At 36.2% G+C, this 57,671-nt stretch carries 50 protein-coding genes (2 of these 50 cut by a window edge); 13 read left to right on the forward strand and 37 right to left on the reverse strand.

The genetic code is table 11. The annotated features are described in order from the left end of the window. Together ACX17N_RS13535 and ACX17N_RS13540 are read right to left on the reverse strand one after the other, a co-directional pair. Nucleotides 1-549 carry the 5' end (the start) of a bifunctional succinylornithine transaminase/acetylornithine transaminase gene (locus ACX17N_RS13535; protein ID WP_458893093.1) on the reverse strand. The gene continues 669 nt to the left of window position 1, outside the view, so only the first 549 of its 1,218 coding nucleotides appear in the window; its start codon is at nt 547-549; the stop codon falls past the left edge of the window. Between the two features lie 67 nt (nt 550-616). After that, complete coding sequence (locus tag ACX17N_RS13540; RefSeq protein ID WP_458893094.1) at nt 617-1,888, reverse strand: Glu/Leu/Phe/Val family dehydrogenase; 1,272 nt, start codon at nt 1,886-1,888, stop codon at nt 617-619. Between the two features lie 205 nt (nt 1,889-2,093). Here ACX17N_RS13540 and ACX17N_RS13545 point away from each other — a divergent pair, with 205 nt between their 5' ends. The 9 genes from ACX17N_RS13545 to ACX17N_RS13585 all read left to right on the forward strand — a co-directional run bounded on the left by ACX17N_RS13545 (nt 2,094) and on the right by ACX17N_RS13585 (nt 10,982). Beyond that, nucleotides 2,094-2,516 (forward strand): Lrp/AsnC family transcriptional regulator, encoded by a 423-nt coding sequence (locus ACX17N_RS13545; RefSeq protein ID WP_458893095.1) that lies wholly within the window; start codon nt 2,094-2,096, stop codon nt 2,514-2,516. A 312-nt stretch (nt 2,517-2,828) separates the two neighbouring features. Next, nucleotides 2,829-3,950 (forward strand): bifunctional 3,4-dihydroxy-2-butanone-4-phosphate synthase/GTP cyclohydrolase II, encoded by a 1,122-nt coding sequence (ribBA, locus tag ACX17N_RS13550; RefSeq protein WP_458893096.1) that lies wholly within the window; start codon nt 2,829-2,831, stop codon nt 3,948-3,950. Between the two features lie 11 nt (nt 3,951-3,961). Then, the gene (gene ribH, locus ACX17N_RS13555) at nt 3,962-4,432 is read left to right on the forward strand and encodes a 6,7-dimethyl-8-ribityllumazine synthase (RefSeq protein WP_016165653.1); all 471 of its coding nucleotides are present in this window, start codon (nt 3,962-3,964) and stop codon (nt 4,430-4,432) included. Between the two features lie 3 nt (nt 4,433-4,435). Beyond that, complete coding sequence (gene nusB / locus ACX17N_RS13560; protein ID WP_458893097.1) at nt 4,436-4,885, forward strand: transcription antitermination factor NusB; 450 nt, start codon at nt 4,436-4,438, stop codon at nt 4,883-4,885. A 17-nt stretch (nt 4,886-4,902) separates the two neighbouring features. Further along, on the forward strand, nt 4,903-5,820 hold the full coding sequence (thiL, locus tag ACX17N_RS13565; RefSeq protein ID WP_458893098.1) for a thiamine-phosphate kinase: 918 nt from the start codon (nt 4,903-4,905) through the stop codon (nt 5,818-5,820). Continuing rightward, on the forward strand, nt 5,771-6,319 hold the full coding sequence (locus tag ACX17N_RS13570; protein ID WP_458893099.1) for a phosphatidylglycerophosphatase A family protein: 549 nt from the start codon (nt 5,771-5,773) through the stop codon (nt 6,317-6,319). Before thiL ends, ACX17N_RS13570 begins: the two co-directional genes overlap by 50 nt. Nucleotides 6,320-6,340: 21 nt before the next feature. Further along, entirely contained in the window at nt 6,341-7,705 is a 1,365-nt protein-coding gene (gene glmU, locus ACX17N_RS13575; RefSeq protein ID WP_458893100.1) for a bifunctional UDP-N-acetylglucosamine diphosphorylase/glucosamine-1-phosphate N-acetyltransferase GlmU, read from the forward strand. A 12-nt stretch (nt 7,706-7,717) separates the two neighbouring features. Then, on the forward strand, nt 7,718-9,556 hold the full coding sequence (gene glmS, locus ACX17N_RS13580; RefSeq protein WP_458893101.1) for a glutamine--fructose-6-phosphate transaminase (isomerizing): 1,839 nt from the start codon (nt 7,718-7,720) through the stop codon (nt 9,554-9,556). A 55-nt stretch (nt 9,557-9,611) separates the two neighbouring features. Further along, a complete protein-coding gene (locus ACX17N_RS13585; RefSeq protein WP_458893183.1) occupies nt 9,612-10,982 on the forward strand; it encodes a phosphohexomutase domain-containing protein in 1,371 nt (456 codons plus the stop codon). Nucleotides 10,983-11,029: 47 nt separating this feature from the next. Here ACX17N_RS13585 and galE read toward each other — a convergent pair whose 3' ends face one another. The 13 genes from galE to ACX17N_RS13650 all read right to left on the reverse strand — a co-directional run bounded on the left by galE (nt 11,030) and on the right by ACX17N_RS13650 (nt 28,209). Continuing rightward, complete coding sequence (galE, locus tag ACX17N_RS13590; RefSeq protein WP_458893102.1) at nt 11,030-12,052, reverse strand: UDP-glucose 4-epimerase GalE; 1,023 nt, start codon at nt 12,050-12,052, stop codon at nt 11,030-11,032. Between the two features lie 97 nt (nt 12,053-12,149). Continuing rightward, the gene (locus tag ACX17N_RS13595; protein WP_458893103.1) at nt 12,150-14,024 is read right to left on the reverse strand and encodes a polysaccharide biosynthesis protein; all 1,875 of its coding nucleotides are present in this window, start codon (nt 14,022-14,024) and stop codon (nt 12,150-12,152) included. Between the two features lie 1,369 nt (nt 14,025-15,393). Beyond that, a complete protein-coding gene (locus ACX17N_RS13600) occupies nt 15,394-16,578 on the reverse strand; it encodes a DegT/DnrJ/EryC1/StrS family aminotransferase (protein ID WP_458893104.1) in 1,185 nt (394 codons plus the stop codon). 9 nt (nt 16,579-16,587) lie between these two features. Next, entirely contained in the window at nt 16,588-17,190 is a 603-nt protein-coding gene (locus ACX17N_RS13605) for a GNAT family N-acetyltransferase (protein ID WP_458893105.1), read from the reverse strand. Continuing rightward, the gene (locus ACX17N_RS13610) at nt 17,183-18,244 is read right to left on the reverse strand and encodes a hypothetical protein (RefSeq protein ID WP_458893106.1); all 1,062 of its coding nucleotides are present in this window, start codon (nt 18,242-18,244) and stop codon (nt 17,183-17,185) included. Before ACX17N_RS13610 ends, ACX17N_RS13605 begins: the two co-directional genes overlap by 8 nt. A gap of 160 nt (nt 18,245-18,404) precedes the next feature. Then, nucleotides 18,405-19,022 carry a sugar transferase gene (locus ACX17N_RS13615; protein ID WP_458893107.1) on the reverse strand — a complete coding sequence of 206 codons (618 nt, stop codon included), beginning with the start codon at nt 19,020-19,022 and terminating at the stop codon, nt 18,405-18,407. 2 nt (nt 19,023-19,024) lie between these two features. After that, the gene (locus ACX17N_RS13620; RefSeq protein WP_458893108.1) at nt 19,025-20,158 is read right to left on the reverse strand and encodes a glycosyltransferase family 4 protein; all 1,134 of its coding nucleotides are present in this window, start codon (nt 20,156-20,158) and stop codon (nt 19,025-19,027) included. A gap of 654 nt (nt 20,159-20,812) precedes the next feature. Further along, complete coding sequence (locus ACX17N_RS13625) at nt 20,813-21,688, reverse strand: glycosyltransferase family 2 protein (RefSeq protein WP_458893109.1); 876 nt, start codon at nt 21,686-21,688, stop codon at nt 20,813-20,815. Beyond that, a complete protein-coding gene (locus ACX17N_RS13630; protein WP_458893110.1) occupies nt 21,672-22,781 on the reverse strand; it encodes an EpsG family protein in 1,110 nt (369 codons plus the stop codon). The genes ACX17N_RS13625 and ACX17N_RS13630 overlap by 17 nt, the downstream gene beginning before the upstream one ends. After that, nucleotides 22,771-23,880, reverse strand: coding sequence for a glycosyltransferase (locus tag ACX17N_RS13635; RefSeq protein WP_458893111.1), 1,110 nt, complete (start codon nt 23,878-23,880; stop codon nt 22,771-22,773). The genes ACX17N_RS13630 and ACX17N_RS13635 overlap by 11 nt, the downstream gene beginning before the upstream one ends. Beyond that, nucleotides 23,873-24,940, reverse strand: a complete 1,068-nt coding sequence (locus ACX17N_RS13640) for a glycosyltransferase (RefSeq protein ID WP_458893112.1) — start codon at nt 24,938-24,940, stop codon at nt 23,873-23,875. The genes ACX17N_RS13635 and ACX17N_RS13640 overlap by 8 nt, the downstream gene beginning before the upstream one ends. Further along, on the reverse strand, nt 24,933-25,907 hold the full coding sequence (locus ACX17N_RS13645) for a glycosyltransferase family 2 protein (protein WP_458893113.1): 975 nt from the start codon (nt 25,905-25,907) through the stop codon (nt 24,933-24,935). The genes ACX17N_RS13640 and ACX17N_RS13645 overlap by 8 nt, the downstream gene beginning before the upstream one ends. Before the next feature lie 787 nt (nt 25,908-26,694). Beyond that, nucleotides 26,695-28,209, reverse strand: coding sequence for an MATE family efflux transporter (locus ACX17N_RS13650; RefSeq protein ID WP_458893114.1), 1,515 nt, complete (start codon nt 28,207-28,209; stop codon nt 26,695-26,697). 493 nt (nt 28,210-28,702) lie between these two features. Between ACX17N_RS13650 and ACX17N_RS13655 the strand changes: the two genes are divergently transcribed. Both ACX17N_RS13655 and ACX17N_RS13660 read left to right on the forward strand, forming a co-directional pair. Continuing rightward, entirely contained in the window at nt 28,703-29,812 is a 1,110-nt protein-coding gene (locus ACX17N_RS13655) for a polysaccharide biosynthesis/export family protein (protein WP_458893115.1), read from the forward strand. Between the two features lie 272 nt (nt 29,813-30,084). Further along, complete coding sequence (locus ACX17N_RS13660; RefSeq protein WP_458893116.1) at nt 30,085-32,268, forward strand: polysaccharide biosynthesis tyrosine autokinase; 2,184 nt, start codon at nt 30,085-30,087, stop codon at nt 32,266-32,268. A gap of 204 nt (nt 32,269-32,472) precedes the next feature. Here the strand turns inward: ACX17N_RS13660 and pgi are convergent, their stop codons facing one another. The 22 genes from pgi to tviB all read right to left on the reverse strand — a co-directional run bounded on the left by pgi (nt 32,473) and on the right by tviB (nt 54,466). Then, a complete protein-coding gene (pgi, locus tag ACX17N_RS13665) occupies nt 32,473-34,146 on the reverse strand; it encodes a glucose-6-phosphate isomerase (protein WP_458893117.1) in 1,674 nt (557 codons plus the stop codon). Then, entirely contained in the window at nt 34,143-35,408 is a 1,266-nt protein-coding gene (locus tag ACX17N_RS13670; protein ID WP_458893118.1) for a nucleotide sugar dehydrogenase, read from the reverse strand. The genes pgi and ACX17N_RS13670 overlap by 4 nt, the downstream gene beginning before the upstream one ends. A 22-nt stretch (nt 35,409-35,430) precedes the next feature. Continuing rightward, entirely contained in the window at nt 35,431-36,309 is an 879-nt protein-coding gene (gene galU / locus ACX17N_RS13675; protein ID WP_458893119.1) for a UTP--glucose-1-phosphate uridylyltransferase GalU, read from the reverse strand. 27 nt (nt 36,310-36,336) lie between these two features. Then, the gene (locus ACX17N_RS13680; RefSeq protein ID WP_458893120.1) at nt 36,337-36,957 is read right to left on the reverse strand and encodes a sugar transferase; all 621 of its coding nucleotides are present in this window, start codon (nt 36,955-36,957) and stop codon (nt 36,337-36,339) included. A 7-nt stretch (nt 36,958-36,964) separates the two neighbouring features. After that, a complete protein-coding gene (locus ACX17N_RS13685) occupies nt 36,965-37,798 on the reverse strand; it encodes a glycosyltransferase (RefSeq protein WP_458893121.1) in 834 nt (277 codons plus the stop codon). A gap of 5 nt (nt 37,799-37,803) precedes the next feature. Next, entirely contained in the window at nt 37,804-38,841 is a 1,038-nt protein-coding gene (locus tag ACX17N_RS13690; RefSeq protein ID WP_458893122.1) for a glycosyltransferase family 4 protein, read from the reverse strand. Further along, entirely contained in the window at nt 38,842-40,038 is a 1,197-nt protein-coding gene (locus tag ACX17N_RS13695) for a hypothetical protein (protein WP_458893123.1), read from the reverse strand. It lies immediately after the preceding gene. Nucleotides 40,039-40,040: 2 nt separating this feature from the next. Then, nucleotides 40,041-40,652, reverse strand: a complete 612-nt coding sequence (locus tag ACX17N_RS13700) for a glycosyltransferase family 32 protein (RefSeq protein WP_458893124.1) — start codon at nt 40,650-40,652, stop codon at nt 40,041-40,043. Nucleotides 40,653-40,693: 41 nt separating this feature from the next. Next, the gene (locus ACX17N_RS13705) at nt 40,694-41,533 is read right to left on the reverse strand and encodes a glycosyltransferase (protein WP_458893125.1); all 840 of its coding nucleotides are present in this window, start codon (nt 41,531-41,533) and stop codon (nt 40,694-40,696) included. A gap of 15 nt (nt 41,534-41,548) precedes the next feature. Then, a complete protein-coding gene (locus ACX17N_RS13710; protein WP_458893126.1) occupies nt 41,549-42,985 on the reverse strand; it encodes a lipopolysaccharide biosynthesis protein in 1,437 nt (478 codons plus the stop codon). Nucleotides 42,986-43,072: 87 nt separating this feature from the next. After that, on the reverse strand, nt 43,073-43,759 hold the full coding sequence (locus ACX17N_RS13715) for an HAD family hydrolase (RefSeq protein ID WP_458893127.1): 687 nt from the start codon (nt 43,757-43,759) through the stop codon (nt 43,073-43,075). Then, nucleotides 43,756-44,451: an acylneuraminate cytidylyltransferase family protein gene (locus tag ACX17N_RS13720; protein WP_458893128.1), complete on the reverse strand. Its 696-nt coding sequence runs from the start codon at nt 44,449-44,451 to the stop codon at nt 43,756-43,758. Before ACX17N_RS13720 ends, ACX17N_RS13715 begins: the two co-directional genes overlap by 4 nt. Further along, nucleotides 44,448-46,049, reverse strand: coding sequence for an aldolase catalytic domain-containing protein (locus ACX17N_RS13725; protein WP_458893184.1), 1,602 nt, complete (start codon nt 46,047-46,049; stop codon nt 44,448-44,450). Before ACX17N_RS13725 ends, ACX17N_RS13720 begins: the two co-directional genes overlap by 4 nt. Then, nucleotides 46,049-47,365, reverse strand: a complete 1,317-nt coding sequence (locus ACX17N_RS13730; protein ID WP_458893129.1) for a hypothetical protein — start codon at nt 47,363-47,365, stop codon at nt 46,049-46,051. The genes ACX17N_RS13725 and ACX17N_RS13730 overlap by 1 nt, the downstream gene beginning before the upstream one ends. Continuing rightward, entirely contained in the window at nt 47,349-48,557 is a 1,209-nt protein-coding gene (locus tag ACX17N_RS13735; protein WP_458893130.1) for a glycosyltransferase family 61 protein, read from the reverse strand. Before ACX17N_RS13735 ends, ACX17N_RS13730 begins: the two co-directional genes overlap by 17 nt. Further along, nucleotides 48,554-49,669, reverse strand: coding sequence for a DegT/DnrJ/EryC1/StrS family aminotransferase (locus ACX17N_RS13740; RefSeq protein ID WP_458893131.1), 1,116 nt, complete (start codon nt 49,667-49,669; stop codon nt 48,554-48,556). Before ACX17N_RS13740 ends, ACX17N_RS13735 begins: the two co-directional genes overlap by 4 nt. A gap of 10 nt (nt 49,670-49,679) precedes the next feature. Then, nucleotides 49,680-50,099 carry a MaoC family dehydratase gene (locus tag ACX17N_RS13745; RefSeq protein WP_458893132.1) on the reverse strand — a complete coding sequence of 140 codons (420 nt, stop codon included), beginning with the start codon at nt 50,097-50,099 and terminating at the stop codon, nt 49,680-49,682. Continuing rightward, nucleotides 50,099-50,833, reverse strand: a complete 735-nt coding sequence (locus ACX17N_RS13750) for an N-acetyltransferase (protein ID WP_458893133.1) — start codon at nt 50,831-50,833, stop codon at nt 50,099-50,101. Before ACX17N_RS13750 ends, ACX17N_RS13745 begins: the two co-directional genes overlap by 1 nt. Then, nucleotides 50,830-51,237 (reverse strand): sugar 3,4-ketoisomerase, encoded by a 408-nt coding sequence (locus tag ACX17N_RS13755; protein WP_458893134.1) that lies wholly within the window; start codon nt 51,235-51,237, stop codon nt 50,830-50,832. The genes ACX17N_RS13750 and ACX17N_RS13755 overlap by 4 nt, the downstream gene beginning before the upstream one ends. Further along, nucleotides 51,230-52,108 carry a glucose-1-phosphate thymidylyltransferase RfbA gene (gene rfbA, locus ACX17N_RS13760; RefSeq protein WP_458893135.1) on the reverse strand — a complete coding sequence of 293 codons (879 nt, stop codon included), beginning with the start codon at nt 52,106-52,108 and terminating at the stop codon, nt 51,230-51,232. The genes ACX17N_RS13755 and rfbA overlap by 8 nt, the downstream gene beginning before the upstream one ends. Then, nucleotides 52,108-53,166 carry a dTDP-glucose 4,6-dehydratase gene (gene rfbB, locus ACX17N_RS13765; RefSeq protein ID WP_458893136.1) on the reverse strand — a complete coding sequence of 353 codons (1,059 nt, stop codon included), beginning with the start codon at nt 53,164-53,166 and terminating at the stop codon, nt 52,108-52,110. The genes rfbA and rfbB overlap by 1 nt, the downstream gene beginning before the upstream one ends. Before the next feature lie 25 nt (nt 53,167-53,191). After that, nucleotides 53,192-54,466, reverse strand: coding sequence for a Vi polysaccharide biosynthesis UDP-N-acetylglucosamine C-6 dehydrogenase TviB (tviB, locus tag ACX17N_RS13770; RefSeq protein ID WP_458893185.1), 1,275 nt, complete (start codon nt 54,464-54,466; stop codon nt 53,192-53,194). Between the two features lie 208 nt (nt 54,467-54,674). On the opposite strand from tviB, the gene ACX17N_RS13775 reads away from it, so the two are divergent. Together ACX17N_RS13775 and ACX17N_RS13780 are read left to right on the forward strand one after the other, a co-directional pair. Then, nucleotides 54,675-55,778: a polysaccharide biosynthesis/export family protein gene (locus ACX17N_RS13775; RefSeq protein ID WP_458893137.1), complete on the forward strand. Its 1,104-nt coding sequence runs from the start codon at nt 54,675-54,677 to the stop codon at nt 55,776-55,778. Between the two features lie 161 nt (nt 55,779-55,939). Next, nucleotides 55,940-57,671, forward strand: partial view of a GNVR domain-containing protein gene (locus tag ACX17N_RS13780; protein ID WP_458893138.1) — the 5' portion only. It continues 392 nt past the right edge of the window; 1,732 of the gene's 2,124 nt are visible here — the first part of the coding sequence; it begins with the start codon at nt 55,940-55,942; the stop codon falls past the right edge of the window.

The following is a 57,671-nucleotide window of genomic DNA, read 5'->3' on the forward strand; positions in this document are numbered from 1 at the left end:
ATCAATTGCTGCACGTGCCGCTTCCAAATCATTAAATGGAAGATGGTGAATCCCTTCTGGTAAAGGGGCGAAATCTTGCGAGTACTTCGGTTGACCACCGGCCGTAACCGTAAATAAGGTACGACCGTGGAAGGCATTTTTAAATGCCACAATTTTGTTCTTGCGCGCTGAGCCTGAAAGTAGGCCCACTTTGCGCGCAAGCTTCAAAGCCGCTTCGTTGGCTTCTGCACCAGAGTTACAGAAGAACACTTTATCGGCAAAGGTATTTTCAACCAATTGTTTTGCCAGCATTAAAACAGGCTCATTGGTATAGCCATTGCCGATATGCCATAACTTCTGACCTTGCTCGACCAATGCTTTTACCGCGACAGGATGTGCATGCCCTAGCGCATTTACTGCAATCCCACCAGCAAAATCAATATATTCTTTACCTTGCTGATCCCATAAACGAGAACCTTCACCACGCACAGGAATAAATGGCGCTGGCGCGAACACTGGCACCATATATTGATTAAAATCTTGGCGTGTCGGTTGGTAATTCTGGCTCATGGTATGTTCTTCCTTAATAAATCTGACGTTGTTGTTTCAATGGCACTTAAGCCACGAGAATTTCCCCTTAACCAGGGAAAATTCCGCGCTCTTTACGTGCTTTTAATATGCGTTCACACGCCAAAATGTACGCTGCGGTACGCAAACTGCAGTCTTTTTCGTTGGCTTTAAACCAAACGTCTTCAACTGCTTTAATCATGAGTTTGTCTAAACGCTCGTTAATTTCTTCTTCAGTCCAGAAATAGCTCGCCATGTCCTGTACCCATTCGAAGTAACTTACGGTTACACCGCCCGCATTACACAGTACGTCAGGCACAATCATGATGCCGCGTTCTAACAGGATGTCTTCTGCTTCTGGATACGTTGGACCGTTTGCACCTTCCAAGATCAATTTCGCAGTAAGTTTCTGTGCACGTTCAGGTGTAATCTGACCTTCTAACGCTGCAGGGATTAAAATATCCATCTCTACTGCCCAGAACGCATCATCTTCAATCAAGCTTGCATCTGGATAACCCGCAATCCCTTTGTGAATCGCGACGTAATCTTGTAATGCTTTAATATCGATGCCATCTTTATTAAAGATCGTGCCAGTATGGTCTTGTACACACACCACTTTAGCTTCGGCTTTTTGGAACAAGTACGCAGCTTCGCTACCTACGTTACCGAAGCCCTGCACTGCAACACGGCTACCTTTAAGTGGCAAGTTGATTTTCTTAGCAACTTCTAAACCTGTCACGAATACACCACGACCTGTGGCACGTACACGACCCAAAGAACCACCCAAATGCACAGGTTTGCCCGTCACAACACCCGTCACGGTATGACCTTTAATGCTTGAATAAGTATCCATCATCCAACCCATAATGTCGGCATTGGTGCCTACGTCTGGCGCTGGGATGTCATTTTGAGGGCCAATAATTGGACTAATTTCGCTGGTAAAACGACGCGTTAAACGCTCAAGTTCACGCGGAGACAATTTACGTGGGTCTACACGAATACCACCTTTGGCACCGCCATATGGTAAATTAAGAACAGCTGTTTTAATGGTCATCCACGCTGAGAGTGCCATGACTTCATTCAGCTCGACATCTGGATGGTAACGAATACCGCCCTTGCCTGGTCCACGCGATAGGTTATGCTGAACGCGGTAACCTTCGAAGTGCTGAATTGAACCGTCGTCCATTACAATCGGCACATCAACGATGAGTGCGCGCTTTGGACGCTTTAATGTATTGATAAATGGAATGAGGTCTTCTTCCAGATACGGCGCAACACGATTAATCTGAGCTAGATAAGTCTGCCATGCACCACTATTGTCCATTTCGTATGACAAAGACATTGAATTTTCCCTTCGAAAATTGAGTGAATCAAATCCATTTTAAATTTGAAACACCTTATTAATTGGGCACCGCCTCAGCTCGGTGCTGTTCCAACTGGAGTATTAGCCAGTCCCTATAGTATGAAAAATCAAAACGACTCCAAAAAGTTGTAATTTTGATTAAAATGCAATAAATTTTATCAATCTGGTGATAGGCAAAATCAAAATGAACGATACTGACAGCCAAATCCTCGGTTTACTGCGTGACAATGCACGCATGTCAATTACCGACATTGCCCAAAAGGTTCGGGTTTCAAGAAATACAGTACAAAAACGCATTGAATATTTAGAAAGTAGCGGCATCATTACGGGCTATACCGTACGCACCAAACCAGGCACGGAAAAAAACAGCATCCGAGCGTGGATGAATATTATGGTCGAAGGCACCAAAACCAATGCTGTGGTGAAAGAGCTCAGAATTGACCCTTCGGTACATACCCTGCATACCACCAATGGTAAATGGGATCTCTTAGTCGAATTAAAGTCAGACAATTTGGAAAGTTTTGATAAAACGCTAGAACGTATTCGGACCATTTCAGGCATTTACAACACCGAAACCAGTATTTTACTCTCGACTTATAAGGCCTAAGGACAACCTAACCGGTGTCAACAAAGCTTTATACAGGGTGAACATAGTCCTCAAACCCCTGTTGGCATTCAGCCAAAGCCGGCCTGAATGTTGATATAAGTCCACCGATCATGCGATTTTGACCGCATGAGTTTTATCGTTTGATCATTTTTAAATACCACTACTCTTTTAAAGTCGGGTGCGGCTGTGTATAACAATCGGCGTATAGCAAAGTAAAAGCATAGGCAAACTGTCTAAAAAAGCGTTAGACTATGCCACAATTAAAAATGCAAATGCCCGCGTGCTTTGCAAATGAATAGAAGGTGAAGATTGATGCCGCTCAATACCGTTGAAGAGCTCGTAGCAGATATCCGTGCAGGTAAAATGGTCATCCTGATGGATGATGAAGACCGTGAAAATGAAGGTGATCTTGTCATTGCCGCGACACATGTGCGCCCAGAAGACATCAACTTCATGATCACGCATGCGCGTGGTTTAGTGTGCCTGACTTTAAGTCGTGAGCGTTGCCAGCAATTGAATTTACCGTTAATGGTCGATGCCAATGGCGCGCAACATGCTACCAACTTCACACTATCCATTGAAGCAGCGGAAGGCATTACCACGGGAATTTCTGCGGCAGAACGTGCACATACCATTCAAACAGCGGTTGCGGCACATGCTAAACCGAGCGATATTGTCCAACCAGGGCATATTTTCCCATTGATGGCTCAGCCCGGCGGTGTACTGCACCGTGCAGGTCATACCGAAGCAGGCTGTGATCTGGCGCGTATTGCAGGTTTAGAACCCGCATCGGTGATTTGTGAAATCATCAAAGAAGACGGCACCATGGCCCGTCGCCCAGATTTAGAAATTTTTGCTGAAAAGCATGGTCTTAAAATCGGGACCATTGCCGATCTCATTCATTACCGCATGACCAATGAACAAACGGTTGAGCGCTTAAGTCAAGAAAGCATCCAAACTGAATATGGTGCCTTTGAACTGTATCGTTACCGTGAAATTGGCAACCCAGACATTCATTTGGCTTTGGTCAAAGGTGAGCCGAAACATGGGGTGACCACGGTTCGTGTGCATGGCTTTAATCCAACGCGCGACTTGCTCAAACTCAACAAGCAAGATGGCGAACCCGCTTGGAATTTAGATCGCGCATTAAAAGAAGTTGCCCAAAGCGATCGCGGTGTATTGGTGTGGATTGGTCAACGCCATTTACAAGATTTAGGTCCTGCGCTCGACAGTTTGACTGCACCGAAGAAAACCAAATCGAGTGCTGCGCTTTCACAGCAATATCAAACAATTGGTGTCGGCGCACAAATTTTACGTGATTTAGGTGTTGAAAAAATGAAGCTGCTCAGTTCACCGCTTCGTTTCAACGCGCTATCAGGTTTTAATCTTGAAGTGGTGGAATATGTCACCGCTCAACAAACATTAACGAAATAATCGAGGTTGCTATGGCGATTCGCCGAATTGAAGGTTTATTACATCTCGCGAGCGAAGGCCGTTACGCGATTTTAGTTGGTCGTTTCAATAGCTTTGTGGTTGAACACTTGCTAGAAGGTGCAATTGATACATTGAAACGTCATGGTGTATCAGAGGATAATATCACTGTTGTTCATGCACCAGGCGCATGGGAACTGCCAGTAGTTGCAAAAAAACTGGCAGCCTCTGACCGCTTTGATGCCATCATCGCACTGGGCGCAGTGATCCGTGGTAGCACGCCTCACTTTGACTTTGTTGCTGGTGAGTGTGCCAAAGGTTTGGGCGTTGTTGGCCTAGACACTGGTCTACCGGTCATTAATGGTGTATTGACTACGGACAGCATTGAACAAGCGATTGAACGCTCTGGAACAAAAGCAGGTAATAAAGGTAGCGAAGCTGCTCTTACTGCAATTGAAATGGTTAACTTGTTAAAGGCTATTTAAAGCATGTCGCAAACACTTCAAGCCGCTTATGCTGCAAAACGTAAAGCACGTCGTTTTGCTGTACAAGGCATTTATGAATGGCAAATGAGCCGCAACCCAGTGCATGAAATTGAAGCACGTACGCGTGTTGAAAATGCCATGCATAAAGTGGACCTAAGCTATTATCATGAATTGCTGACTCAAGTGGTTGCCAATCATGACGCTTTGGATGCGCTTCTTATTCCTGTGCTGGATCGCCAAATCGAAGCACTTGACGGAGTCGAGCTTGCGACCCTTCGTTTAGGTGCCTACGAATTGAAAGAACATCTTGAAATCCCGTATCGCGTGGTTTTAGATGAAGCGATTGAGCTTGCAAAACACTTTGGCGGCGCAGACAGTCACAAATACATCAATGGTGTATTAGACCGTTTAGCCAACGGCCTTCGTGCGGCAGAAAAGCAACAAGCACAATAAGACGTGTAGTAAGTAATATGGCTGAGTTTTCAATCATTGAGACCTATTTTAATCGACAGAAGCATGCTTCCGTCGACTTGGGCGTCGGAGATGACTCAGCCGTACTTACCCCCCCTTCCCAACAACAATTGGTGATCTGCACCGATACCCTCATTGCAGGAAGACATTTCCCGCTCGATACGCCAGCCCATGCTATTGGCTGGAAATCCGTAGCAGTCAATCTTTCTGATATTGCAGCCATGGCTGCAAAACCGCACAGTATTTTATTGGCCTTGAGCCTACCCCAAATCGATCATGACTGGCTAAAAGACTTTAGCCAAGGTCTATATGACTGCTGTGATCAATTTGGCGTGAGCTTAATTGGCGGCGACACCACACAAAGCCCTCATCTCACCATTTCTGTGACTGCTCTCGGTTGGGTGGATACGGGACACGCGGTAAAACGCTCTGGTGCACAAGTAGGTGACTATATCTGTGTCAGTGGTCAAGTCGGAGATGCTGCATTTGGTTTACAGCATCCGCAGCATCCCTTAAAGCAACGCTTAGACTATCCGACCCCACGCTGCCAACTCGGGCAACAGCTCAAAGGGCTCACCTCCGCCATGATTGATGTCTCCGATGGTCTGGCACAAGATCTTGGACATATCCTGCAAGCCTCCCATGTCGGAGCACGTGTACAATTAGAGCAATTACCCGTTGATCGTCATGTGCAACAGTTAACACAGGGACAACAATGGCAATACGCATTGGCAGGTGGCGATGACTATGAGTTATGCTTTACAATAAGCCCGCAAAATTACCAACAGCTTTTGCAACAACAATTAGATGTAAAAATTACGGTGATTGGAACAATTACAAATTCAACTGGGCTTACATTTGAAAAAGATGGCAAAGATCATCCGCTTCAATTTCAAGGGTATCAACACTTTGCATAAACCTCCAATTCAGTTTAACCACATGTCTTGGTCGAACCGCTGTATCGTATTTTGCGGTGTCGGTTTTGGCTCAGGTTTATTGCCCAAAGCACCCGGTACCTTTGGTTCTGCCTTTGCTCTGCTTTTTATTCCCTTATGGTTGAATTTAGGCTTTCTCAACTCCATATACGCCATCATTCTGATGTCACTGCTCGGCATCTATATCTGTGGTCAAACCGCCAAAGTCATGGGTGTACATGACGATGGACGCATTGTTTGGGATGAGTTCGCGGGACAATCGATTAGCTTATTGCCATTGATCTATTTTGAACACATGACCATGCTCTGGGCACTGATTGGCTTCTTATTGTTCCGTCTCTTTGATGTGTGGAAGCCTTGGCCAATCCGGGTGATTGATCGCCAAGTACATGGTGGCTTTGGCATCATGCTGGATGACATTATTGCAGGGCTTTGGGCAGCGCTCTGTATTTTTATATACCTCAATATTTCTCTGGCTTAAAACCAGCTTGTAAGGTGTGTTATGACAACTTCTGTGATTATTCTTGCTGCAGGTAAAGGAACTCGAATGCGTTCCCAACTACCCAAAGTCTTACAACCCCTAGCAGGACGCCCCTTACTTGGCCACGTGATTGAAACCGCCAAACAATTACACGCGGAACATATCATTACCATCTATGGGCATGGCGGTGAGCAGGTTCAACAAGGTTTTAAGCATGAACAGGTACAATGGGTTGAGCAAGCTGAACAACTCGGTACTGGACATGCTGTACAAATGACTTTACCGGTTTTACCACAAGACGGTATCTCCTTGATTTTATCTGGTGATGTGCCTTGTATTACACCGAATACCTTACAAAAACTCCTTGAGGCTTCACGTGGAACAGGCATTGGTCTGGTTACCCTAACCCTCGATGATGCATCAGGCTATGGTCGCATTGTCCGTAAAGACGGACAAATTCAGGCGATTGTTGAGCACAAAGATGCCAACGCGCAACAGCGCCAGATTCAAGAAATCAATACGGGAATCTACTGTGTCAGCAATGCCAAATTGCATCAATGGTTGCCTCAGCTCAACAATAATAACGCGCAAGGCGAATATTATTTGACTGATATTGTTGCGATGGCACTGGCGGACGGACTTGAAGTGGCTTCTGTACAACCTGAGCAGGCATTTGAGGTTGAAGGCGTCAATGACCGCATGCAACTCGCTGCACTTGAACGTCAATATCAACAGTTTCAAGCTAAACAATTGATGCAACAAGGTGTACACCTGATTGATCCGAGCCGATTTGATTTGCGTGGTACCCTCAAAGCTGGACAAGATGTCCGTATCGACATCAACGTGATTATTGAAGGGGATTGCGAGTTCGGTGATAACGTAGAAATTGGTGCCGGCTGTGTGATTAAAAACACCACAATTGCCGCAGGCACCAAAGTCCAACCTTACAGTTTGTTCGATCAAGCCATCGTGGGTGAAGATACTCAAATTGGACCTTTTGCACGCTTACGTCCAGGCGCAAAACTTGCCAATGAAGTGCATATCGGCAACTTTGTTGAAGTGAAAAACTCCAGTGTCGGTCTAGGCTCCAAAGCCAACCATTTCACCTATTTGGGCGATGCCGAAATCGGTGCAGGTTCAAACATTGGTGCTGGAACCATTACCTGCAACTATGATGGGGCCAACAAATTCAAGACCATCATTGGTGATGCTGCATTTATTGGTTCCAACAGCTCACTGGTTGCCCCTGTCCGGATTGGCAATGGTGCAACCGTTGGTGCCGGTTCCGTGATTACCCGCGATGTCGAAGATCACTGTTTAGCTGTTGAGCGCTCTCAACAAACAGTCAAAGAAAATTTTCAACGTCCACAAAAATTGAAGAAATAAGAGGATCGTCCTATGTGTGGTATTGTCGGTGGCGTTGCAGAACGTAGTATTACCAATATTCTCATTGAAGGTCTCAAACGCCTAGAATACCGTGGCTATGACTCAGCAGGTTTAGCACTAGTCAATCATGACCAAATTCTTCGTGAACGTCGTGTCGGTAAAGTCGCCAATCTTGAACAAGCGGTAAATGAATCGCAAATCTTTGGCACACTCGGGATTGCGCATACCCGTTGGGCGACCCATGGTAAACCCACTGAAAATAATGCGCATCCGCATGTGTCTGGCGATGTTGCTGTGGTGCATAACGGTATTATTGAAAACTATCAAGAACTCAAAGATGATCTTGAAGCGTTGGGTTATGTGTTTACTTCACAAACCGATACTGAAGTGGTCGCGCATCTGGTCCATGATGCCTTGAAATCAACCTCAAGCTTATTAGAAGCGGTACAAAGCGTGGTGCCGCAACTCAAAGGCGCTTATGCCCTCGGAATTATTCATACCGACTATCCGAATGAGTTAATTACGGTACGTGAAGGCTCACCTCTGGTGATTGGGGTTGGCATTGGCGAAAACTTTATTAGCTCGGACCAATTGGCATTACTGCCAATTACCAATCGCTTTATCTACCTCGAAGAGGGGGATATCGCACGCTTGACCCGTGACAAAATTGAAGTGTTTGTAAATGGGCAATTGGTACAGCGCCCAGTCAAAGAGCTCGATGCTACGGTCAGCAATGCGTCTAAAGGTGAATTCAAGCATTACATGCTCAAAGAAATTTACGAGCAACCAGAAGCATTACAACAAACCATTTCTCAAGCTTTAGATGGCAATGCTTTACGTGCCGATTTCCTGCAACATGCTGAAGCGGATTTTGCCAACATCCAGCAAGTGCAAATTCTGGCGTGTGGTACCAGTTACCATGCAGGCATGATTGCGAAATACTGGTTTGAACAACTGATTGATGTGCCTTGTCAGGTCGAAATCGCCAGCGAGTTCCGTTATCGCAGCCCTGTAATTGTGAATAACACCCTTTACTTGTGTATTTCTCAATCTGGTGAAACGGCGGATACCTTGGCAGCACTACGCGATACGCAAAAGCGAGCAGCTCACAAGAACATCAACATTGTGACCATGGCCATTTGTAATGTCGCAACGTCATCCATGATCCGTGAAACCAGTCATAGCCTACTCACGTTGGCAGGACCAGAAATTGGAGTGGCATCCACCAAAGCCTTTACCACGCAATTAGCAGCACTTATGTTGCTGATCTTAAAAATTGGGCAGATCAAGCAAACCATTTCTGATCATCAGATTCAAAGCATTGCAGCAGAATTATGGCATCTACCAAAAGTGATTTTGGATACCTTACAAAATAACCAAGCCATTCTACGTTTATCTGAGTTGTTTGTAGAAAAGCAGCACTGCTTATTCCTCGGTCGTGGCACGCACTTCCCGATCGCACTGGAAGGCGCACTGAAGTTAAAGGAAATTTCTTATATTCATGCAGAAGGCTATGCTGCTGGCGAACTCAAGCATGGTCCATTGGCACTGGTGGATAATGACATGCCTGTGGTGATTCTTGCTCCTCAGGATGACATGCTGGATAAACTCAAATCCAATATGGAAGAAGTGCAAGCGCGTGGTGGCGAACTGTTTGTGTTTGCTGATGAACACAGCGGCATTCAAAGCAAAGAACGTCAACATGTGGTCAGTGTACCAAGCATCATTTCGACTTTAGCACCAATCGTGTATAGCGTTCCGGTACAGTTACTGTCTTATCATGTCGCAGTATTACGTGGCACCGATGTCGACCAACCGCGAAACTTGGCCAAAAGTGTAACTGTGGAATAAAACAAAAGGCTCGTCAATCGAGCCTTTTTAATAAAATGAGCATGAGTTGAATAATATGACACGCCTGACCTGTTTTAAAGCCTACGATATTCGAGGCAAACTTGGCACCGAGTTAAACGAAGAAATTGCTTATAAGATTGGCCGAGCCTATGGTCAAATCTACCAACCTAAAACCGTGGTGATTGGCTGCGATATGCGTCTCAGCAGCGAAGGTTTGAAACAAGCCACCATTCAAGGACTGACCGATGCAGGCGTGAATGTACTAGATTTAGGCATGACTGGAACCGAAGAAGTCTATTTCGGTGCCTTTCATCTTGATGTTCAAGGTGGCATTGAGATTACCGCCAGTCATAATCCGATTGACTATAACGGCATGAAACTGGTGCGCGAGAATGCCCGCCCCATCAGTGCTGATACGGGTCTAAAAGACATTCAAGCATTGGCGGAATCCGGTGAGTTTCAAGCTGTTGAGCAAAAAGGAAGCGTGCAACCGTACAATATTTTGCCTGAGTTTGTTCAACACTTATTAACCTATATTACCCCAGAAAAAATTCGCCCACTGAAATTGGTGGTCAATGCAGGCAATGGCGCTGCTGGTCATGTGATTGATGCTTTGGAAGCGCAATTTAAGCAACTAAATATTCCAGTTAAATTCATTAAAATTCATCATGAAGCCGATGGGACATTCCCGAACGGGATCCCTAACCCGATTTTAATTGAAAATCGGGACAGTACACGCAATGCGGTACTGCAACATCAGGCAGATATGGGCATTGCATGGGATGGCGATTTTGACCGCTGCTTCCTGTTTGATGAAAAAGGCCAGTTTATTGAAGGTTATTATATTGTCGGCTTACTGGCACAAGCCTTTCTATTAAAGCAAGCCAACGAGAAAATTGTGCATGATCCGCGTCTGGTCTGGAATACTTTAGATATTGTTAATCAATATCAAGGGATTACCGTACAGTCTAAATCAGGTCATGCCTTCATTAAAGATGTCATGCGTGAGCATAATGCGGTTTATGGTGGGGAAATGAGTGCGCATCACTATTTCCGTGACTTCGCTTACTGTGATAGTGGCATGATCCCATGGTTACTGGCTTTGAGCGTACTCTCTGAAACACAGCAATCTTTATCTAGCCTGGTTGAGGATATGATCACTAAATTCCCTTGTAGTGGTGAAATCAACTTTAAAGTCGCAGATACTCAAGCTACGGTCCAAAAGATCTTTGATCATTATGCTGATCAGAATCCGCAAGTCGATCGTACCGATGGTGTTAGCTTGGACTTTGGCGCGTGGCGTTTAAATGTCCGTGCATCCAATACTGAGCCACTGTTACGCCTGAATATTGAAAGCCGCTTGGATCAGAATCCAAAGCCGATGCAAACTTATGTGCATGAGTTAACTCAGTTAATTCAAAACTAAACTTAAAAAAGGGAGCCTTGGCTCCCTTTTTTAATCAAAACGATGCATTAATCTTTTGCATAGCCTTGCGGATTTTGCTTCTGCCAGTTCCAGCTATCCGCGAGCATATCCTGAAGACCATATTGCGGCTGCCAATTTAACTCAGTCACGGCTCGAGTATTATCTGCAAATGAGGTTGCTACATCTCCCTCACGTCGCGGTGCAAACTCATAAGCAATTGCAATACCATTAACCTGTTCAAAGGTATTTTTAATCTGTAAGACAGAGGCACCCTGCCCCGTACCAATATTCCAAGCACGACAGCCTGTCGCGGATAAACGATTATTTAAGGCACACAGATGTGCATTGGCTAAATCCACCACATGAATATAATCTCGTACCCCAGTACCATCAACGGTATCGTAATCCTGTCCAAAAATGGATAATTTTTCACGACGCCCTACGGCCACCTGTGTTACATAAGGCATCAAATTATTGGGAATGCCTTGAGGATCTTCACCAATTCGACCACTTTTATGCGCGCCTACCGGATTAAAATAACGCAGCAATGCAATCGACCACCGTGCATCTGCTACACTTAACTTTTGTAGCATCTGCTCAACAATCAGTTTGGTATAACCGTAATTATTCGATGGCATGCCCGTCGGCATCTCTTCATTCAACGGAGAAACATTCGCTTCATCATAGACGGTCGCAGAGGAACTAAATACCAGCTTAAAGACGCCAGCGCGTTCCATAGCTTTGACTAAATTTAGACTACCTGCAATGTTATTATCAAAATAAGTCAACGGAATCTGCTGACTTTCACCGACCGCTTTCAAACCAGCGAAATGAATTACGGCATCAATCGTATGCTGTGAAAAAAGATGATCTAGTGTTTCACCATCTCGAATATCCCCTTCAATAAAATCAAGAGATTTTCCTGTCAGTGCTTGTACTCGAGCCAAAGATTCTACTGAACTATTCGAGAGATTATCTAATACCACAACATCATGGCCAGCAGTTAATAACTCTACACAGGTATGTGAGCCAATGTAACCTGCGCCACCTGTGACTAAAATTTTAGCCATATTTTTTTCCTTGCAAAACTTTCAGTAAGCCTTAAATAAAGCTATCAAATGAACTCTGTACTACGGATATTATACTCATCAAGCGAATCACTATAATTTAGTTAATTATAACTTGATTACCCCGTTTATACCCATCGACATAATGCTCAAGTTGAGTCAACAGCCAATCAATATCTGGCTTTGCTGCATCCATTTGATTGATTCTATCAAATACTATTTGTATTTCTTGTAAAGGATAATCTTTTTCAAAAGAACGGCGAATCCGCGCATGCTCTGTATACTCTGTATTCTCTTGGTCAATCAACAGTTCCTCATACAGTTTCTCTCCTGGACGTAAGCCGCTATAGATGATTTCAATATCACCACTCAACGACCCAGTTTCTCGCACAGTAAAACCACTTAGTTTAATCATTTGTCGTGCCAAATTCTGAATGCATACAGGTTCCCCCATATCCAATAAGAAGACATCTCCACCTTGCCCAAGTGCTCCCGCCTGAATCACCAATTGTGAGGCTTCAGGAATGGTCATAAAGTAACGAGTCACCTCTGGATGAGTCACCGTAATGGGGCCCCCTTTGGCAATTTGCTGTTTAAATAAAGGGACGACTGAACCTGAAGACCCTAAAACGTTACCAAAGCGAACAATACTGATATGTATATTTTTCTGTATTGTAGCGACAGCTTGACAATATAACTCTGCCAGCCGCTTCGAAGCCCCCATCACATTGGTGGGGCGAACTGCTTTATCTGTCGAAATTAATACAAATGTTTCTACTCCTTTTTTTACTGCTGCATTGAGACTACATGCCGTACCAATCGCATTATTTTTCAATCCAGCAAGCGGATTACATTCAACTAGAGGCACATGCTTGTATGCCGCTGCATGGTAAACCGTTTGAACACCATACTGTTCAATCTCGTACTCTAATTTGGCTTGATTCCGCACAGAACCCAAAACAGGAATGATGGTCACATCACAGCTCGAATGTAATTCTTGATCAATGTTATACAGTGCGAATTCGTTCAATTCATAAAGCACTAGCGCTTTCGGCTTATTCTTAACAATTTGACGACATAATTCAGATCCAATAGACCCACCGGCACCTGTCACCATCACAACTTTATTTTCAATATTCTTGGTCAATAAATGCGAAATTGGGGGAATAGGATCACGCCCTAACAAATCAATAATATCCACTTCCTGAATATCTGAAACTGTAATTTCACCATGAACCAACTGGGTCAAACCAGGCAATGCCGTAATTTTTAAACTACAAGGCTCAAGCTCATGAATAATCTCTGCTTTTCTTACACGCCCCACTGAAGGAAGTGCCAATAAAATCTCGTCGATTCTATCTTTCTTCAAGCGTTGTAATGCTTGATCAACTGGATAAACAGGTATACTGCCAATAATTCTTCCTTGTAAGGATGGATCATCATCAATAAAGAATACAGGTAGATACTGGCCTGAACATTTAAGTGCCGCCTCAATTTGCTGACCAGCTGCACCTGCACCATAAATTGCAACTCTTTTACTGCCAATTTCAGCACAATATGAGGCTCTAACTAGAAAACGAATATATACCCGACTCAACCAAACCCATGTAAACATCATAAATCCGAATATAAATGGGACAGACATCGGAACAAATGTTGCTGTACTTGTACGCAGTACATACAAAGCGATCATCGTGATAGCAACAGCAAGTGCTAACTTCAAGATCAGGATTTCTTCAAAAGTATGAACAATAAAACGATAAACTCCTGTGATCATTAAACTCAAAACCGCAATGAAACTGACCAAGAGAATGCCATACGCTGCACTTGAAATAATTGGAGTTTGAAAATCAAATAACCGAATCACATAGCACAACCATAAAATTACAGGGAAAGCCAATAAATCCAAAAAGCTTAGGAAAAGTTGCTTATATAATCTTGGCTGTGCAGCAAATTGATGAATTATATTTCTCACAATGATGATCCCCTTTACAGGATTGCATCTTTATCGCGATTTTTATGTCAATAAAAATGCATGTTTAAGTGGGATAGCCTTATGAGGACACCATATTGTCCTTATATGGATTAACTTTTTATTGCATCAATCGCCTGCACAATCTTCTTAATTACATTCACGGTTTTTACAAAACTCTCTTCTCATAACATAGATGTACCAAGAACATTAAATTTGCTTCACTTAGATATTGAGCATTCACCAAGCACATTTTAAGTCTCTAAGCAAACCTTCTAGATCAAGCAAACGAATGATATAGCACCACTATAGAATCACCACAAAGGTCTATAAATCCCCAAAAACTGGTAAAATTTGATAAATTAATATTGTTTTTTAATTATATTGAGACTTATGTCAAAAACATCGTAGTTTCAATAATTTAATAAATTTTTAATAACATCTTATGACAAATAATAACTTTGAGTTCTAAACAAATTTAAAAACAATTACAGTAAAAACAACCACTCACGAGCAAAAATTTTGCTCTGACGTCTCGGATTAAACAGCTGACCGAAACGGCCTTAAATGCTGAAAGCAAAAAATATCTGGACGTAAATCCTAAATCAATCAATTTTAGGCATGGCTAGTCTTGTGAGATCCCCAAATGCTCTGATTCATTGAAACTGGAAGTCCTACGCGGACGGACGAGCAATTTTTAGCCATGACTCATTAAGAAAAATTAAATTATTTGCAGAGTGCTGTCTGATTCGATTGTAGTAAATCTCAAGATATTCAAAATAAACCTGATTGGCGCATTTTCAAGTAGAAAATAGACTGCCGTGAACCACATGAATTTTGATGGGTGTATGAAAGAAGCGTTCAATTACTACATTATCCTTGCAGTCTATTCGCCTAAATATTATTTTAATTTCATTATTTATCTGCAACATTGCTCTAACATTACAATATCGCGAGCCTAAAAAGCACAGCTTCACAAGCGCATAAGCATTACACCAGATAGAGTTTCCTAGCGAACCATTGCATAATGAAATGCATCACATACCAAGTGCTAGTTTATGTGTGAGCTAATTTTCCAACCACGAATACGATGCCTAAATTAACTCTCTAATACAAATAAATACAACTCGCCTTCTTTAATTCAAATAGAGGCAATATTTATTGTCCAAATAGTCGTGACTGAATAACTCAAATAGGTGATCCCATAAAATTTGCGTTATAAGCAAACGATGATTTGAATCGATTTGCATAACTGGAACAGTCATACTGCCCAAGATAACCAGCTATAGCTCTAAAATTAACATTTCATTATTTTTAAAAGGGCTATTTATCCGATATTTTGTCTAGGATCACCTTAATTGGTTTAATTGGTTTAATTGGTTATTGCATTCATCCTCTGTAAAACTTGCTGAATAGCATTCACAGTTTTTTCCAAACTATCTTCTGTTAAGGTCGGATGTACCAAAAACATTAAACTGGTTTCACCTAATTGTTGAGCGCTCACTAAGCGTGTTTTGGGTCTCCAAGGAGTACCTTCAAATGCTTGTTCTAAATAAACTTCTGAACAAGAACCAATAAAACATGGCACACCTTGCGCAGTAATTTCATTCATAATACGATCACGTGACCAACCTGCCGGTAATTGTTGATTATTCACCTGCACATAACACTTATAGTAGGCATGTACATAATCTTGGTTTGGATAACTTACCGAGAAATAACGACTATTTTGAAATACAGCCAATATACGCTGCGCATTCTGTGTACGTTTTTTTGTCCATACGGGCATTTGTTTCAGTTGCATGCGCCCGAGCACGGCCTGCATTTCCATCATGCGCCAATTGGTTCCAAAAGAGTCATGTACCCAATGAAAACCAGGCGGGTGTTGTTTATGGTAAATGCTGTCATAGTTTTTACCATGGTCTTTATAGGACCACATTTTTTTCCATAAGTTTTCATCATTGGTGGTGACCATCCCCCCTTCACCCCCCGTGCTCATAATTTTGTCCTGACAGAACGACCATGCCCCTATATGACCAATTGAACCCGCTGATTTTCCTTTATATTGTGCACCATGCGCTTGTGCACAATCTTCTATGACAAATAGACCTTTTTCTTCCGCCAACTGCATGATTGGATCCATATCACACATCCAACCCGCTAAATGTACGCATATAATCGCTTTGGTATTTGGGGTTAATACCGCCTCAATGGTCTTTCGAGAAATATTCTGAGAATCCAGCTCAACATCTGCAAAAATAGGATTAGCACCAGCTGTAACAATACAGCTGGCAGATGCAAGAAATGTTCTGGATGTAACAATTACATCATCACCAGCACCAATATTTAAAGCTTTTAAAGCAACATCAAGTGCTACCGTACCATTGGCTAGTGCTACGGCATATTGGGTTTGGGTAAATTGAGCAAATTCTTTCTCAAACTCTCTACATTCTTGTCCAGTCCAATAGTTCACTTTATTTGAAAGCAGCAGATCTTTCACAGCATCTGCTTCTGCTTCTGTGAAGCTTGGCCATGGTTCAAATGTAGTATTTAGCATCTTTTTGCTCTAAAGGTAATCTTGGAAATTGATATTCGGCGTGGTATCTACAGGACATACCGCATGAATAAACTCAGCAACATTAGGTAGAGCATCAAATTCATGCTTCAGAATTGCTATATCGTATACATCATGCCATTCTCCCTTACGGAAAATCGCTTCACGTTGTCGACCTTCAACCTTCCAACCACATTTTTTAACATAAGCCCCCATACTGGGCCCATTGAAGTCTAAAACTGGACCATATAAACGTCTGAGTCCGACATTGTAAAAGGCCCACGCCATGGTTAACATAATGACTTCTGTACCAAAGCCCTTTTTACCTTTTTCAGGTAAGATTTTTATTGGCATATTAGCTGACTGATTATGCCAATCAATAGCCCACAATCCAGTGACACCAACAGCTTCATTCGTTTCATTATCTACAATAATTAAGCGATAAGTTGAACTATCTGCATTTGACTGAATCCAATTATTTTGGGAAAAAACAGATACAGGAAATGACCATCCAGCTACATTTCCAGCCACAAAAGGATCATTCATCAATTTTTGCAATAAAATATCATCGTGTAACTCAATTGGTCTAAGAGACACATTTTTAGATTTAATCATGAGAAGATTTCCCATTTGGTTCCCGATAGAGCGGAAAGTATTCTGTTAGCTGTCCAACCCTGCCATTTTTATTTGATAATTTGATATAAATATCAGAGTTCACGACAATACGATGTGTTTTAAATAAATGCTCATTCGAACTGAATCCTTTTTTATATTCATATAATGAATCCAGAGACGCTCCTAAACCTCCGCCAAGATGCAAGATGGAATATTTATTTTCACGACCCCAAGCTCTTGCGATGTGTGTAATCAGCTTAGCAGGTTGTAAATTTCGATAAGCATCTAGAGTACCACCTAAATAATATTGAATAATTCCGCTTTCTTTACAATAGGTATAAAGTGAAGCAGCAATTGGATTTTCCATATGATAGGCTGTAATTAATAGAATTCTTCCTTTTAGATTTTTTGCCAACTGTATAAAATATAAATCATCAAAAAAATAAAAATCTGAAGCATTTAAATGCTTCATAGTTTCAGTATAAATTTTAGAAAAAATCAAAGCATTATTTTCATTGAATTCTTCAATCTTTGTATATAGAGAATACTTTAATGCCTTTTTAATGCCACGTTGATGTCTATGTTGAGTTTCAGCCCAATGTTCCTCTTCTGTTTTACTCAAATCTGAAGATAATGTTGGTCCATGCTCAACAATAATACCAAATGTACTCTTCCATCCGATATTTAATATTGGATGTAATCGAATAAACCAAGAAACACAATTCAGCTCCTTTAAAAAATGAATTGCATGTTTTAATAACTGATCAATCTCTTGATAAGTTAATACACTATCTCCTAATGGACCACTATAACCATATGGAGAGGTTGCATCCCAAAATATATCATCTATTTTTCTGATAATTAAAGGAAAAAGTAATTCACTATTCTCTGACTGAATAATTAGCCCTTTCGCCTGACCACCATCAATAAGTACTGAAGATTTTAGCCAGCCACTTAAATGATAGATATCAAAATTAAATTTCTTTACTACAACATCCCATTGATCATTTATATCAATTAAAGAGCATTTCACATTAGAATCTATTTTTATCATTTTATGTTAACCTCAAAATTAGAAATTAACCTTTCACCCTCACTGCCTTCTACTATTATGGATGAAATTTTAAAAACCTGACTTAATGATATATATCAAAATTATTTTTCTACTGTGAAATTGGATTAATCATCTATAGCTATTCCAATAGTATGTCACATTAGAGGTCATTATTTTTGTCACCTTGTTTATTCCCTGTAAATAAAGGCATGGAGTGACCTGATTCATCATTTATATTTTCTTTCATCAAAACAACTTTGATCGTTTTCAGCATAATTTTAAAATCCAACCAAACGGATTGATTTTCGACATACCAAATATCGAGTTTAAATTTTTCCTCCCAACTAATGGCATTACGTCCATTTACTTGTGCATAACCAGTTATGCCTGGGCGCACATGATGCCGCTTGGCTTGTTCTTCATTATAAAGTGGTAAATATTCCATCAGTAAAGGACGTGGGCCGACTATACTCATGTCACCTTTAATCACATTCCATAATTCAGGTAATTCATCCAAACTGCTAGACCGCAACATTCGACCAAAGGTTGTTAATCGTTTAATATCTGGTAAAGGGTTCCCTTGGGCATCGATAGCATCATGCATACTTCTAAATTTAATCATTTCAAAAGGTTTGCCATGTAACCCTGGACGAACCTGACGGAATAACACCGGTGAACCTAAGTTTTTTTTTACCTTGTATGTAACATATAAATATACTGGCGACAGTAGAGTGAGGGCAAAAGAAGCAATCACAATATCTAGGAAGCGTTTAATCATTTTCAGACTCCTAAAATATTTTGTAATCGTTGATTTACTTTTTCAGCATCAAATTTATCAATTGCAATTTTGTGGCTTTCATCTCCCATAAATCGAATCTGTTTAGGATTCTCAATGAAATAAATCATATATTCAGCTAAAGTTTTGGAATCCCACCGCGGAATAATGAAACCATTCCGATTTTGAATTACAGTTTCCCGACAACCTGGAACATCTGTCGTAATAATTGCACGACCTATGGCCATGGCTTCTTGTGTGCTCCGAGGGACACCCTCACGATAAGAGGGCAATACAAATACATGACTATTCGTGATCCAGTCTTTGACATTATTCACTTGACCACGATACTCAACAACACACGAAGCAATCAAATCATCCAACTCAGCTTGTTGTAGTGCGCCAATATTAAAAGTATCTATTTGTCCAAGAATCGTAAACTGTGTTTTAGGATATTGTTTTTTCACCAATTTAGCGGCTTGAACAAACTCATGTATTCCTTTTTCTTTAAGCAACCGACCAATGAATAAAAATTTAATAGGAAGTGAAATATCATCCACTGGTTGATATGGATAGTCTTGTAAATTTAAACCTATTCCACCTAGGATCACGACTTTTTTTACTTTTATAGCATATGTTTCCAATAAATCTTTAGGATCATCGGGATTTAAGAAAATCAGTTGATCCAGCATTGGCAATGCGATTTTGTAGAGAAAAACCTGAATGAATCGGATAAATTTAGTTTTACGGTTTAGACCCTCTGGCTGCTCTGTAAAAGTGTAACCCAGCCCCTCAAGCATACCGATTACACAAGGTACTTTTGCTAGTTTCGCAGCTAGAGTCCCAAAAATGACTGGCTTAGAAAAATATGAAAAGACCACATCAGGATTTATATTCTTAATTTTTTTAAAAAGTTGATAAGTTGCGACAATATCTGCCAGTGGATTTAATCCACCACGATTTAAAGTATATGTAACTGGAATAGCACCTAGTTGTTCTATTTTATTTATATCTTCTGCATTGTATTGAGATGTAAAAGCATAGATACGATGCCCCTGCTTTAAGAGGCTACGGATTAAATCTGCACGAAAATCATAAATGCTAGATGCTATCGTGCCAATAAACACTATCGTACTCATAATTTTTCAGCTTTTTTAATTGTTTTAAAAAATTATTCCCTATACGTTTAAGCGACAGAAATAAAACATTTTTTCAATAATGTGTTCCAATTGTCTCTTTTAACTTCTCTAATTAAAATACTTTTTTGGAGCTATGTCTGTTAAATACTTTTAAATAATCATCGATTTTGTTGCAAAAAGTTTTAAAAAATTAAAGTTCCACCAAGTAACAAAAACCAAGATATAACTTAGTTATAAAGTCTATCTAAATTTTGCAAATTTATTCAGAATGGTGAATGAGCATACAGCTCATACAACTATGAGCAAAGTAGGCAACTCTTTGTAAAAAATGAAAATTTCCAATATATTCATTAAAAAGGACTGAATTTCCATACCAGACTAAACTGACTTATCCCCTTACCTAGCGCGTTTGATTCGACGTAATGCAAGCTTTGTAGATCAAAGCACAAAATTCCAGCGACTGATTTGGGCTTGATTGTAAACTCATCAATGACTAGTGCAATAATTTTTAGATTCAGGGTATCCATCGAAAATTATATTGATGAATAGTTTTTCAGTAATATCTTTATTTAGATAACCACACTACTTTTATTAATTTGCATATAATTATTTTTATTAAAGTAGCTTATCTACAAAATAAAATTTCCAAAGATCCTACATTCTATTCACAATCAGATTTAATAATTCTTGCATCTTTTTTGCATCATGATCAGATAAATTTCGATTTCTTCTCTTCGAAAGATTCTGCCCAAATCCCAAAAAACCAATTGTATAAATCAAAAAATATTTAAATTTAAAATAGATAAAATTAAAGATTCTATTATTCACTTGATAATAATTTCTTACTTTATGTTCATCTGAACATGTTTTCAAAAGATTATCGATGGAGATGTTTCCAAATTCACGATAAAAAATAAGTAAATCAGGAAGAATTGCTATTTTTAAATCATTTTTAGCATATGCACGACACCACAGTTCAAAATCTTCAGCACGAGGATAGTCTAAACTATATAAATTTCGTAGATACCATTCTTTTCTAGCCATCACTGTTGGATGAGCAATAGGAAACTTAAATGGTTTAGCTATTTCAGTAATAAGTGAATTAACACATCTAAATCCACAGACTCTATTCTGATCATCTATAGAGACCAAACCTGAAGAAACCAAATCAAATACATCATTTTCTAAAAGATATTTGAATTGTATTTCTAAACGACTAGGATGCATAATATCATCAGCATCCATCCTTGCTATAAATTTACCTTTTGATTCTGTTATTAATTGATTTAGACGATAGGGTAATTTTTTATTTTCACCATCACATATCACTTTAATCCGCTGATCTTTGCACGCAAACTCTTTAGCAATCTTCAGGGAATTATCTGTAGATCCATCATCTAAAAGAATCAATTCCCAATCATGATATGATTGACAAAGTACAGACTGAATGGCAAAAGCTAAGAACTTTTCAGCATTATAAAATGGAATACCTACACTAATACTAGGTGTATTTTCAGATTGATTTATCATAGAAATAAAAGCCAATGTAAATTAGAATCAACATTAAGACATAATGAATTTGTATTTTTTCCTTAACAAAGGGTGAATAAAATAATGGTGAAATTAGCAATGGAATAGCACACCATGAGAACAATCCCCAACGATCTGAAAATGGCAATTGAAATGCCATAAACATAACAATACTGGCAATAATATAATAAGAAACAAAAATATTATATTGAGTCAATAAGTGACTATCAGATAACTTATTTTTAATATATAAAGATACAAGTAGAAAAAAAGTATTAAAAATTACAAACTGCGGCTTAAAACCAATGATGTATTCAGAACTTTCTTCAGAAAAATAACCTGCATGCCTATCATCACCTAAAAAATCTAAAAATATTGATGAGAAGTTTAAAAAACCATAATTAAAATAAGATAAAATTACAAAAAGAAAATAAATAAGAATTAGTAAATTTAGGCTTCTAAATTTACTAATGGCAATAGAAGAAATAAATATTAAAATTGGTATGATTGAAGTAAGATGAAACGCTAATGACAAAAGGATAAAAAATAAAATTAAAATATTGTTTTTCTTACCAACCCATAAAGAATAAGCAAATAACAAAATAGATAAAGATACACCTTGCCGAATAACATTAATACTCATACTTAAATAAAAGAAAAAGGACATACATGAAAAGAAGGAAATTAGTAGGTTTGATTCATATATGTCAGTATAGTTCTTTAGTGATTTGTAAGTGAATATATAAAATAAAAATGAAATTAACAATAAAAAATAACTAAAGTTTAAATCAAAAAATCTGAGTACTAATGCAATTAAACTAAATAAAAAATCACCATTAAAATCCACTTCAAGTGTTTCATACCAAAGAATATTGAGATAGTTTCCTGTATCAGTTCCAACATCATATGCCCTAAAACCTACAAGAATTATTAAGGATATTAAAGGAAAAAAAACTAAATATTGGCCTAATTTATTCTGTACCAAGACATCTTTCTTGATTTCTGAAGATAGCACAGAAGCTACAACCAAGCATGCTGTAATAAAATAAATTAGATTATATAGATTAAAAAAAGCAGTATTGTCAATTAACATAATTATATATTCTATCCATATTTTTATAAAAATCTAAAAGTTGAACAGCATTTTGTTTTATATCAAAACCATGCTTAGACAGCACTTCAATATTACATTCTAAATTTACTGGATTTTTATATTTAAACTCCTCGATCCATTTCTCTATATCATTTAATTCTTTAAAATAAATAAGATCCACACCAAGATCAACTTCTTTTGAAATTTTAGAAGATATTATAGATTTTAATCCAATTGCTTGGCTCTCTACTAATACTACTGGAAATCCTTCATGTAGTGAAGGCATTAGCATAACATCTGCTCCAGCCATTAAATTTGCTATGTCGTCTCTAACACCTAATAAATATACATTTTTATCTAAACCATTATCTTGAATTATTTTTCTGATATCGCATTCTAATGAGCCATGACCAACAATAAGAAATGTAAAAGAAGCACCCTGCTCTTTTAATTTTTTAGCAATTTCTAAAGAGAACCTATGATTCTTTACCTCACTCAACCTTCCTACTTGAATAATTTTCAACCCTTGAATATCTTCTTTAATGCTTTTCCAATAATTTCTATTTTTTTCAGCGATTTGACTATATAGTTTTAAATCAATAGCATTATTTAAGATCCACACATGCTCTGTCGTACCAAATAAGTATTCTGCGGCTCCTTTACCACAAGCTATTTTTTGTGTTGATAATTTTTTATTTAAATATATTGCAAATTTTTCATATAAATAAGCAATAACCCCTAATTTTCCATTGCTTGTATTATGCGAATGTGAAATTCGATGCTGAACACCAGCGCTTTTTGCTGCTAACAGATGAAAAGCATTACTTAGCAACATATGCGCATGTACAATTCGATATTCCGAATGTTGCCTTAAAAAATTTGTTAGCTTAAACATTCGTTCAATTGGATTCTTTGCAAGAATTGGGAAAATTCTGCCACCTAATTCAAAAATTTCATCGTCATAGTCACCTTTTTCTTGAGTAAAAGTAATAAAATCAAATTGAACTGATGTACGATCAATATTGCGAAATAAGTTCATTAGCATGGTTTCTGCACCAGCACGATCCATCTTACCAACTATATGTAAAATTCTAATCATTAAAGATCCCTAGCCATGAATTTTTGAAATTTTCGGTATTAAATCGGGTTGAATTAATTAGCGCAGCTTCAGAAAGTAATTTTAGATATTCATGATTATTTGCAAGTTTATTCATTGCTGCTGCAAAACCCACCTCTTTATGTTCAAAATTGACAACAACTCCTGATTCATTAAGTAGTTCTAAAACACCTGGCAAATGATCAAAGACAATAGCCGGAAGTCCATAAGCTTGACTTTCAATTAATACCAATGGTGTTGCTTCTTTCCGTGATGGTAAAAGAAATACCGTAGCATTTTGATAAAACTTTTCAATATTGTTAATACGACCAAACAACTCAATATTTTTAAGTTTTTCCTTATGAATAATTTGATTCAGCGTATTAATGTCATCATCTCTTAAACCTACTATCTGCAGAGTCCAGTCATTGCTTTTAAAAAGTGCCCATGCGTCTAAAAGAATATCAAAACCCTTAACTGTTATATCATTCCCTATTGCAAGAAATTTATTTTCTGAAAGGTTAGAGGTGGTTATAGCCGAATCAATTGTTAATGGGTTATATATTAATAATAATTTATTTTTACAAAATTTACTGTAATTTTCCCAAGAATAAATTTCATATTGAGATAATACAACAATTTTGAAACATTTTAAAACAGCATAATACCTTGATATCTTGAACAAAACTTTATCGAAATTTCCAATTAAAGAAAAATGCTCCCAAAGAATCAATCTTGTTTTTCTAGGCAAAATAAAACCATTAAATAAAATTGAATTTGAATCAAGATTAATGTAAAAATCGATTTTTTTTTCTTTTAAAATATTATATATCTTAATATTCTTTCCAAGAAGCCCACCCCTTGTTTCTGATAAGCTAATAACATTTACTCGAGTATCTAATTTATAAAATGACTGACCAGATTTATTAACTAAAATTGTAATACCATACCTATCTATTAACAAATTACAAAGAATACATAAAATTCGTTGTGTGCCTCCAGAGTTAGAAAGGTTATTAATCAAAAAAGCCAACTCTTTCTTATTAAATACCGAGTTATGCATATTTAACCCCTCTAAATTTATGGATAATTTTTAACAAATAAACAATTAATCCTATATCTATGCGTGCAATCTTATGGTAAATTTTATTAAAAATATATTTATTATTATCGTAAATTGAATTATACAAACTCTGTATAGATTTTTTATTTTCATAAAACTCAATTTTACTCTCTAAAAGTAATGGAATAACAAATATTCTCTTTGATAATTCAATTAATTCTAAAGAATAACAATTAGTGAGATTTATTTTCTTAACATAATCAGTTAGTTCAGCAATAAATAACATGGTATCAAATAACACATCAATTTGAATAGGCTTTCGACTTGCAGAATTAGGGCTTAACACTTGATTATAGAATATTTTATTTAAAACCAAAATTTTGCAGGCATGGCAATATACGCTATATACAAATAACATATCTTCACCATGCTTAAGCTTAGTATTAAATAAAATCTTATTCTCTTTAATTATTTTTAAATTAAAAAAATGTAACCAAGCACTTATGGGTTTAAGCTCATTCTCAAGTAAAAAATCATGCAAATTATTATATATTTTTTTATTCTTAGGTTTTTTTTCTCTCACTATATTTAAATCAATGTAAGATCTAACACCAAACTGTATAATATCTGCATCAAATAAATCTGCCTCATCTAATAAATTTTCAACAGTATTTTTATCTAAATAATCATCACTATCTAGAAAGTAAATCCATTCACCTTCAGCTAAACTTATACCAACATTTCTAGCTATACTTACACCCTCATTTGGCTTATTAACTAGAGTTATTCTATTATCATTATCCGCATATTTTTGACAAATTTTCAATGAATTGTCAGTACTTCCATCATTAACGATAATAATTTTAATATTTGAGAAAGTTTGATTTACAACAGATGATAAACATTGATCTATATAACTTTGTGTATTATATACTGGAATTACAATAGTGACTTTAGGTTGAAGCATATTAACCTACCTATAAAAGTAAAATCACATAATTATTTTCTATAATTTCCGATAAGATATTAAATTTCAATAGTCAATTTTATTGATAAAGTTGACTTCAGGCTAGAAGCAACATCCACGACCCTTTCTAATCAATATATTTACATAGTAAAGAGTGAAACTAAAACCTAGTACACATCTTTACTTTCTATTAATTTAAAAAAATTTGTTATAAATTATTTCAAATATAACTCCATGTAATGAGTTAACAATAGAATAATTTCCTTATGTTATGAGTTTTTAAAATTTTTAAATTTTATGAAACACATATCAATACATTTTTTCGTGAATATTCTATGATTTTCTAATTTTATGAGACTGTATAGTAAAAACCTTTTATTTAATAACTATTTATATCACCTATGATTTTCTCTTTTCCAGAATTTAATCTAAAATATAACTAAAAATTCTCCCTATGCCAATACTTTTATAGTAACCAAAAATCTTAACCAGACTTACCAAAAACAACTTCTGAACAAATTGAGAAAATTATTATTTATCAGCATCAATTAGTAATAATCATATAAATCTAAAGCTCTAAGTCTAAACTAAAATTATCCTCCATAGAGAGACCTTAGTTTGCTTTATAGAATTGTTTTATTTAAATTTAAGTATAATAATTAAGTACTATCACAAAATTATCAACATAATTTAAATCATTAAATCAATATAATAAACTCCAAAAAATCCCATCAATATCATACAGCCTTAAAATAAAATTTTATTCAATAAAAAAATCAACACCTTATTATTTTAATTTGATATATTTCTTAATTAATATTCTATGATTTCTTTCCACCCCCAAATAGTATATTAATAAAATAACAATCAAAGTCTCAATTGTAAAAATAATTATAAAATCATAAAAATCATTTACAATAAAATAATTACCAATCATTTTTATAGCCAAAAGAATTGCACTAGTAGTAATAAATATATTAATCAAAACACTTCTAACAAAATCAGAAACATTAAATTTTTCGATTAGGCTTTGTACTATCCATATGTTAATAAACGCACCCAATATACTGTTAAATATAAAAACAATATAAGCATAATAATAATCAAACCCCAATTCAAATAAATAGTAAACTAAGAGAACTGATAGAAAAATAATGGTTCCTGTTAAAAAACTTATTTTTTTTACATTACCAGTAGCATGAATTAGTATAATAATCGGACTAAAAATCACATCAATCAAACTTGTTATTAACATGAAAACAATAATAGTTTTTGCATAATCAGGCGGAGATTTAAGCCACAACCTCAAGATATAATCAATATTTGATATAACGGGAGCACAAAATATCAGCATCAAATAATAAGAATATTTTGCTGAATAAAATGTTAATAGATTCATTCTCTCTGTGTCAGAATTAGCATAACTTCTCATTAATTGTGGCTTTACCGCAATCAAAAGATTACTTGATAAATTCTGTAAAGCCGCATTAATCTGATTGCTTACCTGTATACTCGCAACTGCTATTAACCCAAAGAAATTATTCATCAATAAAGTTATTCCATGTGTTTTAAAAATCACACAAAAATTCCCATACAAATCCCAACCAATAAAAATTATTATTTTTCTCAAAAAATCATTATCTAGATTATTTAATTGTATTCTTGTTTCACAAATATTTAATTCGCAATAAATTACGTAAATCAATCTTATAAAAATGACTATGAAAACAATTCCGATAGCATAATATAATAACTTATCATGATTAAAAAAAATTAATATATATGCTAATAGTAACTTTAAAACTATATCAATTATAGAAATTATCGCATATATTCCAAATTTTTCTTTTGCCATTAGCATTGCTTCAAATGGAACAGTAATAACTAAAAAGAATAGTGACATTACAGATAAATGAAAAACTTGAAAAGTAATATTAATTTTATCTAATGGTATTTTAATATATGAGTTAATCAGCCAAAGACCTACAACCTCCACCAACAAACAAAGAAAAAACCCAATCAGAATATGTAAAATAAGAGCTGTAAAAAATATTTTTTGAATATAAAAAATACTGCCTTTTACCATTTCTACATTTAAAAAACGATTCATTGCACCAGACAATGTGGTTTGAAAAAAAGAAAATAATGCAACGACTCCTACTATTGTTCCATATAATCCAAAGTCTTCTACACCAAGGTTTTCTAGCAATATTCGCGTTGAATACAAACTGAGAAAAAGTGCAACCAAAAGCCTAATATATAAAGCCAGAGTATTATTTAAAATTATTTTATTTTTAGACATAATTTAAAATCAACTTTTTGAATGCTTAAATATATAAAAAATGCTTTATTTAATTTTTACCAAACCAAATAAAACAATCTATATTTTTAAAAAATTTTTTAACATTCTTGCCTATATGTTCCTTATATTATCAACATTGATTTTATGATTAATTGATTTTGAATAAATTTTAAATCGCTTTAATCTAATACATTTTTAATTAGATTAATGACATTATATAATAAAGTGCTGTCACTAAATACAAGGCTGTAATTATTGTAGATCAGAGAATTTTCAATCTCTTTCCATCATATCCTGCTTGTATCATATATACAAATATTACACCACAATAATACCGCATCTTTACCACTGGACTGTAGTAAAGCTTGCACTATCTTCTAAAATTATAATTGCACTGTATAATTCGATGTATTAGTATATTTAATAAACAACCTCAATCGCACCCAAGGATTGAAATATATTTATAATTTACAATAGGGTACAGGGGGACGGAGTGAAATTACTACAATATATTGGCCTTTTAGGGTTCACACTCAGCACTGTCGGATGTGCTCTAGCACCAGGCCTTCAAACTTACAATTTACCTGAACAAGGCGTCTACCAAACTGAACTTGGTAGTACAGTGAATGTCATTCAGCTCAATCAAAATATCTTACGAGACTTAAATCAAACTTCAAACATTGATATACAACAAGATTATTCCAGCTTATTTCGACAAACCCAACGCTTATACAAGTTGAGTCCTGGTGATATTTTATCCATTTACTTATGGGCGTATCCTGAAATTACGCCTCCTACGAGTAACGTTTCCAGCGATCAATCTGCTCAAGCCAATGGTTATCAAATTGATCAAAGCGGCTATATTCAATTTCCCGTTATTGGGCGCTATAAAGCTGCTGGCAAATCACTCTCTCAAGTGAATCAAGAGATACGTAGTCAACTCTCTCGTTATTTAAAAACACCTGATGTCATAGTTCGTGTGTTGTCTTTTCAAGGACAGCGTTATTCAGTTCAAGGGAATGTCATGAGCGGTGGGCAGTTCTACCTGAGCGATCAACCCGTCAGCGTCTATACAGCTCTTAGCATGGCTGGTGGGATTAATACGCAATATGGTGATAACACCTCTATCACGTTGGTTCGCCAAGGACGAACGTACAAGCTGAATAGTATTCAGCTCGAACAATCTGGTTATTCTTTACATAATCTTCTTATTCAACCCAATGATACGCTCTATGTAAATTCTAAAGAGAACCAGAAAATTTATGTCATGGGTGAGTCTGGCAGGAATCAATCTTTGCCAATCCGTGATCAAGGCATGACCCTCAGTGATGTTCTAGGAGAAAGCTTAGGCATTGATTCAAATACGGCAAGTGCTAGCCGAATTTATGTACTACGCAGTGACCCGAAGTTGCAGCAAACTGAACTGTATCATATGAATTTAATGAGTCTCGGTGATTTCGGTTTAGCCAATCAATTTAAGATGCGTAGCAATGATATTGTTTATGTTGACGCTACAGGCTTAGCCCGTTGGCAACGTATCATTACCCAAATTTTACCGTTCTCTAATGCTTTGTATAATATTGATCGTTTGGGAACTAACTAATAAATATTCAAAAGATTCTTATGGGCTGTATTGGAAATATGTGTCGTAGTTCGATGGCAAAATACGTTTTCAAGCAGAAATATCTTCAATTACATATTGGATAAGCTTAGCCGTTTTTCAAAGGAAAAATCTTTCGATGAAGTCGCTGACAAGGTGGAAATATCTCATATCCTTACCAGCACGAACAAGCAGTTTTTGATGACATCTGTCAACTTATGCAAACCCGTATAAATGACTGAAAACAATAAATTTAACCCAAAGATAATAAGATTATGAGCCAAAATACCAATAAAGTAGAAACCAGCGATTTAAAAGAACTATTTTTTTCACTCATCGCTCAATGGAAACTGATTGCGTTATGCACCATCTTAAGCTTGGTGTGTGCACTGCTTTATTTAAGAACCACACCTAACACTTATGCAGTGCATGCCTTAATTCAGGTAGAAGACAGTAAAGGCGCCGGTACCGCTGCCTTACTCGGTGATTTATCATCCATGGTAGATCAAAACTCAACGGCTCAAGCTGAAATCGAGATTCTAAAATCGCACTTAGTCCTCGGAAATGTAATTCAACATCTCAACCTCGACTTACAAGTCTCTGGGACAGAAAACTCATTTTTCGATCGTTTACTCTCACCACACATTTATAAAACCCAGTACAGTACTCAATCTGTCCTGTTTAAAGATAACGAAAAAGCATTCGAAATAGCACAATTTAAAGTCCCAGAAAACTACGAAGATCAAAGCCTTGAACTTCGCTTCACAGATCATCAATTCAGTTTAACAGATCCCAAAACTGAGCAAGTCCTGCTTACAGCCAAGGTCAATCAACCCAATACCATTCGTACTGCTGATGGCGTATGGAATATTACTATTCACTCTAAAGATCAACTCAATGATACCTATCTCATTCAGAAACAATCTTTACCTGCTGCAGTCGATAATCTCCTCACCAATTACTCAGTTGCAGAAAAAGGTAGGCTCACTGGTATTCTAGGACTAAACTATCAAGGCACAGATAAAGAGCATATTAGCAAAGTATTGAATGCCATTTTAGTCTCATATAGCCAACAAAACATTGAGCGTCGTTCTGCAGAAACTGCGCAGACACTGAAATTTTTAGATGAGCAACTACCTGAGTTAAAACAACAGCTTGATGTTGCTGAACGTGAATTTAACAAATTTCGTGAGCAATACAATACGGTTGATGTTACCAGAGAGTCTGAGCTTTATCTGACACAAAGTATTAACCTTGAAACTCAAAAAATCGCCCTACAACAAACACGTGCTGAATTGGCACAGAAGTACACCGCTGAACACCCTGAAATGAAACAAGTTAATGCTCAACTTGCAGCAATTAACAATAAAATTAATGAACTCAATACAACACTTAAACAATTACCCGACTTGCAACGCCGCTATTTACAGTTGTACCGTGAAGTCGAAGTTAAACAACAACTCTATACCAACTTATTAAATTCTTACCAACAACTGCGTATTTCCAAAGCAGGTGAAATTGGTAACGTTCGTATTGTCGATACAGCAACCAAACCAATTAGACCGATTGCACCTAAAAAATTACAGATTTTAATTTTAGCTATTTTCTTGGGTGCTTTCCTCGGTACACTTTTAGCCTTTCTACGTAATATGCTACGTACAGGCATTAAAGATGCGGCTCAAATTGAAAATGTATTCAATTTACCAGTGTATGCAACTGTTCCACATTCACCTATACAAGGAAGCCATCGTAAACTACTTGAAAAGCATAAACATATTCCTATTCTTGCAGTCAAAAATAGTGATGATATTGCGATTGAAAGCTTACGTAGCATGCGTACTACTATTCAATTTGCACTGAATGATGCACCTAACAATATCATTATGATTTCTAGCCCAGGACCAGAACTGGGTAAATCCTTTATTACCACTAACCTTGCAGTTATTCTAGCGCAAACCAATAAGCGTATATTATTGATTGATGCTAACCTACGTCGTGGACATTTACACCAATATTTCAATCAAGATAATCAGGCAGGTTTAGCAGACTTTTTAAATGGTCAGCAGCCTATTGAAAATATCATCAAACATACAGATGTGGAAAATTTATCTTTCATTACATGTGGTAACAGCCCAGCAAATCCTTCAGAGTTATTGAGCATGGATGGCTTTAAAAATCTACTCGAACAGCTCTCTGGCCAATTCGATCATATTCTTATCGATACACCTCCCATTTTAGCGGTGACAGACAGTATTATCATTTCACAATATGCAGGTGTGAATCTTGTCATTGCACGTTATGCAAAAACCCAAATGAAAGAGTTAGAGCTTGTTCTTCATCGGTTTGAACAAGCCAATACAAAAATTACGGGAATTATTATCAACGATATTCAACCTACTGTAGATTCACATTATGGTTATAACTATGCTTATGATTATAAGCGTTCGAAAAAAGGCTAATTTATTTTTAAATTCCATTCATAGAAAGAACGAGCATCATACCCGTTCTTTCTTACTGATATAATCAAATCAAGTGCAACATAATAGTCGAATAAAGTTGGATAGATCCTTCTCTCACATCTTCAAATGGTCACTTATGCAGAATATTTAACTGTTCACAATAAACATGAGAGTGAAGTAATCTACTTTCCTGTGAATAGAATTTTAGCGATGTGGATTGCCTAATAAAACTTTCAGTAAACCTTGGGTCGAGGCATCAAACTGCGCAATATCAGTTTGCTGACCATTGAGCACTGGCAATAACTGATTGGCAATTTCTTTGCCTTTTTCTACACCCCATTGATCAAAGGGATTAATATTCCAAATCACAGACTGCACAAACACTTTATGTTCATAGAGCGCAATTAGCATACCAAGCGTTTTTGGATTTAACTCATTGACCAATATTGTCGTGCTGGGTTGATTACCCTCATATTTTTTATATTCAGGCAGATCTTCCACCTCATTGGCACACAATGCTTGATTACCAAAAGCCAACAACCTGGATTGCGCCAAACAATTGGACAATGCCAAATGATGCTGCTCAATTAATGCTTCGGCATTTTCCACATACGTAAACTGTTTGGCATTATAACGTTGTACTGGAGCAATAAAATCGCAACTTACTGCATGGGTCCCTTGATGCAGTAACTGGTAGAACGCATGCTGCGCATTGGGACCGACTTCCCCCCATACAATCGGGCACGTCGCAGACTCAACTTTTTGATGATCACGTTGTAGAGATTTACCGTTGGATTCCATTTCAAGCTGCTGTAAATACGCAGCAAAATACTTCAACCGACCATCATAAGGCAGAACTGCATGAGTCTGCATATTCAGATAGTTAGTATTCCATACCCCCAACAAGCCCATCAGCACAGGAATATTTTGTTCAAACGGTGCATTTTGAAAATGCTGATCCACCAAATGTGCACCCGAAAGTAAGGCTTTAAATCCTTCTATTCCAATTTGTAAAGCGATAGGTAATCCTATACAAGACCACAGAGAATAACGTCCTCCTACCCAGTCCCATAATAAGAACTGGTGATCAGGATGGATTCCCCAAGCTGTCATCTTTTCAGGTTTAGTCGACACGCCAATAAAATGACTTTTTAGAACACAATCACGTTGCCCTAAGCTTTTCTCCAGCCATTGGCGCACGGTTTCAGCATTCGATAAGGTATCAATCGTTCCAAAAGACTTGGAAGAAATAATGAATAAAGTTGTTTCAGGTCTTAACTGATGTAGGAGCTCGGAAAGCTGGCTGCCATCCATGGTCGAAACAAAATGTACATTTAAGGGTTTCGCTGTTTGGACTTTAAAATCAGATAAGGCATGAGAAACCATCAAGGGACCTAAATCTGAGCCGCCTACCCCAATATTTACCACATCTTGAATGACTTCACCCGTCACGCCACGATATTGTCCTGCATGAATTTTCTCGACTAAATTAAACATTCGGTCTAATTGTCTATGGACTTGCTGCGATACTTCAGGAAAAACAGAGGAGTCATGAGGCAAGCGCAAAGCCCAATGCATGGCTGCACGTTGCTCGGTGTAATTAATTGGCTCAAGGGAAAATAAGCGACTGATCCATGTTTTTAATTGTTTTGCATCTGCTAAGGAAAGCAATCCTTTGGTAACAGGTAAATTGACACGCTGCTTACTAAAATCAAAAAGCAAATCTTCACAACGCAAACTGAAGTTTTCAAAGCGTTGTACTTGTTCAGCAAAAAGCTGGTTCAAATGAACCGACTGCATTTGTTCCGCTAACTGCTGTAGTTTTTGCTCAGTAGAATGAAATGCCTGCTTAGGAAAATTTTCGATATTTTCTCTCATATTCGACCAACTCCCCCATAGGCAAAACCCTGTGCTTTAACATAGAGAGGATCATAAATATTACGTCCATCTAGAATAAGTGGATGACGCATCAATTGCTGTAGTTTTTTATAATCAGGACTAAAGTATTGTTTCCACGCGGTGATCACACATAAGGCATCCGCATCTTGAACTGCATCATAAGCATCTGTACACAAAATTAAATCTTCACGATGACCATACTGTTGATATATTTCCTGTAGCGCTTGTGGATCATGAAGTTTAATCCTTACACCTTGTGCCCAGAGTGCATTGAGCATGGCATGAATTGGGGAATTATGAATACTCGAGGTATTTTCTTTGAAGGATGCTCCCCAAATTGCAACAACTTTATTTTTTAAATCCGAATGGTAATAATTCCAGAGTTTACGAAATAAAATCTCTTTTTGCTGCTCATTAATATCCAAAACTTGCTGCAACAGACGGCTTTTCGCACCACTTTTAGAGACTTCACTGGATAGGATCAAAATATCATGCGAAAAATTTTCACCACCAAACCCCACCCCAGGCGATAAATACGTCGAGCCAATCCGCGAATCAGCACCCATCCCCTGTACCACATTGGTAATATCAATACCCAATTTTTCAGCCACTAGCGCAAGATCATTGATATAACTAATTCGAGTCGCCAACATTCCTGAGATACTCAGCTTTGTAAATTCAGCATCAAGAATTGGCATAAACAAATATTGGTGAGTTTTATTAAATATGGGGCGCAGCAACTCTTCAACCATTGTTCTAGCCGGCTCTTGCTCTACTCCAACAATAACCTGCTGCAAATGGAGTACACTATTAATCGCATTCCCTTCCTGAATCACATCAGGTAAATAGACCCAGTAATCTTGCGGTGAAATATGACTCAGCTTGTTCGTACAATTTAATCCAAAAGTTGCAGCATTAATCATCAACCTTGGATGAAGAATCGGTTTTAAAGCCAATGTGTTAAGGAACTGAATCGCTAACTTAATCTCTGTTGGGCTATAACAAAAGAAATAAACGTCGATATCTAAAGGAAGTTCAACCGCAGAACAATAAAGAAGCTGTCCAAGTTTATGCTGTCGATTCAGACGAGAATTTACATCTTCATCTAAATATTGAACCCGTTTCCGCGCGGAATGTTCATTATTGTGATGACTGCACCAATACACTTGATTGCCATATTCGGACAACAATACAGCCATGACACCTGCATTCAGTGTCGCTCCTAATATCGCAACTTTCATGATTCACCCACAATTCTTATTGTTATTCGATATTTAATTCGGCAATTAACTGCTTAAACTCATGCCCTAATTTAGGATGAGCAATGCCATAGTGTAAAACTGCCTTTAAATAGCCAAGCTTACTGCCACAATCAAAAGTTTCACCTTTCATACGATAAGCTTCAACTGAATCAGTACGCTTCAACATTGCAATTGCATCAGTCAACTGAATTTCATTGCCTGCACCTTTTGGGGTTTGCTCCAATAACAGCATAATTTTTGCAGGTAGAATATAACGCCCAACAACAGATAAATTTGAAGGCGCAGTACCTACAGCAGGTTTTTCTACAATACCCTGCATGATAATGCTTTGACCTTCTAAAGGTGAATTTTCAACATCTACTATGCCATATTGATCCACCATGTGGTCAGGAACTGCTTCAACCATAATTTGTGCCGCTTGTGCCGCTTCATAACGCTGAATCATGCAGGCAAGATCATTTTGATCCGATTTTTCTTTCACCAAAACATCTGGCAATAAAACCGCAAAATCATCATTACCAATAATACTTTTGGCACAAAGCACAGCATGACCCAAACCTAACGGTTGCGGTTGGCGCACACTCACTACACTCACATGCGAAGGTAGGATTTCAGTAATTTCTTTTAAAAGATCAGTTTTATTTTTTTGTGCTAAGGTAGTTTCAAGTTCAAAATTTCGGTCAAAATAATTTTCAATAGATGTTTTTGAAGAATGTGTGACTAAAATAATTTGTTCAATTCCTGCTTGAACCGCCTCACGCACTACATATTCAATTGCAGGGCGGTCCACTACAGTCACCATTTCTTTAGGAATAGATTTACTTGCAGGTAAAAAACGCGTACCTAAACCAGCAACAGGTAATATGGCTTTTTTAATCATGAAATTAAACTCGAAACACTATTAAATTTAAGACTTTACTTGATCTTCAGCTTTTTTTGTGGTGTTACCTTGGAATAATGATGGTCCCACATGACCAGGGGCATTAATTCCTTCGCGTTTTGCCATTACTGCAACCGTTCTAAACATAATTTTAAAATCGACCAATGTATTGTGATTATCTACATACCAAACATCACACTTAAAGCGTTCTTCATAATCTAATTCGTTACGACCACTAACTTGAGCTAATCCTGTCATGCCTGGTCGAACTTCTAGACGACGTGCTTGTTCTGGTGAATAAAGCTCTACAAAATCTTTCAACATTGGTCGTGGCCCCACAACACTCATATCACCTTTAAGTACATTAATTAGCTGCGGCATTTCATCTAAAGAAGTAGAACGCAACTTTTGCCCAAATGGAGTAATGCGTTTTTCATCTGGCAAAGGATTACCATCTTGATCGAACGCGTCTTTCATTGAACGAAACTTAATCATTTTAAAAAGTTTACCATGTTTTCCGGGACGCTCCTGGCAGAAAAAAATAGGTGAACCCAAATTTTTACGTACTTTATAACAAACAATGAGGAAAATTGGAGACAATAATATTAGTGCAATCAATGATATAATGATATCGACCAGTCTTTTCATTGCTATCTTACTCTGTTTTTTCAACTTTCTTGCGAAGAAACCTATTATATATTTTACCTAGCAGATTCGCTGGCATTAGTCTAAATGCAGACCGAACAATGAAATACATATTAGCATAAAATGGAGACTGTATTTTTAGCTGTTTTTTTAAATCAAGCAACTGTTTTTCGCTTTTAATATATTGGAAACCTTTGCGGCGTGCATGCATACCATTACCAACCCGCGCATAAAGAATCACATCGGACAAATTAGCAACTTTATAATTATTTCCAATCACACGTAGCCATAAGTTGTAGTCTTCCATAAACAAATGATGTTGATACCCTCCCAAGCTTAAAATCACATCGCGTTTATATGCAACTGTCATGTGATTAAAAGGACAGCGATGTTGTGAAAATTTCTTTATTTGCTGATAAGTTATAGGTACAGCTTTTAGTACATTTGCATCTGAAATATTTTGATTAAACTCTAAAATCTGACCACCAAACAAGACTACATCCGGATTCTGTTCTATAAATTGAATCTGCTTTTCAAATCGATCCGTTGTACAAATATCATCTGTATCCATTCGAAAAATCCATTCATAACTGCACTGCTTCAAACCTTCATTTAATGCTTTTCCAAGTCCAACGTTTTGAGGCAGAGCAACTACTTTTAAACACTCACCAATTTTTAACTGCCACTTTTGTACGCAAGTAGTAAGTTCCTCACCAATTGGACCATCTAGAACAAGTACAATTTCAGTCGGTTTAATCGTCTGTGAGTCCCAAATACTTACAAAGCATTGATCTAAATATTCTGGACTTTCTTTAGAATAGAGAGAACTTAAAACAGTAAACATATTCTTTATCTCTTTATAACCATTTTTTCCCAGATCTCAAGAATTCTATCTGGTTGATAATTTTTAGCATTAATCAAGGAATTCTCAGAAAATTTCTTTAATAAATCTGGGGATGAAGCTAATTCCAAGATAGCATCGGCAAGTTTTTGGACATTTTGATCTTCAACCAAAAATCCATTTTCATTAGATGAAATTACATCACTCGGTCCATAGGGACAATTATACGAAACTATTGGTAATCCAAAACTCTGAGCTTCAATTAGTACCATCGGCAGTCCCTCATACTTAGAAGACATCACAAAAAAAGCTGACTGTTCATAAACTTTTTGTACATTAGAAGTAACACCCTTCAGATAAGCATTTTGAAGTGAATTTTTTTCAATATAATCAGTTAAAAGCTGTAAATGCTCACCTTCACCATAAATATTTAATTTCCAATCTGGGATTAATTTATAAATTTTTTTCCAAGCTTTTAATAAATGTAAAAAATTTTTCTGTTCAGTTAATCTACCAACTGCTAGAATAGTTTTTTCTGATATATGTTTTTTTTCAACAACAGCATAAGGAGAAAAATTAGGAATTGTAAGTACATTATTATGTATCTTATCAAAATAAAATTTATCTTTATTCGTTAATGTTACAACCATATTAATTTTCTTATAAAGAAGTTTACTCAAAACTTGAACTAATTTAGGGCGACTAACAAAAGAAACATGTTCTAAAGAAATTAAATCTTTAATATTTGGAATAAAAGCACAAAGTAGCGACAGTTTACCCATATTGTGGACAATTATTTTATCTGGTTTTTCATTTTCAATACAACACTTTAAACCTTTATAAAAATGATATTTAGAACCAGAAATTTTTTTTACTTTTATTTTATTATTTAAGTAATATGCTACTTCACCAAAATCTGCATCACGATTAATAATCTTTATTTGATAATCGAATTTTTCTACAAGTTGATTCGCAAGAATACAAGCAACTCGCTCACTACCAGACTTGTTGCGAAGAGAATTTATAACAAAAATAATTTTCTTCATTTAAAATTTCCCGTATGTATTACATGCAAAGTATAAAATCATCAACAAAGGAATAATAACAGTTATCCCTTTTAAAAGTAAAATCAACAACAGAATAAATAAAATAAATTTAAACTTAAAATCAATATACTCAGACTTAATTTTAATAATAAAGTATAGATTAAATATTATAAAAAACAAAAATCCGATCAAACCATTTGCAAATATAATTCTGAAATAACCAACATCAGTTTGCATATAGTATCCATTTTCTAAATTATATAGATTATCACCAATTATCCACGTTCCCAGATTTGTTGGGAAAACCAAAAACATTTTCAAAAGAGTTAAAAAAGAATTAATTGCATCTGAACTTTCATTGTCATAGAATAAGCTAAAGCCAAATCTAAATAAACTTAGGCTTTCTAAATCAGAACGATTAATAAGATATAAAACAAATATAATAATGGTAAAGAATATAATTGAAAAAATAGTTCTTAATTGATTCTTACCTAATTCAAGCATCAATAAAATAATTGCCAATCCCATACCAACTATTGTTGTTCGAGAACTCATCATACCAAGAAAAAAAATCAAAATTAAAATTAACATCCAAAAAGCTTTATATTTTTTTTCATATTTTATAACTTGACCCAAACAGATTAGAATAAAAGAATTAATAACGCCAGATGAAAAAAAGGAACGCCCCACCCCAACTATTCTTTCTTCTTTAAGTTCATCAAGCCTACTAAGCTCTGAAAGATTATTATAAATGACCGAATAAAATAATTGCTCCATTGTTGGGTATATACTATTCATAAAAGAAATAACAAGCTGAACTAGAACTGCAATTGAACTAAGTTTAACCAAATTTATAAAGTCTATACGAAAACCTAACCCCCTAAACACAAATATTAAAGCTAAACACTGAAAAATAATAAAAAGATATACTTCATAAAATAAACTATAATCTAAGTTTTGATTAATAAGTGCAGAGATCGTATTCAAAAAAAAGGCGAGGATGATAAATAAAAATATTACAGCATCTTTTTTATAAAACCTTCCTGAAAAAACAACCCACCCACCCAGCAATGAAATTAAAATCACCACATAACCAAATTTAAAAAAAAGGGCAATATTAAATATATATACAAATAAAAACACAACCCAAATAAATTTATTTGGAAATATTTTTCCACTATTAACAATATACTTCAAAATCATAAACCTTTCTTAATACGTTTAATTTTATTTAAAAATCTTTCAAAAAAATTAAATTTCCATGAGTATCCCCAGTGATGAATACCATAAGTGTTTTCTTTAATATGAGAATATAAAAGTTGCTTTACTGGTTTTTCTGGATCAAAGGGATTATATGGATAGAAAGTTTCTGGTGGTAAAACAACATCACCTATATCTGAATTTTTCTTAAATGCCCCCCCCAAAACATAAGGCATTGTTTTATATAAATCAGCATTCATATCGTAAAAATTTAGAATTTCTTTAAATATTTCATGCTCTTTAATGCTTCCTATTATACCGCAACTTACTTTATCTTGTTTTGAATCTTCATAGGCAGCAAAAAAATTACAATTAATAAGGGGCGAAATATCTCTAATTAACTCCATATCTGTATCAAGATAAACTCCACCATAATTATATAAAACATAAGATCGCACATAATCAGCTACAAAAGCATATTTTTTTTCCTTTAAAGCTTTTTTAACAAAAGGATGATCTAATGGAGTATTTTCTTCATTCCATAAAACAAACTCCCAATCTGGTAAATATTTATGCCAACTTCTAATACATTCTTTAATTAAAGGGGACATAGGACTTCCACCAAACCAACAGTAATGAACAGTTTTAGGTATCATAGATATCTTCTTAATCTTCTAAAAAATTTTTCAACAAAAATTTTCAACATTAATAAAGGATTTGATATTAATATTTTTAAGAATGCAAATGCATATATTTCCATAATCAATCTATCTGCATCCTTTCCATATTGTCTAAAATGATCTGCTATTTGCAACTTACCGATCACCATTAACTCTCTTTTTTTAGATAAATTATCAGCATGTGATCTATATTTAGTAAAAAAATCTTCTGTTCGTAAGAAATAGCCATCATTTTCTATTATTTTTAAATATATATACCAATCTTCTATAATAAATTTTTCATTGTACCCTCCAACACGCTTTATATCACTAAGCCTAAGAATTTGTGTTGGTGCAGCCAAATACTCACTATACTTAAATAAATCTTTAAAAAAAAATTTCTTTCCTTTTTTAAAGTCAAAATCATATTCTTTATTTTCATCATCAATCAAAATCATATTTCCAAAGACACCTTTGCAAGAATTATTCTTTTCCATAAGAAATATTTGCTTTTCTAACTTATCAGTTAATAAAATATCATCAGAAGCAATTGATGATATATACTCACCTTGACACCATTCTATTGCCTCATTCAAAGTTGCACTTAAACCTTTATTAGGCCTATGTCGGAACTCAAATCGAATAAACCTTTCTTTGCAAGCAGGGAGCATCTCTTGAATTTTTTCTACTGAGCCATCCTTTGAACCATCGTCAATAACAATTAATTCAATGTTCTCATAAGTTTGATCGATCACGCTCTGAATACTATCTTGTACAAAATTTTCATGGTTATAACAAGGTATAACAACTGATACTAATGTATTGATATTCATAATTATATTTTACCGTTAAACTCTTGCTTTACTAATAAGTAAATTTACATATTGCATTACAAACTGATCACGCATTATAACAAGCAATAGAGGGTAAAGAAGGAATCCTAGCAAAATCTTGGCAATTAATTCCAACCAAAGACTCCCATCTAACTTTAACCAACTCACGGCAACATACATAATTGCAGCCGCAACAATATATTTAGCTGCAGCTTTAAGTTGTGACCAACCACCAAAACCAAAGAACTTACCAGGCATATAAGCATTAATAAAAAAAGCAATAACCGAAGTACTCACCATAGCCCAAGCCACAGCCTCAATGCCATATGGCACAGATATCAATAGGGCAGCGACAGTCATAGGAAGTTTAGATAAATCTACCTTTAAAAATAAATCTGACCTACCTATCGCATTCAATATATTCAGATTAATAGCACTAATGGGTGTAATAGCACGTGCAAAACAAAGGATGCTTAGCACAGGAGCTACTGGAAGCCAATCCTCACCTAAAAACAGTAAAACAACCTCATGAGATATCGCTGCTAAGCCTACTAATAAAGGAAGAGCTACTAACATGGTAATAGATATCAACTGTTTGTACATACTAACTAGCCGCTCTCTTTCTTCTTTCAGAGAGGTTAATATAGGATACGTAACCCCTTGCAAAGTAGCGGAAAGCATCTGGTATAGGTTATTACTTAGATTATTTGCTTGGGTGAAATAACCTACTTGCGTAGCATTAAAATAACGCCCTATAAGTGCAATATAAAGGTTGTTTACAAACGTCGCCACAAATCCTGCGATCATTAAATTTGAACCAAACTTAAATAAGCGCCTGAATGACTCAATACTAAATATAAATTGCGGCAACCAGCGACAAAACAACCAAAGAAAAATGGTACTCAATACTGCTTTTAGTACAAGCATCCATACCAGCGCCCAATAGCTATATCCCGTTAATGCAAGATAAACACCTAGCACTGATGAGAATAAAGTAGCTATTGTACTTGCGATCGTTTGGCTCTTAAAATCTATATTTATTGTTAACTTCGCACGCACCACTACAGCAAAAGAATTGATAATCATAAGCACAAAAAGTACCCGAGAAATATCAGTAAGCTTAGGCTCTTTATAAAAGTCTGCAATTATTGGAGCAATAAAATAAAGCACTGCATACATTGCAATGCCCCAAGCTATATTAATATAAAAAACTGTATTCTCATCCGCTACGGTTAGTTGATGGCTCCGCTGCACTAAGGCCGCAGAAAAGCCACCACTGATAACACTTTCTGCTAGTAACATAAAAATTGTAAGCATGCCAATAAGCCCAAAATTTTCTGGACCAATCAGTCGAGCTAGATATACAGTTACAGCTAAGTAGCCTAGCTGATTAACTAATTTATCAACAAGACTCCAAGTGAAACCATATAAAGCTTTTTGTTTGAGTGACATAGAAACTTAACATACCTTGAGCGCTTAGTAGCACTGGAACTAGCTTATTTAGATCGATTTACAGTAATATTAATCAATTTTCCATAATTACAGCTTATTATTTTCCTGAATAGTTCTGAATAATTTAGTAATATTTTCGGAGAAAAAAAACTCCTCCTGTGTTTGCCATTCTCTCCAATCCTTCACATCCGTCCAATTATACAAAAACACAAAATCCAATCCTGCGATGATTGCTGCTTGATGGTCATATTTACTGTCACCGAGGAATAACGCCGGTGTTTGTATATTACCGTTTGAAAGTTCACGAGTAAGAATTTCATCTTTTGTATCAGGACTGCCAAAAATCCCCCCATTAAACAGCCCTTCTAAACCACGTTCAGCAAACACTTGGCACAGTTCAGCCTGATCACCTCCTGATACTATTAGCCAATTGGTTTCTGGTAATACTCGCCGCAGCTCTATTAAATCTTTTGCCACTTCGCAATTCAGCAAACCTTCTTTTACTAAATTTGCGTAGCTTTCTAAGAGTTCTTCTAAGTCTGGACCATGAATACCTTCAGCATATTTAGGTACTAAGTCTTCAAGAAAAAATGAAAATTTTTTGTAACGTGATATGCCACCATGTGTAATATGATAATCTACTAATGCCTGTGCAGCTAGCTCACCATAAGGCAATGCAGCACAATAAAAAGCTTCAGTTTTTACTTTGTTGGAGTTCAGAATAACGCCGTCACAATCAAAGACTAGAGTTTTGTATAAAGCTAAATGGATCATAAAGAAACTAAACCTTTCTCTACTAGAGCTTCAGCAATAATAAAATCTTCTGGCCAATCGACATCCTGACTAACCAATTTATCTAATGTAAACAAATAAGGCCTTTCTCCTATTCTGTCATTTTGCTCTTTGTATACATTAGTTGACGCTAAAAAAACGCCACTATTTACCTCATGTATTGGATCTAAAGTTTGAGTTCTCGGCCATTTTTCAAGAGTACGGTCATAATTTAATGGTTTACTGTCTTGCCATAAAAATGTATGCAGTAAAGAAGTGGTCATCAATGAATCATACCCTTCCTCTAAGCAATTAAAATATCTAGAAATTATATCTTCATATTTCTGCGCATTTATAAATGGTGAAGTTACATGAGTCCATAAAATATGACCTTTAGGGATTAAATCAGCTGCATGAGCGACCAAGCTATCAGTACTCGTCTGACTTGAAGACAGCTCTTCGATTCTGTTATGTAAGTGAATCTTAGGATGCGATAAACTTTCTGCATACTGAATAATTTCATCATCATTTGTTGAAAGAATAATTTCATCGATACTTGGACATGCAATTAATTGGTTTAATTTCACCTCAATCAAGCCATGTGAGTACTGTACAAATGGTTTTATATTCTTCCTAGGAACTCTTTCGCTACCTTTCCTACAAGGCAAAAAGCAAGTAACCGTCTCTTTGATCACTTAATTTCTCCATATATACTAATTTTTTCAACGTCATATTGCGAAGGTGTTACAGCCTGTAATGGAATACTCCCTTTAGCTAAAGAAAATGTTTTGACAATAGAATTCATTTCTTCATTTCTTGCATCAACCCCCTCATAACCATCAAAACCGGCTAGGAGTATTCTTCTCGCATTACCACTTGCACACACTGCAAAAGCATAAGCCATAACCAATAAAGCTGGTGTAGTACAATGTGTATTATCAAAAGAAAAAGTGTCTGTTTCTACATTAATCCCAAAATTCAAAATCTGCTTATCTGCCAAGGCTGACTGCACATCTTTTGGCAACATTGAATAAGGTGTTATTAGCGGCTGTGGTAACTTGGTATGAGCTTCACAATCTGCTAACAATCGAACTGGATGGCAAGCAACACGATAAGTAATTAATTCAGGAGCAATTGCCTGCTGAGTGTTAAGCGCCAAAACAATCGGCTCATGAACTCGAATATATTGTTCTATTGCATTTTTATGTAAAGCTACGCCTGGACCAGTACCAAGCAATAATACATCTTTTCCTGAAAACTCTTCTTTAGGCTGCCACGCACCTTTAGGTTCACCTTGATAGAAATGGCGAGCGGCATCCAAAGTATTCAGGTTGAACTGTTTACCACCTTCGCAACGTAAATATTCGATTACAGCTAACACATCTTCCTCACTAAATCGAGAGTCACTTAACATTTTCTGAATATAAGTAGGATGAATAGCATATTTACCTGCAAGATAATAATATGGATTTGTTCCCCATCCATATTCCTGTTGCATAGGTTTAAAATGCTGGTTAATGAGTGACATCAGGGGGATCAAATTAATCTTTTTGTCACGTTTTACCGCCATCTCTATAGCTAATTCTTCAGTACGTGCATTACCAGGGCCACGCCCCATCCCTGTTACAGTAGCATCAACCCAAGTAACACCCTCTTGCAAAGCACGCAAAGTGTTAGATAATGCGAGTCCAAGGTTATCATGTGTATGTATACCTAAAGCACCTTGCCAATATAAACGTAACCAACCAATAATTTGTGCTGTTTGGTCTGGGCTCATACTCCCCATAGAATCTGCGAAATAAAGTACGTCAATAGGATACGCTGCTGCCTCTCTAGCCAAAGCTTTAATTTCATCTTCACTTCGATCCGCAATCTGCATTAGATTAAAACCCACCTTAAATCCACGCTCTCTTAGCCAATGAACAGCAGGTAATGCCTTTTTAAATTCATGTACATGCGAAGCAATACGTACCAAACTAATGGGGGAAGTATCTGCACTTTCTGGAAACAGAACTTTTAAAACATCGACCAAAGGTTTTTCACCAACTAATTCCACTGCATTAATCATCACTCCTAGTTTTAAGTCCTCAGGAATTTGTAAACTACGTACAAAAGCATCGGTAGTATAAGCACAAGCCCCCTTAAAACCTTTATTTATTAACGAGCGCAAACCTAATTCCACACAATCTACGCCTGCAGCTTGCATAGCTTGCAGGTATTCGTTGATTAAATTTTCCTTAAAATTCCAAGAGTTGTAGTAGCCGCCATCGCGTAAGGTACAGTCAAGAAACATCACATTAGTTCCTGTTTTAAATGATTGATTATATTTGCTGAAGGTGAGGATAGTTTATAAAATTCGTTTACATGTTCGATTATAAATTTTTCATAACTTTTATTTGGATATAAGTTTTCAGAAATTAAATTACACAAAAAGTGCTCGATTTCATTTTCATCATGTAATCGTACATAACAATTTAACAGTTCAATACCATAATCGTTTATAGCTTTTAATTGAACTGTTGGATTTAACTCAAGATATGCACATGGTTTCCCTGTAAACAAATAGTCTAAAATAAAACTTCCACAATCGTGTATAATGGCATCGCTTGTATTAAAGAGGTCAACATAGCCTCCTTCATCTAATTGAGTAAACTCACTAAATTTCCAAAAATCGTAATATTTATCTGTTTTTTCTTTACCCCAATCAGGATGCTTATATAACTTTGTCTTAAGTAGAGTGTGAGGTTTAAAAGACCATTGAATTTGACTTTGATATTTTTCTGCAAAATTTTTTATTAGCTCTCCTACTTCTAAAAATGTAGAAAGATTAATATTCTCATCTTTAAATATCGATTGATGAGGTGCGTAAATAACACGCTTTTTAGGTAATAACTGTTGTCTCCATATCCTATTCGGCTCTATCCTCCCCCCCACAGCTAACTCTTCAAGCACAGGGCTTCCTGTAACAAAAAGATTAGCCCCTTTGTTGGATAATACGTTTAAAGCACGTTTTTTAGCATATTCATCCCCAATAAAATGCTTCCAAACAACATTATGGAACAATTGATTATATGAACTATTTAAATCATAATCGGAGGCAACATCAGAATAATAAGGCACATAACAACTCAAATAATTCAAATATACATCTTCGTAATATTCTTTGCGTGTTAAGTTATGCGGATTCGTAAAAAAAACAATATCTGGGTTTAATTCACTTATTTTTATCCAACATTCTTCCTCTTTATCATAAGAAGAAAGTAGAGGATAACCTTTTTCTTTAAAATACTCGTAGCATTCTTTCATATCCTGCCACATGCGCTCTTCCCCATGAAGTATATAGGGACACACAAGGATTACTGGCTCAAAAAAAGGATCAATAAGCATTTTTTGAAATACTGGATCTACTTTCCAAATGCTCTTATGAATAGTCAAAAAAACTACTTTTATTTTTTCTTTGCCTTTTATTTGTTGTAAAAGCTGTTGATGAACTCTCCTCATTCTATAGAAAATAAGTTTTTTCTCTAACTGTGAGATAAAACTTATTTTTCTTAGCCTAAACAAAATATACCGTTTCAGCTTGCTAAGCATATTATTCATATTGTGCATATAATTCTTCAATCTCTTTTATATCAACATGATATGACCCATGCATCTCTGAAGTTAGCATATTGGCTGTTAAAAATTTCATATCAATCTTAAAAAGATCAGCAATTGTAGAGTAAACAGAGAAATCCTTATGCAACCCAGTAAGCCAACTAATACATTTAGTATTTTCTTTACAAAATATTAAATTTGACCAAAAAGCTCCACTAGGTCCTACAATATAAGAAGCTCGCGAAAACAAGCAAACCTGCTCTAAAAAATCATACTTTTCTGGCTTGACACATACAAACCCTTTTTTAATAAAAAAGGCTGCTACTTCTGACTCATTATAAAATCTCTTATTAAAGTTACTAACCTCGCCCCTAAGCAAAAATATTTTTTTAGGATATTTATTTTCACACTCAATTCTAGGCGTAACATTCTTACTTAATACTAGATTTCTCAGCTTCTTAAGAATACTAATAGAAAAATATCCATACTCAATTCTAGGTATATTATTCACAGAATTAAATAGAACATTATTAAATGTAGTTATATAATAGACTTCACTAAACTTATACGATGTTTTTTGCTCCAAATATATTAGAGGCAACTTTAGCTCAGCATTGACTATTTCCAATACTTTTTTATAATTAGGTATTTCTTTTACCACTTGATTGACCACTATTGCTTCAATACTATATTTTTCAATAAGATATTTATCTAAAAGTAATAATTTTGGCAATATTTCAATTAACCAATGAAAATAATTAAATGAACCATTTCCACCTAAAAATAAAACTTTTTTGCCTACTAAAGTATCTACTTTTACTTCAAACAATGCTCTTTCGGTATCATGCCAAATAAGATGACCTGCATTATAGCGTGCCTGTTGCTGATCAATACCCTGAAAAAGCTCTATAAAGGCTCCATCCTCACTATAAATAGAGGATGACTCAATATTCATATAACAATTAGTAAATTTATAAAGTCGCACCTCTGGAGTTTTAGTAGCTAACTCTAAGCTACCTTCTCCATAATTGGGTGTCTTCTGCAGAGATATTTCCTTTTCTTTCAATTTAAGAAGGAAGTTACATTCTTCAATTCCCTTAAACCGAATATATATAAAATCTCGCTTTAGAATAAGATTTATTGCCCAACGTGTGATTTTAAAACGTAATAATTTAACACCCATTTGGTATTTAAATGTTGTCATTTTTTAAAACCATTAATAGCATCGATTACCACCTTAGCCTCTTTTTCAGACATTACAGGGCTAAGTGGTAAACTCAACACCTCTTGATGCATGACTTCAGTTAATGGATAGCTTTGGTCATTCCATTCCTTATATGCTTGTTGCTTATGCGGTGGTATCGGGTAATGAATGAGCGTTTGTATACCCTGCTTGTTTAGATGCTTTTGTAGTGCTTCACGTTGACTAGTACGAATTACAAATAAATGCCAAACATGTTGCATGTAAGTTTCTGCATTAATATTATTCAGTGGAAGTTGAATTAGAGGGTTTTTGATTCCATTTAAATATAAACTCGCAATTTGACGTCTATGCTGAGTTTCTTGATCTAAATATTTGAGCTTAATATCCAGCATGGCGGCTTGGATTTCATCCAATCGGCTATTGACCCCCACGAATAAGTTTTTATATTTCTCGTGCGATCCATAGTTACGCAAGGCCTTCAACGTTTGTGCCAACTCAGCATCATTCGTTGTAATAGCCCCAGCATCACCCAATGCACCTAAATTTTTCCCAGGATAGAAACTAAAACCTGAAGCATCACCCCAGCTTCCTGCTTTTTTCTCTTGTAATTGTGCACCATGGCTTTGAGCTGAATCCTCTAAAACCAATAAGCTGTGCTGTTTAGCAATTTGCATAATTTTTGGCATATCTGCAAGTTGCCCATATAAATGCACAGGTAAAATGACGCGGGTTTTAGCTGTGATTGCTTGTTGAATTTTTGCAGGATCAATATTATAAGTATTACTATCAGGCTCAACCAATATAGGCGTTAAGTTGTTGGCTGTAATCGCTAAAATACTTGCAATATAAGTATTAGATGGAACTATTACTTCATCACCCTCCTGAAGCTTACCTAATTCTTTCCATGCACGTAGTGTAAGAATCAGTGCATCTAAGCCATTTGCAACCCCTATGGCAAACTGTGTACCACAATATTCAGCAAAGTTATTCTCAAAAATTTCTAACTCTTTACCACCAATATACCAGCCTGAATCAATAACACGATTACAAGCATCTACAAGTTCAGCACGATATTGAGCATTTATTGCTTGAAGATCTAAAAAAGTAATCATTAAAAAACACCTAAGGAATAAATATTTCTGCTGTACCTATCGTTACAACTTTTCCACTGACTGAGCATACTGTTTCGAAAATGACTCGTTTCGTAGAGATATTCACAGCTACAACTGTTACTTTTGCCTCCACTGTATCCCCTAAATAAACAGGCCTTTTGAATTGCAAATTCTGACCGACATAAACACAACCCTCTCCAGGAAGTCTTGTCCCAAAAATTGCAGAAAAAAAACTCGCCGTTAATAAGCCATGCGCTATGCGACCTTTATATCTTGAATTTCTCGCATACTCTTCATTGACATGCACAGGATTATGATCACCCGATAATCCTGAGAATGCCTTGATATCTGCATCTGTTATTGTTTGAGAATATGATGCTGTCATACCAACTTGAATTTCTGTGATTGTAAATGAATTTTTGATTTGCATTATTCAGAAACCCATTCTTTAACAATTTCAGTAGGATAACCACGATGAAAATGTTTTCGCCAAGGATATGCATCCTCTTTACTATCCTGTAGCTTTATTTTAGAAGTTGTACAGATTTTCTTTGCTGGTGAGCCTACATAAACCATATTTGCCTCTGTCTGGCCCTTTAGTGAAGAGTGAGCACCAACTAAAACCCCTTCAGCAACGATTGTACCTGGTAGAATTACAGACATTGTTGCGATTACAGCATAATCCCCAACAGTTACACCTATTAGCGTGTCACTAGGCGGATGTGGGTCATTTGTAAGAACCACGTAAGGAAAAATCCAGACAAAATTTCCAATTTTACTTTTTTGACCAATATGCACATTACTATGGAAACGAACATAGTCTCCAATTTCGCAGTGCCCTTGCAAATCAGAAAGTGTACCTATTTGTAAGTTTTTCCCAGCTTTAACTAACTCCCTCACAGTGACTCGATGCCCCGTAGTCAAGCCCTCACCAAAGTATGAACCTTCATAAAAAATACTATGTGATCGAATATTAGCGCTTGCACCAATCACAAGAGGTTCACCTTTAGATAGATGGTTGGCAACACCAAGTTCACAAAATGCGCCAACTATTGAGTTGTCCCCTATAATGACATTGTCATACACAATAGTGGAGGGGCCAATTTCTACATTATTACCAATTTTTGCTTTAGGTGAAATTATTGCTGTAGGATGAATTTTCATTTTATTACCTTATTTAAAAATTCTTGATAATCACGAATATAATCAGATTCATCAAAATGTTCACTTGCTAAAACAAGTAGAACACAGTCCTCCGAAAAATTATGCATTTCCCGCCAAACCAAGCCCTCAATCACCAACCCTTGAGTTGGATTGTCTAAAATAACTTCGTCTTTCTTATGACCATCATCCAAAATAAATCGACAACTTCCTTTTAAACAAATCGCCACTTGTTTTAAATCTATATGTGCATGAAAACCACGAGGCTTATCTACTGTATTAAAAATATAATATAACCGCTTAACGGCAAAAGGAATGGACTGATTGGATTCAATAGCCACTAACCCACCACGGTCATCGCCAAAGTTCGGCAGATCAATTAACTTTACTAAACTCATTTTATTCATTTACCAAAGAAATCAAATATTGACCATAGTCATTTTTACTCATACTTTGACCAATTGCTAAAACTTGCTCTTTGCTTAGCCAACCATTATTAAAGGCAATTTCTTCTAGACATGCAACCTTATAACCTTGGCGTTTTTCTAAAGTTTCTACAAATTGTGCCGCTTCTAATAAACTCGCATGTGTACCAGTATCTAGCCATGCAAAGCCTCGCCCCAAAAGCTCTACATTTAAATCACCACGATCCAAATACATTTGGTTCACTGTAGTAATTTCTAATTCACCTCGTTCAGAAGGCTTAACTTGTTTGGCAATTTGAATCACTTCATTGTCATAGAAGTACAGCCCCGTTACCGCAAAATGAGACTTAGGATGTTTAGGCTTTTCTTCTAGTGAAATTGCTCGTTTCTGCTCATCAAACTCAACCACACCAAAACGCTCAGGGTCTTTCACTTGATAACCAAATACTGTTGCACCTTTTGCACGGGCAACCGCCTGTTTTAACATTGGCGTAAAGCCTTGACCATAGAAAATATTATCCCCTAGCACCAAACAAACATTACTATCACCAATGAATTCTTCACCAATAATAAATGCCTGCGCTAAACCATCGGGGCTAGGTTGAATCGCATATTGTAAACGAATCCCAAACTGCGAGCCATTCCCTAATAACCGCTCAAAACTCTCTTTATCTTCTGGTGTTGTAATAATAAGTACATCCTGAATTCCGGCCAGCATAAGCACAGAAAGAGGATAATAAATCATGGGTTTATCGTAGATAGGTAAAAGCTGTTTAGAAACACCCTTGGTAATTGGATATAAGCGTGTACCCGAACCACCCGCTAAAATAATACCTTTTGTTGTTATGGTCATTATGCACCTACACCTAATCTTTCACGTTGATAACTACCGTCTTGAACGCGGCGACACCAATCTAAATTATTTAAATACCATTCAACGGTTTTACGAATACCTGTTTCAAAAGTTTCTTTAGGCTTCCAGCCTAATTCTTTTTCAATTTTTGCTGCATCTATGGCATAACGCACATCGTGTCCAGGTCGATCTTTGACAAAAGTAATCAGTGCCTCATACTTTTGCCCATTGAGCTGTGGCTTTATTTCATCCAAAATCTTGCAAATCGTTTTTACAACTTCAATATTTTGTTTTTCGTTATGTCCACCAATATTGTAAGTTTCACCTACAGTACCTTCAGTGACAACCTGATAGAGTGCTCTGGCATGATCTTCAACAAATAACCAGTCTCGGATTTGATTGCCTGTGCCGTAAATGGGTAATGCTTTACCATCTAAAGCATTTAAGATTACCAAAGGAATGAGTTTTTCTGGAAAATGGTAAGGACCGTAATTATTTGAACAATTTGTCACAATTGTTGGTAAACCATACGTGCGATGCCATGCGCGAACTAAATGATCAGAACTCGCCTTGCTTGCAGAATACGGTGAGCTTGGTGCATAAGATGTGGTTTCAGTAAATAAATCAGTTGTTCCTTCTAAATCCCCATACACTTCATCTGTCGAAATATGATGAAAGCGAAAGTTTTGTTGTGCTTCTATGCCAAGACTCATCCAGTACTTTCGGGCAGCTTCTAATAAAGTATAAGTTCCAACAATATTGGTTTGAATAAATGCAGCAGGGCCATCAATGGAACGGTCTACATGAGACTCAGCAGCTAAATGCATAACCACATCAGGCTTAAATTGCTCGAAGATTTTCTCTAATGCGGCTTGATTACAGATATCAATTTTTTCAAATTGATATCTTGGATTGTGTTCAACATCAACCAAAGACTCGAGATTCCCTGCATAGGTTAATTTATCTACATTTAAGACTTCATTATTTGTATTTCCAATAATGTAACGAATAACAGCAGAACCAATAAAACCAGCACCACCTGTAACTAAAATTCTCATTATTTCCCGATCACTTTTTCTTCAATTATAAGCGAATATCACTCTGAGCTTTATCTAGCACATATTTTAAGTCATATAAAACATGCTTTTCTTTACCCAGTTCCTTAAATTGCTCGATTGTCATATTTTTAAATTGCTCATGAGCTACAGCTAAGACAATCGCATCATATTTATCTGACTCAAGTGCTGTTATAGGTGCAAAACCATATTCTAATTCAGCCTCCAATACATCAACCCATGGGTCATAAATATCTAAATCAAGATCATATTCTTTTAAAGCATCCACCATATCAATAATTTTACTATTACGAATGTCTGGGCAATTTTCTTTAAAGCTAAGACCCATCACTAATATTTTAGAGCCTACAACCTGTATACGCTGCTTCACCATTTCTTTAATGAGTTGAGTTGCTACATATTCCCCCATTCGGTCATTTAATCGGCGAGCCGCAAGAATAATCTCTGGATGCAATCCAATTGATTGTGCTTTATGGGTTAAATAGTAAGGATCGACCCCTATACAATGTCCGCCTACTAAGCCTGGACGGAATGGTAAAAAATTCCACTTGGTTCCCGCTGCTTTAAGTACATCTTCTGTATCAATGTCTAATTTATTGAAAATCAGTGCTAACTCATTAATCAGCGCAATATTGACATCACGTTGCGTGTTTTCAATGACTTTCGCAGCCTCAGCGACTTTAATACTCGGTGCTTTATGTGTACCTGCCTCAACAATTAAGTTATAAACTTGATCAACGTATTCAGCAGTTTCTGGCGTAGAGCCAGAAGTGATTTTTAAAATATTGGTGACGCGATGTAACTTATCGCCAGGATTAATACGCTCAGGGCTATAACCTGCAAAGAAATCTTGGTTAAATTTTAGACCAGAAATACACTCTAATACAGGAATACAGACTTCTTCGGTTGCACCAGGATACACCGTTGACTCGTAAACTACGATATCACCTCGCTTTAAGACTTTAGCAATACTTTCAGATGCTTTAATTAATGGTGTTAAATCAGGTTGCTTAAAATCATCAATTGGCGTAGGTACCGTCACAATAAAAAAATTACAGTGCTGTAAATCTTGCAAGTCTGCGGTGTAAAAAAGTTGCGTCGCTGCTTGTAGTTCTTGAGGCGAAACCTCTAAAGTATGGTCTTGACCATTGTTTAATTCATCAATGCGTTTTTGATAGATATCAAAGCCAATAACAGGGACCTGCTTCCCAAATTCTACTGCCAGCGGCAAACCGACATAACCCAGTCCAATAATGGCAATTTTTAATTCAGATTTTTGCAACATGTGTTTGCCTTGACGCCTGTGCTCATTGACTTTGGAATAAATAAAATGCCATTTTATTGGCTATCGGCTAATATAACAGAAATCCATTTTATCTTAACGTAAATGCGTATAAATAAATTATACAATTTGTTATAGTTAACTAAATTTTGAATAGATACACTCAATCTCATCCAAAGATTGACATAATTTTATAATAGGGTTAAGAGTGAAATTTTTACAATATATTGGCCTTTTGGGGTTCACACTCAGCACAATTGGTTGTGCTTTAGCGCCAGGCCTACAAACATATGATATTCCAGAACAAGGTATCTATCATACCGAGCTCGGAAGTTCAGTCAATGTGATACAACTCAATCAAAATTCGCTACAGCATTTAAAACAAAATCAAACTACTGATATAAAAAGTATTTCTAATTTATTCCACCATACGCAGCAAAGTTACAAACTTAGTCCAGGAGATATTCTCTCTATTTATTTGTGGGCATATCCTGAAATCACACCACCTGTTAACTCTGCTAGCAATAATTTTTCTGCACAGGCGAATGGCTTTCAAATTGATCAAAATGGATATATTCAATTTCCAATCATAGGTCGATACAAAGCTGCAGGAAAACCACTTACGCAAGTCAATCAAGAACTTCGTAGTCAACTTTCACGATATTTAAAAACACCTGATGTAATTGCCCGCGTTTTGTCCTATCAAGGTCAACGCTACTCTGTACAAGGTAATGTCATGCAGGGTGGTCAATTCTTTTTGAGTGATCAACCCGTCAGCATCTATACAGCGCTTGGTTTAGCTGGCGGTGTTAATACTCAGTACGGTGACAACACATCCATTACTCTAGTACGACAGGGCCGTACCTATCATCTTAATAGTATTGAATTAGAAAAATCAGGCTATTCACTGCATAATCTATTGATTCAGCCTAACGATACTCTATATGTAAATTCTAAAGAGAACCAAAAAATTTATATCATGGGTGAGTCTGGAAAAAATCAATCTCTAATGATGCGTGATCAGGGTATGTCTTTAAGCGATGTCTTAGGTGAAAGTCTAGGCTTAAATGCCAACACGGCAAGTGCTAGTCGAATCTATGTTTTACGTAGTGAACCTGATAGTAAACAGACCGAACTTTATCATATGAACTTACTCAGTTTGGGAGATTTTGGTTTAGCCAATCAGTTCAAAATGAGAAGCAACGATATAGTTTATGTAGATGCTACAGGTCTAGCACGTTGGCAACGTGTCATTACTCAAATTTTACCGTTCTCGAATGCTTTATATAGTATCGATCGTTTAGGGAATTAACGAATTTATAATATGACTCTTAGGAATATGTGATTGCTTGTTCGCAAAAATCAGATTTCTGAAAAAGAGATATATCTATTGTGTTTTTAAAAAGGCATCAATCGTCAGACTGTTGAATCTGATCGATTATTACATTGAAGAAGTTAATCAGTTGTTTACTTATGAACCCAAATACAAATACACAACTTGCTGAAGATACAATTGATCTGAAAGAATTATTTTTCACCTTACTGGTACAGTGGAAAATCATTCTTGCCTGTACTTTATTTGCTTTAATTTGTGCTGGTATTTACCTCAACATTGCAAAAAAAGTTTATTCTGTTGATGCCAAAATTCAAGTGATTGATAGTAATTCAAATGGATTGGCTGGTTTAAATTCTCAACTCTCTTCTCTGAGTAGCTTGGCTGGTATTAATTTAGGTGGCGGGCAACAATCCATACAAACAGAAATTGAGGTCTTACAGTCTCGCGCAATTTTGAGCAAAACAATTCAGGATTTACATTTAGATATTCAAATTCAACCGAAGCAGTCTTTCTTGCAAAAATTTGCTACTGATGAATTTCAAACTGATTACCGACATAATGCTGTATTGGTTAATGATAAGAATCAACAATTTTCTATTCAGCAATTTGACATACCACAGGACTATCTAAACAAAACATTAATCCTAAAAATCTCTGGTCAGCAGTTTGTTCTAATAGACAAGAAAACAGGCGAAGAAGTGTTTAAAGGTACACTTAATCAAAAGCTCCAAACCTCAGCATTAAGCCAACCTTGGGCAATTGCAATAGCAAGTAAACAACCATTGGAAGGGCAATATATAATTCAAAAGCAATCTATGCTTGCTGCTGTAAATACCATTCTTCGTGACTTTCAAGCAGCTGAACTTTCAAAGCAAACAGGAATCATTAGTGCAAGCTACGATGGCGCAGATAAACAACATATTATTAAAGTGCTCAATAATATTTTGCAAAATTATCTCAATCAAAATTTAGAGATCAAATCTGCTGAGAAAGAAAAAACCTTAGCATTCTTAGATCAACAGTTACCGCAACTGAAACAAAATTTAGAACAGGCTGAACAAAAGTTTAATGCTTTCCGTGAAACACATGGCACGATTGATATTAAGACTGAATCAGAATTATATCTCAAACAAAGTGTTGAATTAGAAACACAGAAAATCCAACTTGAGCAGAAGCAAGCACAACTTGCAGCCCAATATACATCTGAACATCCAATGATGCAGGAAATTAACGCACAAATCTCAGTATTCGATAAAAAAATTAATGAGTTAAACAGTTCATTAAAGAAATTACCAAATACACAAAGTGAGTATTTAAAATACTACCGTGATGTAGAAGTTCAGACTCAACTATATACAAATCTATTAGGGACTTATCAATCCTTAAGTTTGGCCAAAGCTGGTGAAACTAGTAATTTACGTGTTCTAGACTATCCTGTCGAACCTATTGAACCGATCAAACCTCGTAAACTTATTATATTAATCCTCTCAATTTTTGTAGGCGGCTTTATTGGTGTATTGATTGCCTTATTGAAAAGCATGTCAAAAACAGGAGTTAAACATCATGAAGAAATTGAGCAAGCGACGGGCATTAAAACCTATGCTGAATTAGCACTAGACCGTAAAAATACGGGTTCTTCTTTCCAATTTCTTGCGACACTCATTCCGACCTTACGCTATCAATTACAACAAAAACAGCATAATGTCGCGTTGCTTAGCAGCATTGTTCCAGATCAAAATCAAGGTGAAATCGTAAAAAAATTGGCGATTTTATTGAGTCAAGCTGGCGGAAAAGTTCTACTCATTGATAATGATTTATCTAACAGACTGTTAGATCAAAGCTTGAATGTCACGACACAAACAGGCTTGT

The organism is Acinetobacter sp. GXMZU3951 (assembly GCF_054457875.1).

Excerpts from the sequence above, each read along its gene's own strand:
- ACX17N_RS13700 (WP_458893124.1), bottom strand. The coding sequence starts at position 40,652 with ATGTCCCCTTTAATTAAAGAATGTATTAGAAGTTGGCATAAATATTTA.
- ACX17N_RS13650 (WP_458893114.1), bottom strand. The coding sequence starts at position 28,209 with ATGTCTAAAAATAAAATAATTTTAAATAATACTCTGGCTTTATATATT.
- ACX17N_RS13610 (WP_458893106.1), bottom strand. The coding sequence starts at position 18,244 with ATGATAAAAATAGATTCTAATGTGAAATGCTCTTTAATTGATATAAAT.
- ACX17N_RS13670 (WP_458893118.1), bottom strand. The coding sequence starts at position 35,408 with ATGAAAGTTGCGATATTAGGAGCGACACTGAATGCAGGTGTCATGGCT.
- ACX17N_RS13625 (WP_458893109.1), bottom strand. The coding sequence starts at position 21,688 with ATGATAAATCAATCTGAAAATACACCTAGTATTAGTGTAGGTATTCCA.
- ACX17N_RS13690 (WP_458893122.1), bottom strand. The coding sequence starts at position 38,841 with ATGAAGAAAATTATTTTTGTTATAAATTCTCTTCGCAACAAGTCTGGT.
- ACX17N_RS13755 (WP_458893134.1), bottom strand. The coding sequence starts at position 51,237 with ATGAATAAAATGAGTTTAGTAAAGTTAATTGATCTGCCGAACTTTGGC.
- ACX17N_RS13645 (WP_458893113.1), bottom strand. The coding sequence starts at position 25,907 with ATGCTTCAACCTAAAGTCACTATTGTAATTCCAGTATATAATACACAA.
- ACX17N_RS13745 (WP_458893132.1), bottom strand. The coding sequence starts at position 50,099 with ATGCAAATCAAAAATTCATTTACAATCACAGAAATTCAAGTTGGTATG.
- nusB (WP_458893097.1), top strand. The coding sequence starts at position 4,436 with ATGTCGCAAACACTTCAAGCCGCTTATGCTGCAAAACGTAAAGCACGT.
- ACX17N_RS13620 (WP_458893108.1), bottom strand. The coding sequence starts at position 20,158 with ATGAGTACGATAGTGTTTATTGGCACGATAGCATCTAGCATTTATGAT.
- ACX17N_RS13725 (WP_458893184.1), bottom strand. The coding sequence starts at position 46,049 with ATGTTTCTTGACTGTACCTTACGCGATGGCGGCTACTACAACTCTTGG.
- ribBA (WP_458893096.1), top strand. The coding sequence starts at position 2,829 with ATGCCGCTCAATACCGTTGAAGAGCTCGTAGCAGATATCCGTGCAGGT.
- ACX17N_RS13545 (WP_458893095.1), top strand. The coding sequence starts at position 2,094 with ATGAACGATACTGACAGCCAAATCCTCGGTTTACTGCGTGACAATGCA.
- glmS (WP_458893101.1), top strand. The coding sequence starts at position 7,718 with ATGTGTGGTATTGTCGGTGGCGTTGCAGAACGTAGTATTACCAATATT.
- ACX17N_RS13705 (WP_458893125.1), bottom strand. The coding sequence starts at position 41,533 with ATGAATATCAATACATTAGTATCAGTTGTTATACCTTGTTATAACCAT.
- rfbA (WP_458893135.1), bottom strand. The coding sequence starts at position 52,108 with ATGACCATAACAACAAAAGGTATTATTTTAGCGGGTGGTTCGGGTACA.
- ACX17N_RS13680 (WP_458893120.1), bottom strand. The coding sequence starts at position 36,957 with ATGAAAAGACTGGTCGATATCATTATATCATTGATTGCACTAATATTA.
- ACX17N_RS13570 (WP_458893099.1), top strand. The coding sequence starts at position 5,771 with ATGGCAAAGATCATCCGCTTCAATTTCAAGGGTATCAACACTTTGCAT.
- ACX17N_RS13640 (WP_458893112.1), bottom strand. The coding sequence starts at position 24,940 with ATGCATAACTCGGTATTTAATAAGAAAGAGTTGGCTTTTTTGATTAAT.
- ACX17N_RS13750 (WP_458893133.1), bottom strand. The coding sequence starts at position 50,833 with ATGAAAATTCATCCTACAGCAATAATTTCACCTAAAGCAAAAATTGGT.
- ACX17N_RS13605 (WP_458893105.1), bottom strand. The coding sequence starts at position 17,190 with ATGATTAAATCTAAAAATGTGTCTCTTAGACCAATTGAGTTACACGAT.
- ACX17N_RS13660 (WP_458893116.1), top strand. The coding sequence starts at position 30,085 with ATGAGCCAAAATACCAATAAAGTAGAAACCAGCGATTTAAAAGAACTA.
- ACX17N_RS13540 (WP_458893094.1), bottom strand. The coding sequence starts at position 1,888 with ATGTCTTTGTCATACGAAATGGACAATAGTGGTGCATGGCAGACTTAT.
- ACX17N_RS13615 (WP_458893107.1), bottom strand. The coding sequence starts at position 19,022 with ATGATTAAACGCTTCCTAGATATTGTGATTGCTTCTTTTGCCCTCACT.
- ACX17N_RS13600 (WP_458893104.1), bottom strand. The coding sequence starts at position 16,578 with ATGCTAAATACTACATTTGAACCATGGCCAAGCTTCACAGAAGCAGAA.
- ACX17N_RS13630 (WP_458893110.1), bottom strand. The coding sequence starts at position 22,781 with ATGTTAATTGACAATACTGCTTTTTTTAATCTATATAATCTAATTTAT.
- ACX17N_RS13710 (WP_458893126.1), bottom strand. The coding sequence starts at position 42,985 with ATGTCACTCAAACAAAAAGCTTTATATGGTTTCACTTGGAGTCTTGTT.
- ACX17N_RS13635 (WP_458893111.1), bottom strand. The coding sequence starts at position 23,880 with ATGATTAGAATTTTACATATAGTTGGTAAGATGGATCGTGCTGGTGCA.
- galE (WP_458893102.1), bottom strand. The coding sequence starts at position 12,052 with ATGGCTAAAATTTTAGTCACAGGTGGCGCAGGTTACATTGGCTCACAT.
- ACX17N_RS13730 (WP_458893129.1), bottom strand. The coding sequence starts at position 47,365 with ATGCACAATATGAATAATATGCTTAGCAAGCTGAAACGGTATATTTTG.
- ACX17N_RS13585 (WP_458893183.1), top strand. The coding sequence starts at position 9,612 with ATGACACGCCTGACCTGTTTTAAAGCCTACGATATTCGAGGCAAACTT.
- ACX17N_RS13715 (WP_458893127.1), bottom strand. The coding sequence starts at position 43,759 with ATGATCCATTTAGCTTTATACAAAACTCTAGTCTTTGATTGTGACGGC.
- thiL (WP_458893098.1), top strand. The coding sequence starts at position 4,903 with ATGGCTGAGTTTTCAATCATTGAGACCTATTTTAATCGACAGAAGCAT.
- ribH (WP_016165653.1), top strand. The coding sequence starts at position 3,962 with ATGGCGATTCGCCGAATTGAAGGTTTATTACATCTCGCGAGCGAAGGC.
- glmU (WP_458893100.1), top strand. The coding sequence starts at position 6,341 with ATGACAACTTCTGTGATTATTCTTGCTGCAGGTAAAGGAACTCGAATG.
- ACX17N_RS13685 (WP_458893121.1), bottom strand. The coding sequence starts at position 37,798 with ATGTTTACTGTTTTAAGTTCTCTCTATTCTAAAGAAAGTCCAGAATAT.
- ACX17N_RS13735 (WP_458893130.1), bottom strand. The coding sequence starts at position 48,557 with ATGACAACATTTAAATACCAAATGGGTGTTAAATTATTACGTTTTAAA.
- pgi (WP_458893117.1), bottom strand. The coding sequence starts at position 34,146 with ATGAGAGAAAATATCGAAAATTTTCCTAAGCAGGCATTTCATTCTACT.
- rfbB (WP_458893136.1), bottom strand. The coding sequence starts at position 53,166 with ATGAGAATTTTAGTTACAGGTGGTGCTGGTTTTATTGGTTCTGCTGTT.
- ACX17N_RS13740 (WP_458893131.1), bottom strand. The coding sequence starts at position 49,669 with ATGATTACTTTTTTAGATCTTCAAGCAATAAATGCTCAATATCGTGCT.
- galU (WP_458893119.1), bottom strand. The coding sequence starts at position 36,309 with ATGATTAAAAAAGCCATATTACCTGTTGCTGGTTTAGGTACGCGTTTT.